Raw genomic sequence first — 57,671 nt, 5'->3', positions numbered from 1 at the left:
CCTGGGGCTGGCCGCCACGGTGGCTTGGGCCCAGAACACCCCCGTGGGCAAGTGGCACACCATCGACGATGAGACCGGCGAGGTCAAGAGCCTGATCACCATCACCGAGAACGGGGGTGTGGTGGCGGGCCGCATCGAGCAATTGCTGCGCAAGGGCGCGGACCCGAAGGCCCTCTGCGCGAAATGCGAGGGCGACCGCAAGGATCAGCCCATGGTCGGGCTGGAGATCATCCGCGGCGCGAAGCAGAACCGCGGCGAGGCTGTCTGGGAAGGCGGCGAGATCCTCGACCCTGAAAAAGGCAAGACCTACAAGCTCAAGTTGACGCCCATCGAGGGCGGGGCCAAGCTGCAGGTGCGTGGCTACCTCGGCCCCTTCTACCGAACCCAGGTCTGGAACCGGGTTCAGTAAACCAACACAACAAGGAACATCACCATGTCCCGATTTCAAGTCCGCAAGGTCGCCGTGCTCGGCGCGGGCGTGATGGGTGCGCAGATCGCGGCCCATCTGGTCAACGTCAAGGTGCCGGTCGTGCTGTTTGATCTTCCCGCCAAGGAAGGCCAGAAGAACGGCATCGTCACCAAGGCCATCGACAACCTCAAGAAGCTCAAACCCTCGCCGCTCGGCGTGGCCGACGACGCGGCGCTGATCCAGGCCGCCAACTACGAAGAGAACCTGGGCCTGCTCGGTGAATGCGACCTCGTCATCGAGGCCATCGCCGAGCGCATGGATTGGAAGCTCGATCTCTACAAGAAGATCGCGCCGCACGTGGCCAAGCACGCCATCGTCGCCTCCAACACCTCGGGCCTGTCCATCACCAAGCTGTCCGAGGCGCTGCCGGCCGAGATTAAACCGCGCTTTTGCGGCATTCACTTCTTCAACCCGCCGCGCTACATGTACCTGGTGGAGTTGATCGCGACGCCGACGACGCAGCCAGCCATCCTGGACCAGCTTGAAACCTTCGTGACCAGCGCCGTGGGCAAGGGCGTGGTGCGCGCCAAGGACACGCCCAACTTCATCGCCAACCGCGTGGGCATCGCCGGCATGCTGGCGACGATGAAGGAGGTCGAGAACTACGGCCTTAGCTACGACGTGGTGGACGACCTCACGGGCAAGAAGCTGGGCCGCGCGTCCAGCGGCACCTTCCGCACCGCCGACGTGGTGGGCCTGGACACCATGGCCCACGTGATCAAGACGCTGCAGGACAACCTGGACGAGAAGAGCGATTCCTTCTACGGCAGTTTCGGCACGCCGGCCGTGCTCAAGACCCTGATCGAGATGGGCAACCTGGGCCAGAAGAGCAAGGCAGGCTTCTACAAGAAGGTGGGCCGCGACATCCTGCGCTTCGACCTCGAGGGCAAGGACTACGTGCCGGGCGGTGAAAAGGCCGACGCCGTCTACGAGCGCATGCTCAAGAAGCCCGCGGGCGAACGCCTCAAGCTGCTGCGCAACGCCGAAGGCAAGCAGGGCCAGTTCCTCTGGGCCATCCTGCGCAACAGCTTCCACTACGCGGCCGTGCATCTGGCGACCATCGCCGACACCGCCGCCGACGTGGACCTGGCCATGCGCTGGGGCTTCGGCATGAAACAGGGCCCCTTCGAGCTTTGGCAGGAAGCCGGCTGGCTTGAGGTGGCCAAGATGGTGCAAGCCGACATCGACGCGGGCAAGGCGCTGAGCAAGGAGCCGCTGCCCAAGTGGGTGTTCAGCGACGCGGTGGTGAAGGCCGGTGGCGTGCACACACCCAAGGGGTCCTACAACCCGACGACGGGCCAGTTCCAACCCCGGCGCCAGTTGCCCGTCTACCAACTGCAGTACTTCCGCGAAAGCCTGCTGGGCGACGGCTCGCCGAAGTACAAGACGGCGGGCATCACCCTGCACGAGGACGAGGCCATCCGCATCTGGACGCTGGACGACAACCGGACCAGCGTGACCGGCAGCGTGCTGATCGCCAGCATCAAAAGCAAGATGCACGCGATCGGCCCTGGCGTGGTCGAAGGCCTGGTGCGCGCGGTGGAGATCGCCGAGCAGGATTACCAGGGCCTGGTGATCTGGTCCGGCGACGAGCCTTTCAGCGTGGGCGCGGACCTGCAGGCAACGCTGCCCGCCTTCATGGTGGCTGGCGTGGGCGCCATCGAGGGGGCCGAGCACGAGATGCAGCAAATGATGCTGCGCCTGCGCTACGCCAGCGTGCCGGTGGTGTCGGCCATTCGCGGCATGGCCCTGGGCGGCGGCTGCGAGCTGGCCGTCTATTCGCAGCGCCGCGTGGCCGCCATGGAAAGCTACATCGGCCTGGTCGAGGTCGGCGTGGGCCTGGTGCCGGGCGCGGGCGGCCTGACCTACATCGCGCGCCGCGCGGCCGAGAACGCGGCCTTCTCGACCAACAAGGAACTGCTGCCTTTCCTGACCGACGGCTTCACCGCCGCTGCCATGGCCAAGGTGGGCACCAGCGCGCTGGAATCGCGCAAGCTCGGCTACCTGCTGGACAGCGACGTGATCGTGCCGAACAAGGACGAACTGCTCTACGTCGCGCTCAACGAAGCCAAGGCCATGTACCAGGGCGGCTGGCGCGCGCCGCTCAAGCGCCTGTTCCCGGTGGCGGGCCGCAGCGGTATCGCGACCATCAAGGGCCAGTTGGTGAACATGCGCGACGGTGGTTTCATCAGTCAGCACGATTTCCACATCGCCAGCCTGATCGCCGAAGTGGTCTGCGGCGGCGACGCGGATGCGAACACCCTGGTCAGCGAGGAGTACCTGATGGCGCTGGAGCGCAAGGCCTTCTGCTCCCTGATCGTGCACCCCAAGACGCAGGAGCGCATCCTCGGGATGCTCAACACCGGCAAACCCGTGCGCAACTGAGCGGCAGCAAAGGAATCATCATGAAACAAGTGCAAGACGCTTACATCGTTGCCGCCACGCGCACGCCCATCGGCCGTTCGCACCGCGGTTTCTTCCGCAACATGCGGCCCGATGACCTGCTGGCGACCACGCTCAAGGCCGCGCTGGCCCAAGTGCCCAACCTGGACCCCAAGACCATCGAGGACGTGGTGGCCGGTTGCGCCATTCCCGAAGGGGCTCAGGGCCTGAACGTGGCGCGCATCGCGGCCGTCATGGCCGGCCTGCCCGTGGGCGTGGGCGGCATCACGGTCAACCGCTTCTGCGCCTCGGGCCTGTCGGCCGTGCAGATGGCGGCCGACCGCATCCGCGTCGGCGAGGCCGAGGTGATGATCGCCGCGGGCGTGGAAAGCATGAGCATGGTTCCCATGGGGGGCAACGTGCCGTCCTTCTCGCCCAACTTTTTCGTCAACACCGACAACGTGGACGATTACGGTATCGCCTACGGCATGGGTCTGACGGCCGAGAAGGTGGCCACGCAGTGGAAGGTGAGCCGCGACGACCAGGACGAGTTCGCCTACAAGTCCCACATGAAAGCGGTTGCCGCGATGAAGGCCGGTGACTTCGCCAACGAAATCACGCCCATCGAAGTGGCCGACCGCTCGGTGGACCTGGCCTCCGCCGAGGTCTCCATCAAGAAACGCAGCGTGAACCTGGACGAAGGCGCGCGCCCCGACACCACCGTGGAGGCGCTGGCCAAGCTCAAACCCGTGTTCGCCGCGCGCGGCTCGGTGACGGCGGGCAACAGCTCGCAGACCAGCGATGGCGCGGGCGCGCTGATCCTGGCCAGCGAGTCCGCTGTCAAGCGCTTCAATCTGCAGCCGCTGGCGCGCTTCGTCAGCTTCGCCTCCAAGGGCGTGCCCTCGCACATCATGGGCATCGGCCCCATCGAGGCCATTCCGGCCGCGCTGCGCTACGCCGGCCTCAAGCACGAGGACATGGACTGGATCGAACTGAACGAGGCGTTCGCCGCGCAGTCGCTGGCCGTGATCCGCACCTTGGGCCTGAACCCCGCCAAGGTCAACCCCATGGGCGGCGCGATCGCGCTGGGCCACCCCCTGGGCGCGACCGGCGCCATCCGCGCGGCCACGGTCGTGCACGCGCTGCGCCGCAAGAACCTGAAGTACGGCATGGTCACGATGTGCGTGGGCATGGGCCAGGGCGCGGCGGGCATCTTCGAGCGCGTCTGACAAACGGCGGACCGGTCCAACCGGCCGCTGGTCCCACGCAGGAGCTTCGCCATGCAAATCCGAACCCTGACCGTCGACGGTGCGAACCTGGCCGCGCGTGTTTTCGAACCTGCGGGCGAGGCCCGGGCCACCGTGGTCGTCGGTGGCGCGATGGGGGTGCCGCAGAGTTATTACGCGGCCTACGCGACTTGGCTGGCTCAGGAGGGTTACCGGGTCTGGACCTTCGATTACCGTGGGCATGGCGACTCCCTGGCCTTCGTGCCAGGTGGTCGGCTGCGAGGCTTCAAAGCCGATCTGTTTGACTGGGCGCGCGACTACGAAGCGGTCGTGAAGCACGCTCGCCAAGAGCGACCTCAACTGGCGCTCTACCTGCTGGGTCACAGCCTGGGCGCGCAGTTGCCGGGCTTGTTCGAGCGCCCCGAGCGCGTGGATGGCTTGTTCAGCCTGGCGGCGGGCAGTGGCTACTGGCGCGAGAATGCGCCGCCCCTGCGCCGTCGCGTGCTGTTCTTCTGGTACTTCGCGGTGCCTGTGGCCACCTTGCTGTGCGGCTATTTTCCGGGGCGACGCCTAGGCATGGTGGGTGACCTGCCGGCGGGGGTGATTCGCCAGTGGCGGCGCTGGTGCCTGCACCCACGCTACATGGTCGCCGAAGGGCACGAGGTGGAGCATCTCTACGCCAGTGCGCCTTACGCCATCCGCGCCTGGTCCTTCAGCGACGACGAGATGATGACCTTGGAGGGCACCCGCAGCCTGCTGGCCCTGTATGCCTCCGCACCCCAGGCGCTCGAAGTCATCCGACCGGCGGAAGTTGAGCTGCCGCGCATCGGCCATTTCGGCTTCTTCCGCGACAGTATGCGCAAGGCGCTGTGGCCGCGCAGCGCCCGGGTGCTTCAATCCTTCGCGGACGAGCACTACGCCCGCGATTCCCGCTTCTGAGGGCCTCACGCATGCATGCATTCGACGCCGCGCTGCGGCTGGAACCAGTCGGAACGGACCGCCTGCCCGCGCGTTTTGCGGGCCACACCAGCGCCGACTACTGGAACATGGTGGGGCCTTTTGGCGGCAGCACGGCGGCGGTGGTGCTGGCCGCCATCCTGCGCCATCCGGATCTGCTGGGCGCGCCCTTGTCCATCACGGTCAACTACGCGGCGGCGCTTACGCAGGGGCCGTTCGAAGTGCAGGTGCTGCCCGCGCGCACCAACCGCTCGACCCAGCACTGGACGGCCGCCATCGTGCAGAACAACGAAGACGGCCAGCCCCAGGTCGTCACCACAGCCACGGCGGTGACGGCGGTGCGGCGCGAGACCTGGAGCCTGAGTGACCGGCCCATGCCGCAGGTTCCGGCGCCGGCCGAGCTGCCGGCGCGGGGCTTCGAGCGCGCCATGGCTTGGTTGGGCCAGTACGAGATGCGCCCGGTCAGCGGTTCGATTCCCGAGACTTGGGACGATCGCTTGGGCACCGACAGCACCACGCGGCTGTGGATCCGTGACCAGCCGCCGCGTCCGCTGGACTTCTGCTCGCTGCTGGCCTGTTCGGATGTTTTCTTTCCACGCGTCTGGCTGCGGCGCGCCACCTACACGCCCGCCGGCACGGTGTCGATCACGACCTATTTCCACGCCAGCGCGCAAGAACTACAAGCCACGGGCCCAGGCTGGCTGCTCGGTCAGGCCAGTGCGCAGGAGTTCCGCAACGGCTTCTTTGACCAGTCCGCGCAACTTTGGAACGAGGCGGGCGTGCTGCTCGCCACCAGCCATCAGATCGTCTACTACAAAGCGTAGCCTCGTAGCCCGCAACACAGCCTCACCCAGGAGACCCGATATGAGCGACATCCTTGTCCACACCGAAGCCGGCATCACCACCCTGAGTTTCAACCGCCCCGAGCGCAAGAACTCCATCACCTCCGCCATGTACGCGCAACTCGCCGATGCGGTCGAAGCCGCGGCGGCGGACGCGAGCGTGCGCGTGCTGGTGTTCCAGGGCAGCGAGACCGTGTTCTCGGCTGGGAACGACATCGGCGATTTCTTGAACGCGCCCCCGGCCGATCAGAATGCCCCTGTCTGGCGCTTCATGCGCGCCCTGGCGGGATTCCCCAAGCCCGCCATTGCCGCCGTCAACGGCCCCGCCGTGGGCATTGGGACCACCCTGCTGTTCCATTGCGACCTCGTGTTCGCGGGAGACAACGCGGCCTTCTCCATGCCCTTCGTCAATCTGGGCCTGTGCCCTGAGTTCGCCTCCAGCCTGCTGGTGCCGCGCATGTTCGGTTACCACCGCGCGGCCGAGGCCCTGCTGCTGGGCGAGCCCTTCATGGCCGAGGCCGCGTTGGAAGTCGGGCTCATCAACCGCGTGCTCGCGCCTGCCGAAACCCATGCCTACGCCCAGGCCCAGGCCCGCAAGCTCGCGGCCAAGCCCTTGAGCGCCCTGGTCGAGACCAAGCGTCTCATGAAGCGAGGTCTGGACGTGGAAGTGAACGCGCGCATGGGCGAGGAGGGGGCCAGCTTCGGCCGCATGCTGCGCGAACCTGCCGCCCGCGAAGCCTTCGGAGCCTTCATGGAGAAACGGAAACCCGACTTCAGCAAAGTCTGAAGTCGGCTGCCCGCAGAGCAGGCCCGGCAGGGCGTTGACGTTTTCGCCGTAGGCAAAAGCGCAAACCGGATTTCAGTAAGGTCTGAATATGGCTGTCCCTAGGGCCGCCACAATGGCCCCATGTTCGTCCTCTCCAAGCTCCTGAACGTTCTCACCCAGCCTTTGGCCTGGGTGGTCGCCTTGCTTTTCGTGGGCTTGCTGCTGCAACGCCGCTGGCGCCGCACGGGGCAGGGCTTGCTGTGGGCGGCTCTCTTGGTATTGCTGCTGCAGGGCTGGGAGCCCTTGCCCGATGCCGTCTTGCGCCAGCTTGAAGCCCAGCAGCCCGCACCTGACCCGCTGGATCTGTCGCGGTACGCCGGTGTCATCGTGCTGGGGGGCAGCACGGAGTCGAGCTACGTCTGGGAAGGGCATGCCCAGCCCGCGCTCAACAGCGCCGCCGAGCGTCTGACCGCGGCTCTGCCGCTCTTGCAGCGTGAGCCACGGCTGGTGTTGCTCTACACGGGGGGCGAGGGCGAGTTGCTGGCCTCTGGCCCAAGTGAGGCAGAGCGTGCGCGCCGCTTCTATGTCGAGCAGGGCGTACCGCCAGCGCGGCTGTTATTGGAGTCCGCCTCGCGCAACACGCACGACAACGCCGTGTTCAGCGCCGCCTTGCCCGGCGTGGACCGCACGCGCCCTTGGTTGCTGATCACCTCGGCGTGGCACATGCCCCGCTCCCTGCGAACCTTTCGCAAGGCCGGTTGGAACGTGACGCCTTGGCCGACCGACTACCGCGCCGGGTTGACCACGCCCTGGCACCAGTACTCCCTGTCACAGGGCGCCGCCAAATGGCAATTGGCCTTGCACGAATTGCTGGGGCTGGCGGCTTACCGACTGAGAGGCTGGCTTTGAGCCTGGTCGGTCATCCGGCTGTCATCGCGGGTCGGTGTGGCACTTCCCGCGGCTTGCCCTGCTCGTCGATGCAGACATAAGTCAAGGTGGCTTCAGTGACCTTGACGAACTGCCCTTGGGCAGGGATGCGCTCGGCAAAAACTTCCACCTTGACGGTCAGTGACGTCCGGCCGATGCGCACCAGCTTGGAGTAGAAGCTCAGCAAATCGCCGACACGCACGGGCTGCTTGAACAGGAACTCATTGACGGCGACGGTGGCCATGCGCCCACCCGCGTAACGAGCCGGTATGACGGAGCCCGCCAAGTCCACCTGGGCCATGACCCAGCCGCCGAAGATGTCGCCGTTGGCGTTGCAGTCCGCGGGCATGGGAATGACCTTGAGCACCAGCTCCTCGTCGGAAGGTGGGGTGGCGGGACCGAGATTGGCGGGGCGGGCAACGGGGGCAAGCGACATGGGGGACAATTCCTGAAAACAATCCGCATACGGCGGACCTCACGAATTGTCTCACTCCCTCCCGGAAATTTCCCATGCGCGGTCATGCTGACCATCCCGCGCGCCGTGCGGGCGCGCTCCTGAATGCCGTGACCACGCCACCTGCCGCGCCCGCTGGCGCGCGACGCTCGGACTGGTCCACCCTGGCCAAGTTGTTCCCCTACCTTTGGCATTACAAATGGCGGGTGCTCGCGGCCCTGGGCTTCATGGTCTGCGCCAAGCTCGCCAACGTGGGGGTGCCGGTGCTCCTTAAGGAATTGGTGGACCGCATGGGCGGCGCCACCGGCATGAGCACTGCGGTGGCGGCGGCGGTGATCGTGCCGGCAGCGCTCTTGCTGGCGTATGGCGCGCTGCGTTTCACGACCTCGCTGTTCACCGAGTTGCGTGAGCTCATCTTCGCCAAGGCGACCGAGGGCGCCGCGCGCAAGCTGTCCTTGCAGGTCTTCGGTCACTTGCATGCGCTGTCCTTGCGCTTCCATCTGGAGCGGCAGACGGGCGGCATGACCCGCGACATCGAGCGTGGCACGCGCGCCGTGAACACGCTCATTTCGTACTCGCTCTACAGCATCCTGCCCACGCTGATCGAGTTCGCCCTGGTGCTGGGCTTGCTCGCGCTCAAGTTCGATCCGATGTTCGTCTGGATCACCTTGACGGCGTTGGTCGCCTACATCGTGTTCACCGTGTCGGTGACCGAGTGGCGTACCCAGTACCGCCGTCGCATGAACGAGATGGACAGCAACGCGCATGGCCGCGCCATCGATTCCCTGCTCAACTACGAGACGGTCAAGTACTTCAACAACGAAGCCTTCGAGGCGCGCCGCTACGACGAGCACCTGGAGCAGTACCGGCGCGCCGCCATCAAGAGCCAGATGACGCTGAGCCTGCTCAACACCGGGCAGCAGCTCATCATTGCCACGGGATTGGTGGCCATGCTCTGGCGCGCCGCGTCCGGCGTGGCCGACGGCCGCATGACGCTGGGCGACCTGGTGATGGTCAACGCCCTGATGATCCAGCTCTACATCCCGCTGAACTTCCTGGGCGTGCTGTACCGTGAAATCAAGCAGAGCCTGGCCGACATCGACAAGATGTTCACCTTGCTGGAGCGTGAGCGTGAAGTGGCGGATGCGTCGGGCGCGGAGGCGCTCGTCTTGCCCGAGCAGGGACCGCCCAACGTGCGCTTCGACGACGTCAGCTTCGCCTACGATCCCGCCCGCCCGATCTTGCAGGGGCTGAGTTTCGAGATTCCGGCGGGCAAGACCGTGGCCGTGGTCGGGCCTTCGGGGGCGGGCAAGTCCACGCTGGCGCGCCTGCTCTACCGCTTCTACGACATCACGGGCGGCAGCATCCGCATCGCGGGGCAGGACATCCGACAGGTGACCCAGGCCAGCCTGCGCCAGGCCATTGGCATCGTGCCGCAGGACACCGTGCTGTTCAATGACACCATCGCTTACAACATCGGCTACGGTCGCACCGAGGACCCTGGTCGTCCTGGCGAGCGGGGCGCCAGCCGCGAGGAAATCGAGGCCGCGGCCCGGGCTGCCCACATCCATGACTTCGTCAGCGCCCAGCCCCTGGGCTACGACACCATGGTGGGCGAACGCGGTCTCAAGCTCTCGGGCGGCGAGAAACAGCGCGTGGCCATCGCGCGCACCTTGCTGAAAAATCCGCCCATTCTGATCTTCGACGAAGCCACCTCTGCCCTGGACAGCGCCAATGAGCGCGCCATTCAGGCTGAACTACAGAGCGTGGCGCGGGGCAAGACCACCTTGGTCATCGCGCACCGGCTCTCGACGGTCGTGGACGCGCACGAAATCCTCGTGCTCGAGCAAGGGCGCATCGTGGAGCGCGGACCGCACGCGGTCTTGTTGGAGAAGAACGGCGCCTATGCGCGCATGTGGGCCCTGCAGCAAAGCGTTTCGGACGCTGCGTGAGTGGTGAGGGCCGCTGGGGCCATAATCCGCTCCCGGTTTTCCCGTAATGGAGACCCGGGTACGGTTTTTGCTCACCTTTTTGCTAGATACTTCGCCGTCCGAATTTTTCCATCCCGGATTCATCCGAACTCATTCAAGGAGCTCTACACATGAAGAAGCATTTGCTGGTTTCCGCCTTTGCCGTGGCGCTGGCGACCCTGGCGGCAGGCGTGCAAGCCCAGGCCAACGACACCCTGGCCAAGATCAAGTCCTCCGGCAAGGTCGTGATGGGCGTGCGTGAATCGTCCCCGCCCCTGTCCTATACCCTGGGTGATGGCAAGTACACCGGCTACCACGTCGAGCTGTGCCAGAACATCCTGAAGTCCATCGCCCCCGGTGCGGCCGTCGAATACACGCCCGTGACCTCCGCCAACCGTATCCCGCTGGTGCAAAACGGCACCGTGGACATCGAATGCGGCTCCACCACCAACAACGCCACCCGCCAGAAGGACGTGAGCTTCGCGCTGACGACCTACGTGACGGAAGTGCGCACCGCCGTCAAGTCCACCTCCAAGATCAAGTCCATCGCTGACCTGGAAGGCAAGACCGTCGCCACCACCACGGGCACCACCTCCGTGGCCCTGCTGCGCAAGCACAAGCGCGGCGCCGACATCAAGTTCACCGAGGTCTACGGCAAGGACCACGCCGACAGCTTCCTGCTGCTCGAGTCGGGCCGCGCCGACGCTTTCGTGATGGACGACAACCTCCTGGCGGGCCTGATCGCCGGCTCCAAGAACCCGAAGGACTTCGTCATCGTTGGCGAAACGCTGAATGTCGAGCCCATCGCCATCATGGTGCGCAAGGATGACCCGGCCTTCAAGAAGGCCGTGGACGACTACATCCGCGCCGCGATCAAGTCGGGTGAGTTGAACAAGCTCTACACCAAGTGGTTCCTGAGCCCGATTCCGCCGAAGAACACCAGCGTGAACCTGGCCATGGGCTCGGTGCTCGCAGGTCTGATGAAGAACCCGTCCGACGCTCCGGCCGAGGAATTCAACAAGTAAGCAGCACCTCTGAACGCCCGCCGCAGGAATGGCCGAGATGCGAGTCCCGGCGATTCGCCCGGCGGGCGTTTTCACAAGAGCCGATTGAAACCCTAGCGAGAGTAATTACATGGCACTGGACTGGTCGATCTTCTGTGCTGACACCATCGAGCGGCAGGTGCAGGCCAACTGCCTGGGCTTTGGCCGCGACCAGACCTACCTGGGCTGGCTGATCGAGGCTTGGGGGCAGACCGTGCTAGTCGCCGTGCTCTCGCTGTGCGTCGCCTTGGTCATCGGGACCGTGATTGGCGTGCTGCGCACCTTGCCCAATAACGTGCATGGCCATCCGTCCCGCTTGGCCCGATTGGCGAACGTTTGGGTGGAGTTCTTCCGCAACATCCCGCTGTTGGTGCAGGTCATCCTCTGGTACCACGTGGTGCCCGTGGTGTTCCCAGTGTTCGCCGACACGCCCAAGCTGCTGCTGGTGGTCATGGGCCTGGGATTCTTCACTTCCTCGCGCATCGCCGAGCAGGTGCGCACGGGCATACAGGCCCTGCCGCGTGGCCAGCGATACGCGGGCATGGCCTTGGGTTTTTCGACCTGGCAGACCTACCGCTACGTCCTGCTGCCCATGGCGTTTCGCATCATCGTGCCCCCGCTGACCAGCGAGAGCATGAACATCTTCAAGAATTCTTCCGTGGCGTTCGCCGTTTCCATCACCGAGCTGACTTTCTTCGCCCAGCAGGCGGGCGAGGAGACCTCACGCGGCATCGAGGTGTACTTGGCTGTCACCTTGCTGTACGTGATCTCCGCCTTCGCCATCAACCGCATCATGGCTGCGATCGAGAAGCGCGTGCGCGTGCCCGGTTTTGTCGCCTCCACCGGCGGAGGACACTGACATGATGGTTCTGGATTTTTCCTTCTTCACTTGGGACGTCTTCCGTTCCTATGTCCTGGGTGGCCTCTGGTTCAGCCTGGCCCTGACCGTGATTGCCACGCTGGGCGGCATCTTCTTTGGCACGCTGCTGGCGCTGATGCGCTTGTCCGGCATCAAATCGCTGGAAATGGTCGCCGCCGTCTACGTCAACGGCATGCGGTCCATTCCGCTGCTGATGGTGCTGCTGTGGTTCTTCCTGCTGGTGCCCCTGGTCACTGGGCACCCTATCGGTGCCGAGGGCTCTGCGGTCATCACCTTCATCGCCTTCGAGGCCGCCTACTTCAGCGAAATCATGCGCGCGGGCATCCAGTCCATTCCGCGTGGCCAGGTCTTCGCCGGCTACGCCATGGGGATGAGCTACGCGCAGAACATGAAGTTCGTGATCCTGCCCCAGGCCTTCCGCAACATGCTGCCGGTGCTGATGACGCAGACCATCATCCTGTTTCAGGACACCTCCCTGGTCTACATCATCACCGCGCATGACCTGCTGCACGGCTTCACCGTGGCGGGCAACAACTTGAGCCACCCGCGCGAGGCCTACATCCTGGCCGCGCTGCTTTATTTCGTGATCTGCTACAGCCTGTCCAATGCGGTCAAGCGTCTGCAGCAGAAGATCGCCATCATTCGCTAAACACAGTTTCGTCGGAGTTTTTCATCCATGTCCCAGCCCATGATCGAAATCAAGGAAGTGTCCAAGTGGTACGGCCCGGTGCAGGTGCTCAACCATTGCTCGGTCAGCATCAACAAGGGTGACGTGGTCGTGGTGTGCGGTCCCTCGGGCTCCGGCAAGTCCACGCTGATCAAGACCGTGAACGCGCTCGAGCCCTTCCAGCAGGGCGAAATCTTCGTGGACGGCGTGCCGCTGCACGACCCCAAGACCAACCTGCCGAAGCTGCGCAGCCGTGTCGGCATGGTGTTCCAGCACTTTGAGCTGTTCCCGCATTTGTCGGTGACGGAAAACCTGACCATCGCGCAGGTGAAGGTGCTGGGCCGCAGCTTGGACGAAGCCAAGGCCCGCGGCCTGAAGATGCTGGACCGCGTGGGCCTGATGGCGCACAAGGACAAGTTCCCGGGCCAGCTCTCCGGCGGCCAGCAACAGCGCGTTGCGATCGCGCGTGCGCTGTCCATGGACCCGATCGTCATGCTGTTCGACGAGCCGACCTCGGCGCTGGACCCCGAGATGGTGGGCGAGGTGCTGGACGTGATGGTCAATCTCGCCAAGGAAGGCATGACCATGATGGTGGTCACGCATGAAATGGGCTTCGCCCGCAAGGTCGCCAGCCGTGTGATCTTCATCGACGTTGGCGGCCGCATCCTGGAAGATTGTTCCAAGGACGACTTCTTCGGCAACCTTGAGGCGCGTCAGCCGCGCACCAAGGACTTCCTCAACAAGATCCTGGCGCACTGAGTTCTGGGTGCACTGACGCTTGAAACCGGTTCCGCTGAGCCCCTTGCCTCTGACGGCGCCGGCCTTCGAGCCCTTTGGTGTTGTGATCCAGCCACCGGGCGGACCGGGCCGGGTCATCAATGCCGGCAGCGCGCGACGCTTCGAGCTCGCGCCTGACCTGCAACTGCACGCGCTGGACGGTCGGGCGTCCCTGTCCCTGTTCCGTGCCCAGGCCCGTTCATTTCCGCAGACGCTCACGGTGCTGGAACGCCACGCCTTGGGCAGTCAGAGTTTCATTCCGCTCGGTGTGCGACGCTTCGTGATCGTCGTCGCCACCGCGGGCGCGTTCCCTCGCGCGCAAGACCTGCGTGCCTTCGTCACGGATGGGATGCAGGGTGTCATGCTGGCGCCCGGTGTCTGGCACCACGCGCTGCTGGCGGTGGACGCTGGTGATTTCGCGGTCATCGAGCGCGCGGCCGACGCTGTGGACTGCGAGGAGTCCACCTTGCCGCAGCCCGTGCTGCTCAGCCTGGACTTGCCGTCCCGCTAGAGTCGGTTCAACGCGCCCCGCTGGCGATGCGTTCGGCCAGCGCGATGAGCGCACGGTCACTGCCCGCAGGCCCCAACAACGACAAGCCCAGCGGCGCCCCCTCGCGTTGCGCCAGCGGCATCGAGAGTTGGGGAAAGCCTGCGAGGCCGGCAATGCACAGCATCTGGATGGCGCGGTTGCGGTAGTCCTCCAGCGCCGATTCGGAGGTGCTGCGCAGCGGCGCGATGTCGGGCATGGTGGGCATCAGCAGCACGGCATCGTTGCCCAGCAGTTGCGTCAGGTGCTGGCGGAAACGCGTGCGGAAGGTGGTGGCGGCCTGCACCTGCGCGTCCGTCACTTCGCGCGCCCAGGCAAAACGTTCCGCCACGCCCGGGCCCAGCGGCGGTGCGTAACGTTCGATCAGCGGGCCGTCGGTCGTCCAGGCTTCACGGCCCTGGATGTGGCGAAAGCTCCAGTACATGGCGTCAAAACTGTCCAGCACGGCGTGGACAGGGCTGCACGTACCGAGCAGTGTCTCCACGCGCTGCACGGCGGGGCTGAGCGCGGCGGTGACTTCCGGTACCAGCAAGGCCCAAACATCGGTGGGCCTGAGCAGGCGCACACGCGCCGGCAGCGGCTGCGGGTCGGTATCCAGCAGCACGTCGGCCACGCGTGCGAAGGTCATCACGTCGCGCGCGAACCAGCCGCAGGTGTCCTGGCTGGGCGCGAGGTCCAGCGCGCCCTCCAGGCTGACGCGGCCATGCGTGGGGCGGATGCCGTACAGGCCACAGTGGTTGGCCGGTGCGCGCACCGAGCCGCCGGTGTCGGTGCCCAGCGCGAAGTCGCACAGCCGCGATGAGACCGCCGAGGCCGAGCCCGAGGAGGAGCCTCCGGTGATGCGATCCGGTGCCGCGCCATTGATCGGCGCGCCGAAATGGGCGTTGTTGCCGTTCATCGAGAACGCGAGCTCGTCGGTGACGGTCTTGCCCGCGAAGCGCGCGCCCGCGTCCAGCAACTTCTGCACCGTGGGCGCAGTCCGGGTTTTGAGGCCCGACAGGGCCAGCACGATGGGGTTGCCGCCGCCCGTGGGATACCCGGCCACGTCGAACAAATCCTTGACGCCGAAGGACAGGCCGGCCAGCGGGCCAGTGGATGCGTGGGCGACGGGAACGTCGGGGTAGGGGACAAAAGCGTGAGACGGGTCGTTCAGGGGCATGGCCGGGGTTGTCGGAAAAAAACGGTCAGGAAATCTCGTGCAGGCGCAGGCAGCGCACGCGGTGGCCGGGGCTGGGCTCTTCGACGGGCGGCAATTGGGAACGGCAGGTCTCGGTGGCGTGCGCGCAGCGTTCGGCGAAGGCGCAACCGGGCGGCGGCGCGCTCAGGTCGGGTGGGGCTCCGGGGATGGTCTGCAACGCCACGCCCTTTTGCATCGCGCCATGCGCGCGTCCCTGCAGCAGGGCGCGGGTGTAGGGGTGGCGCGGCGTGCGGATCAACTCCCGCGCCGTTCCTTCCTCGACGATGCGCCCCGCGTACATCACGGCGATGCGGTCGGCCACCTCGACAGCAGCGCCGATGTCGTGCGTGACGAAGATGATGGACAGGCCCAGCTCGCGTTGCAGCTCGCGCAGCAGCAGCAGAATCTGGATCTGCACCGTGGCATCCAGGGCCGTGGTGGGCTCGTCGGCCAGCAGCAGTTGCGGTTCGCAGGCCAGGGCCAGGGCGATCATGGCGCGCTGGCGCATGCCGCCGGACATTTCATGCGGGTAGGCCGCCAGACGCCGTTCCGGGCTGGGGATGCGCACGCGTTCGAACAGCGCCAGCGCCCGCTGACGGGCGGTCGCGGCGTCAACCCCATCGTGTCGGCGGATCGACTCGACGATCTGGGCGCCCACCGAGTACACCGGGTCCAGGGCCAGCAGCGGTTCCTGGAAGATCATGGAGACCACTTTGCCCCGGTAGTCCGCCAGCGCGCGACCCGACATCGCCAGCACGTCACGGCCAGCCACGCGCACTTCGCCGGCCAGGGTGGTGCGGCGCTCGGGGTGCAGGCGCAGCAAGGTGCGCAGGGTCACGCTCTTGCCCGAGCCGGATTCACCGATCAGCGCCAGCACTTCGCCGCGCCGCAGGTCCAGGCTGACGCCGCTGACGGCGCGCACAGGCTTGCGGCCGCCGGTGAAGGTCACGCCCAGGTCGCGCAGGCGGACCAGTGGCTCGTCGGTGGCGTTGGTGTGGATCATGTTGCTCAGGCGGCTTGCGTCAAGGCGAGGGGATGGCCGCTGCCGGTCTCGTGGATCAGGCAACTGACGCGCTGCAGGGGCGAGACGGGTCTGAGCTGCGGCGCGCGCTCGGCGCATACCGGCGCCGCCTGAGGGCAACGTGGATGAAAGCGGCAGCCGCTCGGCGGGTTGATGGGGTTGGGCGGGTCGCCGGCCAGGGGCGCCGTTTCGGTGCGGTGGTCCGGGTCCATGGCGGGCATGGACGAAAGCAGCGCCCGGGTGTAGGGGTGCGCCGCTTGCTCGTAGAGCCGGTCGGCCGCGCCGATCTCGGCCACCTGGCCGAGGTACATCACCATGACGCGGTCGCTGATGTAGCGCACCACATGGAGGTCATGGCTGATGAAAAGGTAGGTCAGGCCAAACTCGGCCTTGAGGTCCTGCAGCAGGTTGATGACCTGGGCTTCCACCGACTTGTCCAGCGCCGATACGGCCTCGTCGAGGATGACCATGCGCGGCTGCAGCGCCAGCGCGCGGGCGATGTTGACCCGCTGACGCTGGCCCCCCGAGAGTTCGTGCGGGTAACGTTCGGCGAAACGGCTCGGCTCCAGGCCGACCCGCGCCAGCAAGTCGCGCGCGCGCGCCACGGATTGCCGGGCGTCCAGGCCATGCACCTGGGGACCGAAGGCGATCGAGTCCTCGATGGTCAGGCGCGGGTTGAGCGAGGCGTAGCTGTCCTGGAACACCATCTGCACCTGGCGGCGGAACTCCTTCAGCGGCAGATCCCGTGTGCCAACCACGCGGCCATCGAACACGACCTCGCCGGCGGTGGGCGCGATCAGTTGCATCATCAGCCGTGCCGTGGTGGACTTGCCGCAGCCCGATTCACCGACCACGCCCAGGGTCTCGCCCTTGAGGACCTCGAAGTCGATGCCATCGACGGCACGCACCAGGCCACCACCACCGCCGAGGGGGCCCTTCTTGAGCGGAAAGTGTTTCTGCAGGCCGCGGATGGTGAGCAGCGGTTGCGCGGGACCGCCCACGTCGGCCAGGGGAGTCAGCAACTCGGTCACGGTGTCACCCCTTGTTGTCCATGGCCGCGCGCAGGCCGTCGGACAGCAGGTTGAAGGAGATCGAGGTGATGAAGATCATCACGCCCGGCAAGGCGGCCACCAGCGGTTGGGTGTAGATGGCCGTGCGCAAGGTGTTGAGCATGAGGCCCCATTCGGGTTCGGGCGGCTTGACGCCCAGGCCGAGGAAGGACAGACCCGAGGCCAGGATCATCGAGACCGCGACCAGGCTGGTGGCGTAAACGAAGATGGGGCCCAGCACATTGCCCAGCACATGCACGCGCACGATGGTGAAGGCGTTCGCACCCGAGGCTCGGGCGGCCTCCACGTAGTCGCGCCCCCGCACCTGGGTGGTCACTGCCTCGGCCACCCGCGCGATCTGCGGGATGAAGACGATGGTCAGGGAAATCAGGGAGTTCAGGATGCCCGCTCCCAGGGTGCCCGACAGCGCGATGGCCAGCAACACCGACGGGAACGCGTAGAAAACGTCCACCGTGCGCATGATGGCGGTGTTGGCGAAACCGCCCGCGTAACCCGCGACGATGCCCAGGGTGGCGCCGATCAGGAAAGCGCAGATCACCGGGGTGATGCCCATGAACAGCGACAGCCGGGTGCCCACGATCAGGCGCGACAACAGGTCACGCCCCAGTTCGTCACTGCCCAGCGGAAAGCCTTCGGTCCCGACGGGGCGCAGGCGCTTGAGCATCGAGGCGGCGTAAGGGTCGGCTGGCGCAATCCAGGGGCCGAAGAGGGCGATCAAGACCAGCAGCAGCACCACGATGGCCGCGCCGACGGCGACCGGGTCGCGCCGGAAACGCCGCGCGACCGAGGTCCAGTAGCCAGGTGAGCGGCTGGCGGGTAAGGACCCCGTGCCGGGAGACGCCAAGGTGGGGCTCTGTGCGTTCATCAGCGTGCGATGCGGGGATCCAGCAGCGTTTGCAGCATGTCCACCAGCAGGTTGAGGATGACAAAGAACAGGGCCAGCACGAGGATGGTGCCTTGCAGCAGGGGCAGGTCGCGCTGGAAGATGGCCGAGTTGAGCAAGAAGCCCGTGCCTGGCCAGGAAAAGACGGTCTCGATCAGGATGGAGCCGCCCAGCAGATAGCCCAGTTGCAGGCCCATCACCGCCAGCGCGGTGGGGGCGGCGTTCTTGACGACGTGGCGGAAGATGCCGAACTGGGTCAAGCCCTTGGCGCGCAGGCCGACGATGAACTCCTGCTCCAACAGTTCGGCCACCAGCGCGCGCACCGTGCGCGCGATGATGCCCATGGGGATGACCGACATGGTCAACGCCGGCAGCAGCATGAACTGGATGTGCTCCCAGTCCCAGGCCCATTGGTCCGAACCGCTGGTGCCGGCGCCCGTGGCTGGCAGCCACATCAGCAGGCTGGAGAACACGATCACCATCACCATGCCCAGCCAGTAATGGGGCACGCTCACGCCCAGCACCGACAGCAGCGAAGCGGCGCGGTCCAGCAGGGAGTTGCGGAAATACCCGGCGACGAAACCGAACAGGCCACCCAGCAGGAAACCGATCAGCGTGGCCACCATGGCCAGCCGCAGCGTGTTGGTCACCGCGCGCAACACCTCATCGATCACCGGACGGCTGCTGGCGATGGAGGTGCCCAGATCGCCATGCAGCGCGCGCCAGATCCAGAGTCCGAACTGCTCCGGTAGGGAGCGGTTGAATCCGTACAACTCGCGCAATTGCGCCTGCAACTCCGCCGATGCATCGGGCGGCAGGATGGAGACCAAGGGGTCGCCAGGCGCCAGATGCACCAGGGTGAAGCAGACCAGCGCCACGCCCAGCATGATGGGCAGGGTGTAGAGAACGCGCTTGAGCAGGTAGGCCAGCATGAAAGGCGCCGCGCGATCAGTCGATGGTCATCGTGGCGATGTCGATGAACCAGCTGCGCGGCTGCACCACGTTCTTCACCTTGGCCGACATGGCGCGTGGACCGACGTCGTGGGCGATGTAGATGAAGGGCGGGTCTTCGACCATGTGGGCGTGCAGCTTGGCCAAGGCCGCGTCACGCGCCTTGTCGTCGAAGCTGTTGCGGGCATCCGCCACCAGCTTGTCCACCTCGGGGCTGCCGTAGTAGCCCCAGTTGTTGGAGACGGGCGGGAACGCCTTGGTCGAGACGAAGCGCACCATCGCGAAGAAGGGGTCCATCGCGGCGAAGCTGATGTTCACGGCGTTGGCGCCGTTGGCCGAGGGGTCCTTCGCACCCTTGCGCCAATTGGTGAACAAGGTGTTCCATTCGATGACGTCGAATTCCACGTCGAAATAGCACTGCTTGAGGGATTGCTGCACGAACTCGTTCATGGGCAGCGGTTGCATCTGGCCTGAGCCGGAGGCGGAGATTTGCACCTTGACCTTGAGCGGCTTCGCCGCGCTGTGACCGGCCTGGGTCATGAGGGCCTGGGCACCCTTGACGTCGTACTTGATGTCGAACTTCGGGTTGCCCCACCACGGGTGTCCAGGAGGCACCACGCCCTTGGGTTCAGCCATCATGCCGCCCAGCAGTTGCTTGAGGCCGGCGCGGTCCACGCACAGATTGGCGGCCTGGCGCACACGCTTGTCCAGCCAGGGCGAACCTTCGGCGAAGGAGAGCTGCCAGGGCCAGACATGGGGCTGGGCGTTGCTGTAGATCTTGAAGCCACGCTGGGTGATTTGGGCCATGGCGTCCGGTGCGGGGGCCTCGATCCAATCCACTTGACCGCCCAGCAGCGCCGCCGTGCGCGCGTTGGCCTCGGGCATGGGCATCAGCACGACCTTGTCGATCTTGGGGGTGCGCTTGGGATCCCAGTAGCCCTTGTTCGCCGCCAGTTCCAGGCGCTCTCTCGCGACGAAGCGCGTGACCTTGAAGGGACCCGAACCTGCCGGGTCGGCGGCAAAGGCGGTCCAGGCAGCCTTGGACTTGTCGGCCGGCGTCGCTCCCTGGGCGGCATCGAATTTCTTTTGCCAGTGGGCGGGCGAGGCCATGAACAGATTGGTCAGGTTCAGCGGCAGGAAAGCGTCCGGTTCGCTGGTGGTCAGCTCCACGGTCAGGTCATTGACCTTGCGCGCGCTGCGCAGCGTGGGCATGCGCGAGGCCGTCACGCCGACTTGGCTGGCGTCGAAATGAACGGCTTCCTTGTCGAGCACCTTCTGCACGTTCCAGACCACGGCATCGGCGTTGAACGGCGAGCCATCGTGGAACTTGACGCCGCCGCGCAGGTTGAACGTCCACTTGGTCTTGTCTTTCTGGTCGACCGCCCAGGAGGTCGCCAAGCCGGGCAGCAGCACGCTCGGTGCGTCGGACTTGGACAGATCCCATTGCGTCAGCGCGTCATAGATCGGGATGCCGGTGAAACGATTGCCCTCGAAACCCTGGTCAGGTTGCCCAAGCGTGCGCGGGATATCCGCGGCCGTCATCGCTATGCGCAACACTTTCTCCTGAGCCTGGGCTGGGCTGTGCAGCAAAGACAGAGCTGCGCTCATGACCAGGCCCAGCGAGGCCAGGCGCGCGGCGGAAGGGATAAGACTCATGCGACCTCCAGAAGTCAGCGGGTTGAGGGGTGCTGACACCGGATGCAAAGCGCATGCCAAAACCGGTCCATGAAAATCGATTATCGATACCAATGGTCAATTTATCGATAGTTGGCACGCTATTCGCATGCGGCCATCTGAAAACAATTCCGTCGGTTCTCGTGCACTGCACGCCCTTGTTACCACCATGAATTCCGTCACCGCTGTCACACTCCCTCGCATCAATCCAGATCGCCTTTGGTCGTCCCTGATGGACCTGGCGCGCATCGGCGCCACGCCCCGTGGGGGTGTGCGCCGATTGGCTTTGACGGACGAAGACCGTCAGGGGCGTGACCAAGTCGTGCGTTGGTTCCGTGAAGCTGGCTTGGAGGTCCGAGTTGACGAGGTCGGCAATGTGTTTGGCCGCCGCGCCGGGGTGGATCCCAGTGCGCCCGCGGTCGCGACCGGTAGTCACATCGACACTCAGCCCTCGGGCGGCAAATTCGACGGCAATTACGGGGTGCTGGCGGGACTGGAAGTCGTGCGCACACTGAACGATCACGGGCTCCGCACCCGTGCCCCGCTGGAAGTCGTGTTCTGGACGAACGAGGAGGGCTCGCGTTTCACACCCGTCATGATGGGTTCGGGCGCCTTCGCGGGACTGTTCACCCCGGAGTTCATCCGCGAGCGGGCAGACATCGAGGGCAAGACGGTGGGGAATGAGCTGACGCGCATTGGCTACCGGGGACCGCAGCCCTGCGGACAAGTTCCTGGCGGCGGCATGTACGCCGCCTATTTCGAGGCGCACATCGAGCAAGGTCCCGTGCTCGAAGACGCGGATCTTCCCATCGGCATCGTGACGGGCGCCTTGGGCCAGCAGTGGTACGACGTCGTGGTGACCGGACAGGATGCTCATGCGGGCCCCACGCCGATGGCGCTGCGGCGCGACGCAATGCTGGCCGCCGCCCGCATGATCGACGCGGTCAACCGCATCGCGCTCGCGGAAGCGCCGCATGGGCGCGGCACCGTGGGTTTCATCCAGGCCGAACCGAATTCACGCAATGTGATTCCGGGTCGTGTCCGGTTCTCGGTGGATTTCCGCAACTTGACGCAGGCTGGCTTGGACCGCATGGATGCCAGCATGCGTGAAGCGTTCGCAATGGCCGCCGCCCAGTGCCAATGCGAGGTCGACATCGCGCAGGTCACCAAATTCAAACCCTGTGCGTTCCACCCCGACTGCGTGGACAGCGTGCGGGATGCGGCGCGTGCCTTGAACCTGCCGCACATGGACGTCGTCAGTGGCGCTGGACACGACGCAGTCTATCTGAACGCGGTGGCGCCTTCGGGCATGATTTTCGTGCCCTGCAAGGATGGCATCAGTCACAACGAAATCGAGGATGCTCAGCCCGAGCACCTGGCCGCCGGTGCCGATGTGCTTTTGCGGGCCATGCTGGCGCACGCCAGCTGAGCCGCGCACCCCCGAGGGCGAACTGGGCGCATGCATAGCCCACGCCCACGCCCACGCCCAGGCCATCGCGCCACGCGGTGTGCGTGTCGCCGCGCGTGCGTGCGAAAGTGCGAAAGAGCGCGGGGCTCAATCAGCGATCGACTGCGAGATCGCGCGGGCGCACTCGATCACCATCGGGGCCAACCGGTTCTGCGCTTCCTCCAGCGTCCAACGGCTCGTGGGAGGAGAGAGGTGGACGGCCGCGATGGCGCGTCCCGAGCTGTTGACCACGGGCGCGGCGATGCCCATGTCACCGAGGAACAGCTCCTGATGGTTGATGGCGTAGCCGGTTTTGCGGCACTGCGCGATCTGGTCCAGGATGGCGTTCACGCCGGTCAGCGTGTTCGGCGTGCGTGCAGGTCGAGGTGCGCTGCCCAACAAGCTGCGCGCCTGTGCATCCGGCAAGGTGCTGAGCCAGGCACGGCCCGAGCTGGTGCAGTACATCGGGATGCGCATGCCAACGGGGGTGAGCACCGGGATGTGCTGGGTGGTCAGGAATTGGGCGATGTAGACCATGTCGGTCTCGACAGCCTCCGTCAGGCTGGCCGTTTCGCCGCTGGACTGGGCCAGTTGGGACAAATAGGGGTGTGCCACGCGAATGAGCGGGTGTGCGGCCAGATAGTTGAAGCCGATGTCGATCACTTTGGGCAGCAACTGGAAGCGTCGTGTCTGTGGGTGCTTGCCCACGTAACCCAAAGCCTGCAAGGTGTGCACGGTGCGTTGGGCTGAACCCTTGCTCATGCCGGTCAGTTCCGCCAACTCGCCCAATGTCAGCGTGCGGTGCGCTGCATTGAAAGCACGCAGCACGGCCAGCCCTTTTTCCAATGATTGATTGAACAAGGGATCGTTGGGAGTGGGCATGGTCCCTGAATTATCAATCCAGAGACAATAGGACCATGACGCAAGCAATCACCCTCACCCGTCCCGATGACTGGCACCTGCATTTGCGCGATGGCGCGGTGCTGGCCACGACCGTGGCGCACGCGGCCGCGCAGTTTGGCCGTGCGCTCATCATGCCCAACCTCCGCCCGCCAGTGACCACCGCCGCGCAGGCCGTGGCTTACCGACAGCGCATCCTCGCGGCCGTGCCCCGGGAGGCTCCCGGCAGCGCCGGTTTCCAGCCGCTGATGTCGCTCTACCTCACCGACAACACGCCGCCCGAGGAAATCTCGCTGGCGAAAGAAGCGGGCGTGGTCGCGCTCAAGCTCTACCCCGCGGGTGCGACCACCAACAGCGACGCGGGCGTCACCGACCTGCGCAAGACCTACAAGACCTTGGAAGCCATGCAGCGCCACGGTCTGCTGCTGCTGGTGCACGGTGAAGTGACCGATCCGGCGGTGGACGTGTTCGACCGCGAGGCTGTGTTCATCGACCGCGTGCTGCGGCCCCTGCGCCATGACTTTCCTGAACTGAAGGTGGTCTTCGAGCACCTGACCACCCAGGAGGCCGCGCAGTACGTGGCGGGCAGCGACCGCTACACGGGCGCGACCATCACGGCCCAGCATCTGCTCTACAACCGCAACGCCATCTTCACGGGCGGTTTGCGGCCGCATTTCTACTGTCTGCCCGTGCTCAAGCGCGAGGTGCATCGCCTGGCCCTGGTGCGGGCGGCGACCAGTGGCAATCCGCGCTTTTTCCTGGGCACCGACAGCGCGCCGCACGCGGCGACCTTGAAGGAAAACTCGGTCTGCGCCGCCGGCTGCTACACCGCGCACGCGGCCATCGAGCTCTATGCCGAGGTGTTCGACGCCATGAATGCGTTGGACAAGCTGGAAGGCTTCGCCAGCCACCATGGCGCGGATTTCTATGGCCTGCCGCGCAACCCGCAGCGCATCACGCTGCGCCGCGAGAGCTGGACGCCGCCCGAGCGATTCACCTTTGGCGACGCCGAGCTCAAGCCGCTGCGCGCGGGCGAGGCGCTGGCCTGGCGCCGGGTCTGAATGCAGGCGGTGAATGGCGCAAGGGCTTCGAGCCGCAACGGCTCAACCGCAGGCTGCTGCGATGGCGCCGATCGATTGGGCGTCGCCCTGGTTCCTGCCTTGGCGTGAGCTTGGCGCCGGTGTCTTGGCACGCTGCCAAGCCGGCCACGCGGTGCACGAAGCCTTGAACGCGGCGCGACAGCCCCTGGCGCCGCCGGGCGTGCGTTTCGGGCCTCAGCAGATGTTGCCGGCGGGCGAGCCCTACGAGCGCCACATCTTCGAGCGAGCTGTCGTCCCGACGCGCGACAACGCGCACGATTTCTTCAACGGCCTGGTCTGGTTGGGCTTGCCCCATGCCAAACGACGCATGAACCAGTTGCAGGCGACCGAGATCCTGGCGCATGGCGTGGGCGCTGCCCGTGGGCCGGTGCGCGACGCGCTCACCGTCTTCGATGAAAACGGCGCCGTGCTGATGGCGCCCGACGTTGTGTGGGAGGCGCTGCTTGCGCGTGACTGGCCGCGGCTGTTTCTGGACCTGCGACCTCGCTGGGCCGAGGCGCGCCTGCTGATCTGCGGCCATGCCTTGCTAGAACAGTTGCAGCAGCCGCGCAAGGGCCTGACGGCCCATGTCTGGCGCGCCCAGGCTGAGATCACGTCCATGGCGGCCCTGGATGCCTGGCTGGCCGGTCAACTGCAGCCCGAACGGCTGGCCCGCAAACCCTTCACGCCCCTGCCGGTGCTGGGCATTCCCGGATGGTGCCCCGACAACCAGCGGCCCGGCTATTACGACGATGAGCGGGTGTTTCGGCCCTCCCGGGCCCTGGCTCAGTCTGCATGATCAGACCGCACGGGGCGTGCGCGGGCCCGAGTTTGCGCCTGGGCCTGCGCGGCAGTTTGTGCCCTCAACGACCCAGGCCCAATTCCCGTGCGATGTCGGTGTTCTTCGCGTTCGCTCGCTGGTAGGCTGGCCGTTCGTTCAGGCCTTGCACGTAGTCCGTGAACACGGAGCGAGGCTCCAGCATGTTGAACTGCAGCATGTAGCGCAGCGTGCCGCCGAAAATCACGTCCGCCATGGTGAAACGATCACCCAGCAAGCAGGGGCCGTGCGCCAGGGCGGCTTCCATCGTGGACAGCATCTCCTCGTAGGTGCCGAAACCCGCGGCACCAGGCCTGAAACTCCAGCCGGAGGCGCGCGCCATGGCACCGGGTTCGATGACGGAGGGCGCGAAGAACGACCAGCGCAGGTAGGTGGCTCGGTCGGGATCGTCCAGGGCCGGGGCCAAGCGGCCCGCGGCATAACGGTCCGCCAGGTACAGGCCAATGGCCGCGCTTTCGGTCACTACGACGGACCCGTCGACCAGGATGGGCAGTTTGCCCATGGGGTTCAGTGCCAGGATGTCGGGGGCCTTTTGCGCCCCCTTCAGGATGTCCACGTGCCGCAAGTCGTAGGGCACGCCGGTTTCCTCCAGCATCCAAAGGGTGTTGGCTGCGCGCGAATAGGGGTGGTGGTAGAGGACGATGGACATGACGTTTTTCTCCAACGCGGGTTCCTACGGAAAGCCATGATAGGGGCGGTCCGCCGCTGTTCGAGGACGTTCCCGCCTGGTTGAGCGCACCCTCCCAAGACGTGCAAACCGAGCAGGCCTGGCGGACCCACGGAAATTGCCATTTCCACCTGTGGGATTGCACGGTTTTTCTTGAAACCGGGCGGCGCGCCCTTACCATTCGCGCCGTGGCCGCCTTCCCTCGTGCGGCTTGTTCCAAGGAAATCATGAAACGCATCGTTCTTTTCGTTCTGACCAACCTGGCCATCGTGCTCGTGCTGGGCATCGTGGCGAACCTGCTGGGCGTCAACCGCTACCTGACGGCCAACGGCCTGAACTTGGGCGCGCTGCTGGGCTTCGCGCTCATCATGGGTTTCGGTGGCGCCTTCATTTCCCTGCTGATCAGCAAGCCCGTGGCCAAGTGGAGCGCGGGCGTGCAGATCATCGAACAGCCGCGCAACGCGGACGAAGCCTGGATCGTCAACACCGTGCGCAAGTTCGCCGACCAGGCGGGTATTGGCATGCCCGAGGTGGGCATCTTCGAGGGGGAGCCCAATGCCTTCGCCACGGGCGCCTTCAAGAACTCGGCCCTGGTGGCCGTTTCCACGGGTTTGCTGAGCAACATGACGCGCGAGGAGGTCGAGGCCGTCATCGGTCACGAAGTCGCGCACATCGCCAACGGTGACATGGTCACCATGACCCTGATCCAGGGCGTGATGAACACGTTTGTCGTGTTCCTGTCGCGCGTGATCGGCTATGCCGTGGACAGTTTCCTGCGCAAGGGCGACCAGGAAAACAGCGGTCCCGGTATTGGCTATTACGTGACCACCATCGTGCTGGACATCGTCTTGGGTTTCCTCGCCGCCATCATCGTGGCCTGGTTCTCGCGTCAGCGTGAATTCCGCGCGGACGCGGGCGCGGCGCAGCTGATGGGGCGCAAGCAGCCCATGATCAACGCCTTGTCCCGCCTGGGCGGGTTGACGCCGGGCGAGTTGCCCAAGAGCGTCGCCGCCATGGGCATCGCGGGCGGCATCGGCCAGCTGTTCAGCACCCATCCTCCCATCGAGGAGCGCATCGCTGCACTCCAAGCCATGCGCTGAAGCCTCCCGGCCTCGCTGGCGCGTGATTCACGCGCCAGTCGCCGAAAAGAGGCGATCCCCTTGTCCCGCGTCGGTGTGAACCGACGCGTTTTTTTTGGGGTTTGGCGATTCGAGTGAGTGGCTTGACCGCATCAGACAGTCACGTGATGATGGCACGCCCTGCATCGCAGGCCCTAATACAGCCACCGTGTCGCGTCGCACTGCGCCATTCCCCGGGGGGCAACCCCGCTCGCCCCGCCCAGGCCGCGGTTTCGTGGTCCGCTTGTGGGGGGCCATGGTCACCTTCAATCTGCTCCTGGTCGCGCTGACGGTGTGCGCCTTGCAGGCGGGCCGCATGCGCTTCGAGCACAGCGCCACCGTGGCCGCGCAGACTGTGCTGGGGTCTCTGGCCCAGAACATGGCCCACGCCCTGAATCAGGAACCATCCCTGGAACCTGAACGGGTGCTGACGCGGCAGTTGCAGCACTTGCCTGAACTTCAAGATTTCCTGGGCGGCAGGGGCTATGCCGCAGTGGTGGACCCGCAATGGCGTCAGATCGTGCGTCAGCCGAGCCTGTCTGCTCACCCGGACAGGACCGCCCCGTCCTTCGAAAACCCTGAGTTGCGGGCCTTGCTCATGGACGCTGTGTCGGGCGGGCATTTCTTCCAGCGCTCGCCAGCGAGCCATCGCTGGTCGCTCGGCATGCACATTGGCGCAGACGAATCTCTCCTGTTGCTGCGCCGCATCGAGGGCACGGATTACCGCGTGTTGCTGACGCTGTCGGCCTGGGATTACCTGCATGACTGGCGCCACGAAAGGAACCAGGCCGCCGCCTTGGTGCTGTTGTTCCAGGTGGTCAGCCTGATCGTTTCCGTGCTGATCCATCGCGCCTGGCGCAGTCAGGCCACCGCGCTGCGCGCCTTGCGGTTTGAAAAGGGGTTGAACCAGACCATCGTGCGTTCGGCTCCCTTGGCCATCTACACGCGCGACACCGAAGGTCGCGTCACCGCCTGGAACCCCGCGGCGGAGAAGCTCTTCGGCTGGACCGAGGCCGAGGTGCTCGGACGTTTTCTGCCCAGCGTTCCCTTGGCCACGGAGTACCAGGACGAAGACAAGGCCTTGAGGCTGCGGGTCATCGCGGGCGAGAGCATCCCCGACATCGAGGTGCAGCGGCAGAAAGTCACCGGGGAGATGTTCGACCTGAGTGCCTCCTTGTCTCCACTGCGCGACGACGACGGAACCATCAGCGGTTTTCTGACCATCGCGGCGGACGTGACGGCGCGCAAGCAAGTCGAGCGGCAAGTCGAGTTCCTGGCCTACCGCGACGTGCTCACGGGTCTGCCAAACCGCTCGCTGCTGCAAGACCGTTTTGCCCAGGCCATCGCGCGGGCCGAGCGCCACCACCGCAAGGTGGCGCTGCTGTTCCTGGACCTGGACCACTTCAAGACCATCAATGATTCGCTGGGCCATGCCACGGGCGATGCCCTGCTCAAGGAAGTTGCGCGGCGCTTGAGTGACGGCATGCGCGAGAGCGACACCATCAGTCGCCAAGGAGGAGACGAGTTTCTGGTGGTGCTTTCTGATTTAGAGGGCACCGAGATGATCACGCCCGTGCTGCTCAAGATCCGTGAGCGCCTTCAGCAACCGCTGCTGTTCGATGGTCACGAGCTGAGCATTTCCTCCTCTATCGGCGTGGCCTTGTACCCAGACGATGGCCTGGATTTTGAAACGCTGCTCAAGAAAGCCGACACGGCGCTGTACCGAGCCAAGGATGCGGGACGTAATCAGGCGCGCTTCTTCGACGAGCAGATGAACACGGAAGCGGTGGATCACCTGCGCCTGAAAAACGGCTTGCACCGCGCGCTCAGCCGTGGAGAGCTGGAGTTGCACTACCAGCCCCAGTTCGACCTGAGAACCGGTGCCGTGATTGGCGTGGAGGCCCTCCTGCGTTGGCGGCATCCGGAAGAGGGTTTGATCTCGCCCGCGCGCTTCGTGCCCGTGGCCGAAGACAGCGGCCTGATCGTGCCGATCGGCGAATGGGTGATCCGCCAGGCCTGCGCTCAGGCCATGGCCTGGCGGCAGGCCGGACTGCCGCCCTTGCTCATGGCCGTGAACCTCTCGGCCGTCCAGTTCCGGCGGGGCGACGTGCAGACCATCGTGGCGCAGGCCCTGCGTGACACGGGCTTGGCTCCCGAACTATTGGAACTGGAATTGACGGAATCCATCCTCTTGCAGAACACAGAACGGGTGCTCGAGGGCGTGGACCAGATCAAGCAGCTCGGGGTGAAACTCTCCATCGACGACTTTGGCACCGGGTACTCCAGCCTGGCCTATCTGAAGCGCTTCGCGGTCGACAAGCTCAAGATCGACCAGAGTTTTGTCCACGATCTGGCGCGCGATTCCGACAATGCCGCCATCGTGCGTGCCATCATTCAGATGGCGGCGGGCCTGGGCTTGCGCACCATCGCCGAGGGCGTGGAGGATGCCGAGGTATTGGCCGTGCTGCGCCGCTTCGGTTGCGACGAGGCCCAGGGCTATTTCCTCGCGCGGCCCTTGCCCGCGACTGAATTCGCGGAATTGGTCAAACGCTTCGAGGCCACGCCCTTTGACATGGAGGCGATCAGCCGGGTCTGATGCCAGGTGGCCATGAGACCATGGCGCCGAGAGGCAGACGTAGCGGCAGAGGCAGAGGCAGAGGGGATGGTGAGATGGCCGCCCTCGCGTGTTCAACCCGCGTGGGCCACCTGGGCTGCTTGAAGCCGGTGCGTCAGCGACACGGCCAGCGCCTCCGCGACTTTGATGCCGTCCACGCCCGCCGAGAGGATGCCACCCGCGTAACCCGCGCCTTCACCAGCCGGATAGAGTCCACGCACGTTCTGGCTTTGGTAGTCCTCGCCGCGCGGCATGCGCAGGGGCGAGGAGGTGCGCGTTTCCACGCCGGTCAGCACCGCATCCGGCAGGTCATAGCCCTTGATCTTCTTGCCGAAGGCCGGCAACGCCTCGCGCATGGCTTCGATGGCGTAAGCCGGCAAGGCGAGGCTCAGATCCCCCAACTTGACGCCCGGCTTGTACGAGGGCTGCACCGCCCCGAACTGCTGCGATGGCCGGCGCGCCAGAAAGTCGCCCACCAACTGGCCCGGCGCTTCATAGCTCGCGCCGCCCAACTCGTAGGCCCGTGCCTCGAGCTTGCGTTGCAGCACGACACCCGCAAGCGGGTGGTATTGCCGGGGTCGCTGCTGCGTGAGCGCGGCCGACTGCGCGGCGTAACGGCGGCCATCTTCCTCGCCGAAAGCCGCGACCCAGTCCGCTTCGTCGTGTACCCCGTCGGGGTAGTCGACCGGTTCAATGCCCACGACCATGCCGGCGTTGGCGTTGCGTTCGGCCCGTGAATACTGGCTCATGCCATTGGTGACCACCCGACCCGGCTCCGAAGTCGCCGCCACCACGGTGCCACCCGGGCACATGCAAAAGCTGTAGACCGCGCGGCCATTGCTGGCGTGGTGCACCAGCTTGTAATCCGCTGCCCCCAGCAGGGGATGGCCTGCATGCCGCCCCCAGCGCGCGCGGTCGATGAGGCTTTGCGGGTGCTCAATCCGGAATCCGATCGAAAAGGGCTTGGCCTCCATGGCCACGCCCTGATCCCACAGCCGCGCGAAGGTGTCGCGTGCGCTGTGTCCCAGCGCCAGCACCGCGTGCTGCGTCGCCAGCGTGTAGCTGCTGCCGCTGGTCAGGTCGAGCACCTTCAGTCCGCGCAGCGCGTGCTGGCCGCCCGGTGTGGAGTCCTTGTACAGCAGCAGATCCGTCACGCGCTGTTGGAAACGGATTTCCCCGCCCAAGGCCTCGATCTGTGCACGGATGGACTCGACCATCTTCACCAACTTGAAAGTGCCGATGTGCGGATGCGCCTCGGTCAGGATGTCCTCGGGCGCGCCCGCGGCCACGAACTCGTTCAGCACCTTGCGACCCAGGTGGCGCGGGTCCTTGATCTGGCTGTAGAGCTTGCCATCGCTGAAGGTGCCGGCGCCGCCTTCACCGAACTGCACATTCGATTCGGGGTGCAGCACCTTCTTGCGCCACAGGCCCCAGGTGTCTTGCGTGCGTTCGCGCACGGCCTTGCCCCGCTCCAGCACGATGGGCCGAAAGCCCATCTGGGCCAGCAACAAGGCGGCAAAGATGCCGCAGGGGCCGAAGCCGATGACCACGGGACGGTTTTCGGGCTGAGCCTGGATGCGGTGCTCAAAGTCTCTCGGCGCCTGCACAGGCGCGCGGTAAACCAGGTCAGGGCTGGGGCCGATGTGGGGATGGCGGTCCCACTGTGCCAGCAGGCGGGCTTCCAGGCCGGGCGCCACCTCCACATCGACGATGTAGACCTGCAACAGTTCGGCCTTGCGAGCGTCGAAGCTGCGTTTGTGGATGTGATGGGCCCGCAGTTCCTCGGGGGTGATGTTCAGCGTTCGCGCGATGAGCGCGGGCAGGGCTTCGGGGGCGTGCTCCAGCGGGAGCTTGAGTTCGGACAGGCGGATCATGGATTCCTCGGGCTTGTGGTGATCAAGCAGAAAGAGGTGATGCAAAGTCTGAATGATAAGGCGGGGGATAATGCCGCCCGTGAAGTCGGCTGGACCGCCGCTGGCACGATCAGGGAAACCTGGTGCTGGAGGAACGTCCGGACTGCGCAGGGCAGCGTAGGAGGTAACACCTCTCCACCGCGAGGTGAGGATCAGAGCAACAGAGACGAGTCACCTTGGGGCCGCGCCGAGGGCGCAAGCCCGAGACACAAGCACCAAGGTGGGTGAAACGGGCAATCTCTACGCGCAGCAACACCAAATAGGCACACGATGACGGGGCCCCCCGAGTGTGCGGGTAGGTGGCACCGAGCCGCATGGGTGACCGGCGGCCCAGATGAATGGCGGTCACGTCACGGGCGACCGTGATGCACAGAATCCGGCTTACAGGCCGACTTCACACTTTTGCGTGCACCCGCCCGGATTGAAAGCGCCAAGACGAAAAAGGCTGGACAGTGCCAGCCTTTTTCGTGACGAATCATGCGCCGGGCGCCATGCCGGCGCGATGGGCGCAATCTCAGGACTTCGATGCGGCGGCCAGGGCCGCGCCCAGTGCGAACACCGAATTCGGTGCCGTGGTACGCAGGCGTTCCACCGGCCGGGGCGCGAAGATGCCGCGACGCGTCTGGGTGATGCCGCGCGCAGTCGCGGGTTGCGCGTTCACATCCGCGCCCAGGTCCACGCCCTTGGAGCGTTGCTCTTCGCAGAGCTGGTGCAGCTTGATGCCTTCCATGTGGTCCATCATGCGGCTGCTCAGGCCCGACCATAGATCGCGCGTGAGTTGCAGTCCGGCTTCACCGGCATCGGCGACTTCCTCGCCCATCAGCTCCTGAGCGCCTTCCACGGCTCGGATGATGTCGGCCACGCTGACGCGTTGCGCGCTGCGGCCCAGGGTGTAGCCGCCGCCCGGACCCCGGGTGCTCTCCACCAAGTTGGCGCGGCGCAGCTTGGAAAACAGCTGCTCCAGATAGGACAGGGAAATCTGCAGGCGTTGGCCGATGGAGTTCAGCGGCACGGGGCCTGCGGCCTCGCGCAGGGCGAGGTCAATCATGGCGGCGACGGCGAAGCGGCTTTTGGCGCTCAGACGCATGGGGAACTCCTTTTCTCTAAGCCATTGACAACGAACCCGACCGAGCAAGCAAACAATTCGGACGCGCTCAACCCAGTCGGTGGTGGACTGAGTCATTCCAACATGGGGAAGTTCCCCGCCACTTCAAGGTGTTCCCGCGATTTTTTGGCGAATGGCTCAGTTCTTCAGTCGCTGACTAGTCATTCCTGAAAGTGTGTGCTAACAATTTGCGCCTTTAAAGTTATGTAAATCCGGCCAAGGGGGCATGCGGTGGGTGGTGCAGCCCGGTCCCTCGGGGGGAAGGTCTGGCAGTGATTTGTTTGGGCGCTGATAGAACAAGAACAGGTGGCGTGAGCCAGGTGGGCGTGTGCCCCGACCTGTCACGTCAAGCGCACCACGCCTCGATCGGGGCCAGCCTGTCGGTCTGCCCGATAATTTGCGCCATGCGCATACGCTTTACCAAGATGCAGGGTGCGGGCAACGACTTCGTCGTGCTCGATGAAACCCAGGGCCAACTGGGTTTGAACACGGCCCAGTACCGCTGGCTGGCGGACCGACATTTCGGAGTAGGCGCGGACCAAATCCTGAGCGTGCGCCCGTCACCCGCGCCGGGCATTGATTTCGAGTACGTCATCCACAACGCCGACGGGGCGGAGGTCGAGCAATGTGGCAACGGGGCCCGTTGCTTTGCCCGCTTCGTGCATGACCGAGGCTTGAGCGAGAAGCCGTCCATCCGTGTCCAGACCCTGGGTGGCGTGATCGAACCTCGGATCACCTTGGATGGCCGCGTGACCGTAGACATGGGGGCGCCGATCTTCGACCTGGTCCGTGTGCCCTTCGATGCCGAAGGCCTCACGCCATTGGATCAAGGCAACGCCCATGGCGCCTGGCAGACCTGGCCGGTGTCCGTGGACGGTGTGCCGGTGAACCTGGCGGTCCTGTCCATGGGGAATCCGCATGCGGTGCAAATCGTCGCCGACGTGGATGCCGCCCCCGTGCGTGAGCAGGGACCGCGCATCGAGCAGCATGCCCGTTTCCCGCGCCGGGTCAACGCAGGGTTCATGCAGGTGGTGGCCCGTGATCGCGTGAAGCTGCGCGTCTGGGAGCGAGGTGCGGGGGAGACCCTGGCCTGCGGCACCGGAGCCTGTGCCGCGGTGGTGGCCGGTATCCGCCTGGGCTTGCTGGAGGCACGCGTTGACGTGCACACCCGAGGCGGCGTGTTGACCATCGAGTGGAGCGAGGGACGTCCGGTCCTGATGACTGGCCCGGCCACCACGGTTTTTCACGGCGAAATCGACGTGCCGGAAGTGTCCGATGCGTCTCACCCAGACCTTGTGCATTCCCGAGCCTGAAACTGCTTTCCATGACCGAAGAAGAAATCGTTCGCTACTTGCGTGGCAACCCGGCGTTCTTTGACCGCAACGCGGATGCGCTGGCCGAAATCGTGCTCGTCAGCCCGCACAGCCGACGCACCGTCAGCCTGCAAGAGCGCCAGGCTGAGTTGCTGCGCGAGAAAATTCGTGCCTTCGAGATGCGTTTGATGGAGTTGTTGCGCCATGGCGCGGACAACACCGTGCTGGCCGACCGGCTCTTGCGGTGGTCGCGTGATCTGTTTCTGGAGCATGACGCGACGCGGGTGCCCGACCTCATCGCCGAGTCCATCCAGCAGCAGTTCGCCGTTCCCCAGGTGGCCTTGCGCGTGTGGGGCGTGGCCCCAGTGCATGGCGATGCACCCTGGGCCCAGGGTGCCACCGAGGAAGTGCGGCAGTTTGCCGATGCCTTGCGCGAACCCTTTTGCGGGGTGAACACCGGGTTTGAAGTCGCCGCTTGGCTGCCGCATCCCGAGCAGGCCGTGTCCCTGGCCCTGCTGCCTTTGCGCGCGTTGGAACCGGCAGTGACGGTGACACGTACTGGACAGGCTTTGGATTCGCCCGCCACCATCGGTCTGATCGTGCTCGCCTCACCGGATGCTCAGCGCTACACCAGCACCATGGGCACGGATTTCCTGCTTCGCATCGCCGAGGTGGCGAGCGCGGCGCTCTCTCGCCTGAGGTAGCGGTCGTGGCGCAGGCGCATCCTGAACCGAGTGCCGCCTCCGGGCCTGGTCTGGATGCCACGCGCGACGCCGCGGCCCGCGCGCACGGGGCCGCATCGGCGGCGGAAGATGCGCTGGTCCTCCAGTATCTGGCGCATGTCCGCGTCGAGAAACGCCTCGCGCAGCGCACGGTCGAGCTGTACACGCTGGACCTGGACAAGCTTGGTGAGTTCGCGCGCCAGGCGGGGGTGTCTCTGCTGCAGGTTCACAGCGCGCATGTGCGGCGATGGATTGCCCAGATGCACGCCGGCGGCCGCAGCGGCCGCGGCATTGCCCTCATCCTGTCCGGGTGGCGTGGCTTCTATGCCTGGCTCGGACGGCAGGGATACATCACCAGCAACCCCGTGCAGGACGTGCGCGCGCCCAAGGCGGCCAAGCCGCTGCCGAAGGCCTTGAGCGTGGACGATGCGGTGCGGCTCGCCAGTTATCGGGGAGGCGAGTCCGGGGCGGACACACCTCAGGGTGATGCGTTGGACGACGATCCCTGGTTCAGCGCCCGTGACGCGGCGATGACCGAACTGCTCTACAGCAGTGGCTTGCGCGTGAGCGAGCTTACCGGCCTGGACGTGGCCCCCAGCGAGGCCGCCCGCAAGGCGGGCAGGGGCTGGCTGGACTTGCAGGCCGGGGAGGTCGAAGTCCAGGGCAAGGGTGGCAAACGCCGCGCCGTGCCCGTGGGCACCGCCGCCCGCAAGGCCTTGCTGCAGTGGTTGGAGGTGCGCGGGCAGGGGGTGTCAGCCGCCGCCCTGCAGGATGGGCAAACCGCGCTTTTCATCGGCCGCAATGGCACGCGCCTCACGCCGCAATCGATCTGGCAGCGCTTGAAGCGGCGCAGCCTCCTCGCGGGGCTGGCCACGCCGGTGCATCCGCACATGCTGCGCCATTCCTTTGCCAGTCATGTTTTGCAATCCAGTGGTGATTTGCGGGCGGTCCAGGAGTTGTTGGGTCACGCCAACATCGGCACCACCCAGGTCTACACGCGCCTGGACTTCCAACATCTCGCGCGGGCCTATGACGACGCGCATCCGCGCGCCAAGTTGGGTCAGACGTCCGACCCCAAGCGCGGCGGAAAGAAGTGAGGCAAGGGCCCCTCACTCAGGGGCCATGCTGGGTTTTCAGGGGTTGCCGGACATGGGCAATTGGGGGACATCCGCCAATGGCAACCGCGTTGGGTCTGCCTCGTCGGCATCCGGCGAATCGTCGGGACCCGTCAAGGCCATCGGGACCGGCGTGCCGTCTTTGAGCCTGAACACTCCGACCGTGCGCACCAGCGCCTGGGCCTGGGTCTTCATGCTGTTCGTCGCCGCGGCCATCTCTTCCACCAGCGCGGCGTTCTGCTGCGTGGTCTTGTCCATGTTGGTGATGGCTTCCTCGACCTGCGCCACGCCATCGCTCTGTTCGGCGCTCGCGGCGCTGATCTCGCCCATGATCTCGGTGACTCGCCGAATGCTGTCCACCACCTTGCCCATGGTGCTGCCGGCCTGATCCACCAGGCTCGCGCCCTGTTCCACCTGCACGACGCTGGCGGTGATCAGGTTCTTGATCTCCTTGGCGGCGTCCGCGCTGCGTCCCGCCAGGGCACGAACCTCGCCCGCCACCACGGCGAAGCCACGGCCCTGCTCACCCGCGCGAGCCGCCTCCACCGCCGCGTTCAGCGCGAGGATATTGGTTTGGAAAGCGATGCCGTCGATCACACTGATGATGTCGGCGATCTTCTTGCTCGCCTCGCTGATGCCCTTCATGGTCTCGACGACCTGCGACACCACTTCTCCGCCTTGCGCCGCGACGGCGGAGGCTTCCTGCGCGTACTGATTGGCCTGCACCGCGTTGGCCGCGTTCTGTTTGACGGTGCTGCCCAGTTGTTCCATCGAGGCAGCGGTTTGCTCGAGTGAACTGGCCTGCGCTTCGGTGCGAGCGCTCAGGTCTTGGTTGCCTTCGGCGATTTCGGCGCTGGCCATGGAAACGGCTTCGCTGCCCGCCCGCACCCTGGCAACCAGGTTCGTCAGCGCAGTCTGCATCTCCAGCAGGGCTTGGAGCAATTGCCCGAATTCATCGCGTGTATTGGGCTGGATCGGCGCGCTCAAATCCCCCTGGGCCACGCGCAGCGCCAACTGAGCGGCGTGACGCGCACCACCGGAGATGCGGCGGCTGAGGGCGTGGCCGATCAACAGCCCAAGCGCGCAGGTCAGCACCAGGGAGCCGAGGTTGCCATACAGCACACGGTCGCGCACGGCGCTGTTCTCGGCATGGGCTTCGCCGGCGCCCAGTCGGGCCTGTTCGCCGAGCTTGCCGACTTCCGTGGTCAGGCTGCCAAAGGTGCGCAGTGCCTGTCCCTTGAGGATGTCCAGCGCCTCCTCGTCACGGCGTTGGCGGGCCAGGCTGACGATCTCTTCCTGCTGGGTCTTGTATTGTTTCCAGGCCTCTTGCAAGGCGGCCAGTGTTTGCTGTTGCACGCCGTCGGTGAAAAAAGGGGCGAGGCTTTGCATCTCTTGGTCGATGGCCTTGCGCATGTCTTCCATCTGCTTTTCGAGCACGCGCCGCTCGTCTTCGCCAAAAGTCAGCACATGCTGGAACTGCGCGGCGCGCAGCAGGTTGACCTCGGCGTGCAAGGTGCCCGCGTGCTGCGTCGCCGGCAACCAGCGCTCGGCCATCTGGCGAGCGTTGTCGTTCAGCGACCGGGTGCCGTAGATGGCATACAAGGCCTGCGCGGCGGCCAGCGCCAGCACCAGTATGAAGCCGCCCATGAGCTGGGCGCCAATCTGCAAATCCTTGATGCGCATGGTGCGCGTCTCCGTGTTGTATACCGGGCACTCTATGCCCAAGCGGGGACGATGCATAGTCCGGGAAAGCCCCGGACTTTCACCGTCGTTCTTCCCCGGCGCGGCGGGCGCCGCAATCCTCGTTGCGAGAGCCGCGACAATCGGGCCCCATGAAAGTCATACGCATCAAAGAGGGCAAGGATCGCGCCCTGCAGCGCCAGCATCCGTGGTTGTTTGAGTCGGCCATCGCCAAGGGCGGCGGGGACATGGGCGAAACCGTGCGCGTGGAATCCATGGCGGGCGATTTCCTGGCCTGGGCGGCGTACAGCCCGCAGTCCAAGATTCGTGCTCGAGTCTGGAGCTTCGACGAGCGACAGCGGATTGACCCGGACTTCCTGCGCCAGCGCGTGGGCGCCGCCGTTCGAGCGCGCGCGCGTTTCGCGATTGACAGCGACGGACTGCGTCTGGTGCACGGCGAAGCCGATGGCTTGCCTGGATTGATTGTCGATCGCTATGGAGAGACCCTGGTTGCGCAGTTCACCAGCGCTGGCGTGGAGCGCTGGAAGGACGTGTTGGCCGATGCCTTGCTGATCGAAACGGGTTTGAGTCGTCTTTACGAACGGTCGGATGCCAGCGCCCGCGGGCTGGAGGGCTTGCCCGAGGTCACTGGCTGGCTGCGCGGACAGGGAGACACCTCGCTGATCCTTCGGGAACACGACTGGAAGTTGGGCTTGGACATCGCGCTGGGTCACAAGACTGGCTTTTACCTCGACCAGAGAGACAGCCGCAAGCGGTTCAGCGATTTCACACGGCGCCTGCGGTTCCAGAAAGTTCTGAATTGTTATTGCTACACCGGAGGCTTCACCGTGGCCGCCCTGACTGGCGGGGCTGCTCACGTCACCTCCATCGACTCGTCTGGCCCCGCGCTGACGCAGGCGCGCGCGAACGTGGCGCTCAACGGGCTGGACCAGCAGCGCTGTGAATTCCTGGATGCCGATGTGAACGCCAGCCTGCGCCGCTTTGCCGACGAGGGTCGCCGCTTTGACGCCATCATCCTGGACCCGCCCAAGTTCGCCCCCACCGTGACCCACGCCGAGCGCGCGGCCCGTGCCTACAAGGACATCAACCGCCTCGCCTTCAAGCTGCTGGAGCCTGGCGGCGTGCTGTTCACGTTCTCCTGCTCGGGCGGCATCGGCGTTGAACTGTTCCACAAGATCGTGGCGTCCGCTGGCGCGGACGCGGGCGTGGACGGCTACATCCAGGAACGCTTGGGTGGCGCGCCCGACCACCCGATGACGCTGGCGTTCCCGGAAGGGGAGTACCTCAAAGGCTTGGTGGTGATGAAGAAGTGATGTCGCTCATGGTTCGAACGCTCGCGGGCAGGCTCTTGAAGTAATCGCTAAACTTCCCCACCTTCCAACAAGGGGCCGCTCCTTTGCCGCGGCGGCCTTTCTTCACTCCCGTCTGCGAAACCCACCATGGCCCTGATTCCCGCCACCATCCTCACCGGCTTCCTCGGTTCCGGCAAGACCACCTTGCTCCAGCGCGTTCTGAAAGAAGCGCATGGACAGAAGATCGCCGTGGTTGAGAACGAATTCGGCGAGGAAAGCATCGACAACGAAATCCTCGTCAATGACACCGAGGAGCAAATCATCCAGCTCAACAACGGCTGCGTTTGCTGCACGATCCGCGAGGACCTGCGCACCACGCTGCAGCTGCTGGCGGCCAAGAAGCGCCAGGGACTGCTGGATTTCGAGCGCGTCGTGATCGAGACCACGGGGCTGGCCGACCCCGGCCCGGTGACGCAGACGTTCTTCATGGACGATGAGATTGCCGAGAGCTATCTGCTGGATTCCATCATCACCCTGGTGGACGCCAAGCACGCGAACCAGCAGCTGGACGAGCGCCAGGAGGCTCGCCGGCAGGTGGGCTTCGCCGATCAGATCTTCCTGAGCAAGACCGATCTGGTCGCCAAGGAGGAGGTGGAGGCCCTGATCCACCGCCTCAAGCACATGAATCCGCGCGCACCGCAGAAGGCCGTGCACTTCGGCGCGGTGCCGATCTCCGAGGTGTTTGACCTGCGTGGCTTCAACCTCAACGCCAAGCTGGAGATCGATCCGGATTTCCTGAATGCCGACGAGCACGACCATGACCACGGACATGATCATGATCACCACCATCACGATCATGAGCACGGCGAGCACTGCGACCACCCGCACCACCACCATCACGACGACGATGTGAAGAGCTTCGTCTTCAAGTCCGAGCGGGCTTTCGACCCGGCCAAGCTGGAAGACTTCCTCGGGGCGATCGTCAACATCTACGGTCCGCGCATGTTGCGCTACAAGGGCGTGCTGAACATGAAGGGCACGGACCGCAAGGTGATTTTCCAGGGCGTCCACCAGCTGATGGGCAGCGACTTGGGACCTGAGTGGGGCCCTCAGGAGCAGCGTCTTTCCAAGATGGTGTTCATCGGCATCGACCTGCCCAAGGACATCTTGGTGCAGGGCCTGCAACAAAGTCTGGTTTGATTCTTGCAAGGCTGAATTGGGCCTTGCGGGATTCCTCCGGGGCCCCGGGCGGCGGGCCTGAAACGGGCATGCATTACACTCGCGCCCCTTAAGGCCGATCCTGGTCTTGTCCGTGTTGCAACTGTCAACGCGGGGCGTCGCTGTCGTGCACCAGAAGAAGCAAGCCCGAGCTTGCCCGGAGGAGTCCATCAAGTGAAAGCCAAACCAGCCAAGTCGATGAGCACATCGTCCCCCTCGAAGGCCAAGCCGCCTGGCAGTCCCCCACGGGGCAAGGCGGGGGCCGCCGCGTCCCAGACCCGGGCGGCGGCGGGTGCGAAAAAGACGGCGAGCAAGAAGGCCGTGCCTTCCAAGGCTGCGGTCAAAGCGGCGGCGAAACCTGTCGTCAAGAAGACGCCGGTGCCTGCCAAGGCAGTGAAATCTCCTGCCAAGTCCAGCACCGCCGCAGTTTCCAAGGCCCCGGTCAAGACGGTCTCCAAGAAGGCGACAACGTCGGCCAAGCCGGTCACGGGCAAGGCGGTTGCCAAGACGGCTTCCAAGACTTCCCCGAAACCCGCGCCGCGCGCCAAGTCCCCAACGAAGGCCAAGACCGCCGCTCCCAAGGCCGTGCCGGTGAAAAAAGCCCCGACCAAGGTGGCGCAACCGACTGGGACGAAGGCCCCGACAACACAAAAACTCCCACCACCGGCCCCCGCCAAGTCCCCAACTCCTGTATCCTCCGCGCCCGTTCCCTCCCTTGCTCATGCAGGCGAAGGTTCGCCTCGCCTGAGCAAGGCGAACGCCCGGCTGGCGCAGATCACCGTGCCTTCGATTGACCAAGCCACGGCCCATGCGACCAGGGCGAGCTATGTTTCGACCCTGACCCAACCTGTTTTTGACTCCCCTCTGATTGCGCCCGTGAAGAAAGATCCCAAGCTCGCCAACAACTGGAAAACCAAGACCGCCGAGGAACTGAGCGATGAGGAACTCATCGCCATGCCCGACAGCGAGTACATGAACGACAAGCAGCTCGCGGCCTTCCGCCTGCGACTGCAGCAGCTCAAGCAGGACATCCTGAACAACGCCGGTGAGACCACCGAGCACCTGCGCGAGGACACCGTGGTGGTGCCCGATCCAGCGGATCGCGCCACCATCGAGGAAGAGCATGCGCTCGAGTTGCGCACGCGCGACCGCGAACGCAAGCTGCTCAAGAAAATCGAGCAGTCCATCGCGCGCATCGACGCTGGCGACTACGGTTACTGCGATGAAACCGGCGAGCCCATCGGCGTGGGTCGCTTGCTGGCGCGCCCCACGGCCACGCTGTCGCTCGAGGCGCAGCAAAGGCGCGAGCTCAAGCAGAAGATGTTCGGGGACTGACACTTCCCACGCCGGAGGTGTCCCCTCGCCCCGTCCCTGACCCCGCTGCTCGCGCACCCCTTGCCGTGCCATGAATCCAGCACCAGAAGGGACCGGGCGCACGACACCTTGGCGCCTAACCGGGTGGCTGCGCTGGATGGCCCGCTGGTTGCACTGGCGCAGCGTGCCTGCCTGGCTCGAGTTGGAGGAAACCGCGCCTGGCTCGGGGTACAGCAAGGAAGCGCTCAAGGAGCTGATCGAGCGCAAGCGCCAGAATGATTTCGTGCGCAAGCGCGAATTCGAGTATTTGCGGCGACTACGCCGCCGCGAGCCCGTCGTCAGCATCGAGACGGACCGCTTCACCACCTTTCAGAGCACGCTCACCCCAGCGGATGCGCGCAATCGCGCCGCCACCATCCGCAAGATCAACGAGATTGAAGCGCAGATGTCGCGCCAATGGTGGCGTGGCGACAAGGACGAAGCCACTGGCCTCTTGCCCGCGAGCGGTGAGCCGCCGGCGGCCTCCCCCGCATCGCTTCCGCGCCGGGGGGAAGACACGGGGTTGGACAACGGGAACCCTGCTGCAGAGCCTTTGTCGACTTTTTTTGGCGCGGACAGCGACGCCGCCCCGGCCACCGGGCAAGCTGAGCCAGGTGCCACTGGAGCTCCCAGGAGCGCACAGTCCGCCGGTGCGTTCGGCCGCTCCGCGCACCCTTCGGGGGACGATGGTCACGTCTGGAACGATGCGATGCCCAGCGACCCGTCTGGCATGTCCGTGCTGCCCGAGGAAGCGCCCGTGCCCGGTGGCGCAGGGCCAGTCGTCCCGGAGTGGCCGGCGGTGCCCATGCCGGCCGATCCAGGGCAGGCGGCTTGGGCACCATCGCGCGTGCCCGGTCCGACCGGGCTGGGAGGGGCCGCCGCACCTGGCGCGGGATGGAGGACGGGCGGCTTGCCGCAGCGGGGTGTCTCCGCGGCGCGCGCGGTCTTCGCTCGGCCACTGCCGCCTCCCGCGCCCGATCATCTTGCCGATCCGGATCTGGAGGATGCGGCCATCCGGTATGCCAACGGCGACCACGAAGGCGCGGCGCGCAGCCTGCACGCCGCTCTGGAGTCGGCGCTGGAGGCCGCGGTGCATGCGCGGCAGGTCGCCTCTTCGTCGGTGTTGCAAGCGCTGGTACGCGCGACCCCTGCGGGCAAGGCACCTTCGCCTCAGCTGGTGGAGACGTGGTTGCTGGCTTGCGTGGACTTGGCCCGAGCCACGGGACAGCAGGCCGAGTACGAGCGACTGGTCGCTGAATGGACGCGGCGTTACGCGCCGGTGTATCCCCATCTCGCGGCGGGTCCGCTGCCGCGCTGGTTCTCGATTCCTGACCGTGTCGGACCCGGAAAAGGCGCGGTGCGGCTGCATCGCCCTCCACCGCCCGCGGTGCGCCCGCCGGATTGGCGCAGCCCCGCCCGCCTCGACGTGTCCGCGGCGCTGGCCTTGCAGGCCCAATCGGCCGCGATGTCCGCCCCACCGCATCCCCCCGCGGTTCTGGATGAAAGCACGGTGGCCATGGTGCTGGACTGGCATGCCCTGCGCGCCATCACCCTGGAGGCGGTGCCCGTGCTGGCGGAATTGATGGGGCAATGGTGCGAGGCTCCGGCGAGCGCGTCCCTCGGTCTTGTGTTCCGGGCTCCCGCAAGCCTGGAGCGTGCCCTGTTGGCGCTCACTCGCGGTGGCGCCGGTGCCAGCCCCATGCAATGGCGCTTGCGCATGGATGCCTTGCGCTTGATGCGTTTGCGTGACGCTTTCGAGCTGGCCGCGCTGGACTATGGCGTCACGCATGAAACCCAGGCCCCCGCTTGGCACGAGCCACGGGCGGTGTGCCTGCTGCAGGGGCCCAGCGATCCCGCCGAGGCCGAGGCCGAGGACATCCGCGCCAATTGGGACGCCCTGGAAGATCCGGCCTGGAAAAACCAGGGCGCGCCTGTCGCGCTGGCCCGCGATGCCCTGGGCACCTTGGACGTTTGGATTGGCGGGGATATCCAGGCCGCTGCGGCGCTCGACGAGGGCAGCGCGGCGCACCCGGTGCGGGTGGATCTGTATGGTGACATCAGCGGAGATGCCACCGAGGTCCTGGCCAAGCTGGACAAAGCCATCGCGGGACGCACGCACATGGTCGTCTCCTGCACCGACCTCATCCGGGTGGACTTCCCCGCGGCGGGTGGCCTGCTGAACTGGGTGGCCGAGCAGCAAACCCAGGGACGGCAGGTGCAGCTGCGCGATGTGCATCGGCTGGTGGCGGCCTTTTTCAACGTGATCGGCATCTCCGAGCACGCGCGGGTGGTGCCTCGAGCTGATTGATGGGGCGTGCGCTGGGTCCGGGCGTTGGGGCCGGTGGACCACTCCTCATGCGATTTGCTGCGCAAATCCAAATCGTCGGGTTCCCCCGACCCCAACGCCCTGAGGTGAGGGCATGCGCACGCAAACATGCATGCGGGTCTAAGGGCTTTGGGAACCCGACGATTTCGGAACGCTCAGCGTTCCATGAGGAGCGGTCCCCAAGTCCTCATGCCCGAGTGCGTCCATGCCGCAGCCCAATCCGATGCGGGACAATATCCCCATGGAACAATTTCATGGAACCACCATTGTCAGCGTGAGGCGGCAGACTCCTCGCGGCATGCAGGTCGCGATCGGCGGAGACGGGCAAGTCACGCTGGGACACATCGTCGTCAAGGGCACGGCGCGCAAGGTGCGCAAGCTGCACCATGGCAAGGTGCTCGCGGGTTTCGCGGGCGCCACGGCCGATGCCTTCACCCTGTTCGAGCGTTTCGAGGCCAAGCTCGACAAGCACCAGGGCCATTTGCAGCGCGCGGCCATTGAGCTGACGCGTGATTGGCGCACCGACCGCGTGTTGCGTCGCTTGGAGGCCATGCTGGCCGTCGCCGACTTGGAGAGTTCCCTCATCATCAGCGGCAACGGTGACGTGCTGGAGCCCGAGCACGGCGTGGTCGCCATCGGTTCGGGCGGCGCTTACGCGCAGTCCGCCGCGATCGCATTGCTCAAGCACACGCAGCTGGATGCGAAAGAAATCGTCAAGCAGTCGCTCGAGATCGCGGGGGAGATCTGCATCTACACCAACATGAACCACACGATCGAAGTGCTGGAAGCGGGGGAGCCCACATGAGCAGCATGACCCCGCAGGAGATCGTCTCCGAACTGGACCGCCACATCGTGGGCCAGAAGGACGCCAAGCGCGCCGTGGCCATTGCCTTGCGCAACCGCTGGCGCCGACAGCAGGTCGAGGCCGCGCTGCGGCCGGAGATCACCCCCAAGAACATCCTGATGATCGGTCCCACCGGCGTGGGCAAGACCGAGATCGCGCGTCGCCTGGCCCGTTTGGCCGACGCGCCGTTCATCAAGGTCGAGGCCACGAAATTCACCGAGGTGGGTTACGTCGGCAAGGACGTGGACAGCATCATCCGCGACCTGATGGACGTGGCCGTCAAGCAGACCCGCGAGGCCGCGATGAAGAAGGTGCGCACCCGTGCCGAGGACGCCGCTGAAGAGCGCATCCTGGACGCCCTGTTGCCGCCGCCGCGCGACGTGTCGCGCGAGAGCTTGGCCGAAGACCTCGAGCGTGGGCGCTCCGTGGGCATGGCTGACAACGGCACGCGCCAGATCTTTCGCAAGAAACTGCGCGAGGGGCAGCTCGACGAGCGTGAAGTGGAGATTGAAGTCAACGAACCCAAGCCCCAGCTCGAAATCATGGGGCCCGCGGGCATGGAGGAGATGACCGAGCAATTGCGCGGTCTCTTTGGACAAATGGGCGCGGGCAAGCGCAAGCTGCGCAAGATGCGCATCGTCGAGGCCATGAAATTGCTGCTCGACGAGGAAGCCGCCAAGCTGGTGAATGAGGACGAAATACGGGTCCAGGCGCTGAGCAATGCGGAACAAAACGGCATCGTCTTCATCGACGAAATCGACAAGGTCACCTCGCGCAGCGAAGGGCAGGGCACGGCGGAAGTCTCACGCCAGGGCGTGCAGCGCGACTTGCTGCCGCTGGTGGAGGGCACCTCGGTCAGCACCAAGTACGGCGTGATCAAGACCGACCACATCCTCTTCATCGCTTCGGGTGCGTTCCATCTGAGCAAGCCCAGCGACCTGATCCCCGAATTGCAGGGCCGTCTGCCCATCCGCGTGGAGCTAGCCTCGCTGTCCGTCGAGGATTTCGAAGCCATCCTCACGCAGACGCATGCCTCGCTCACCCGGCAGTACCAGGCCTTGCTCGCCACTGAGGGCGTGACTTTGGAATTCGCGCCGGACGGCATCACGCGGCTCGCCCACATCGCCTACGAGGTGAACGAGCGCACCGAGAACATCGGCGCGCGTCGCTTGGCCACCGTGATGGAGCGGCTGTTGGACGACGTCAGCTTCGACGCCGCCAAGCTCAGCGGCCAGACGGTGCGCATCGATGCGGCCTACGTCGACCAGCGCCTGGCAGCGCTGAGCAAGGACGAGGACCTGTCGCACTACATCCTTTGAAGGAGGGCGGGCGCGAGGGCTGCTGGCGGCGAATGCCTTGCACATCCGTGGGGCCAAGCAGGCCTGGATCCGCACCAAGGGCGTCCCAGGGACGCCCTTGTTTGTTTTTGTGGGCGCCCACTTCCTTCAAGCGAAACATGCACTTTGCGATCTAAGTCCTTCATTTAGATCGATTTTTCATTGAAATCTGCCTTCAATTAAGCGTTTAAGTCTTTGATTTCATTGAAAAAAATCACCGACTGAACTTGCGCCTGCCATTTTTGCTGATACAGTGCAAAAAAGTGCAATTAAGTGGTGGAAAGTGCGTGTGCGCTTTCCACCCTCCTGTGCTGGTGCAAAGAAGAGGTGCTGCGCGTGTTTCAAGGGGCTTCGTCGCTGAGTCTGGATGCCAAGGGGCGGCTGTCCGTGCCGACCCGGCATCGGGACGTGCTCGTCTCCGAAGCGGCGGGCCTGGGCGCCGGGCAGCTCACCATCACCAAGCACCCGCATGGCTGCCTCATGGTGTTCCCGCGTCCCGAGTGGGAAAAATTCCGTGAACGCATCGCCGCCCTGCCCATGGACGCGCAGTGGTGGAAGCGCATCTTTCTGGGCAATGCCATGGACGTGGACATCGACGCCACGGGCCGCGTGTTGATCTCGCCCGAGTTGCGCGCGGCGGCCGGCATCAGCAAGGACGTGATGCTGTTGGGCATGGGGCGCCACTTTGAGTTGTGGGACAAGGCGCGTTACGAGGCCGAGGAGGCTCAGGCCATGCAGGCCAGCATGCCCGACGCGTTCAAGGACTTTTCCTTCTGAAGGCCGGCGGTGGAACAGACATGGACGCACACCACGGTCTTGTTGAACGAAGCGGTCGATGCCTTGCTCAACAGACCCGTGGAATTGCCGGACTCGCTCAAGACCGAGGACGGGCACTACGTCGACGCCACGTTCGGGCGCGGGGGGCACTCGCGCCTGTTGCTGTCCCGGCTTGCGCCGCAGGCACGGCTGACGGCCTTCGACAAGGACCCGCAGGCGGTGGCCGAGGCCCAGAAGATCGTGCAATCCGATGCGCGTTTCTCGATCCGGCACCAAGGCTTTGCCCATCTGAACGAACTGCCGACGCAGAGTTGCCAGGGCGTCTTGATGGACCTGGGCATCAGCTCACCGCAGATCGACGACCCCGCGCGAGGTTTTTCCTTCCGCGCCGAGGGGCCGCTGGACATGCGCATGGACCCGACGCGCGGACGCAGCGTCGCCGAGTGGCTGATGTCGGCCGAGGTTCGAGAGATCGCGGAGGTGATTCGTGACTATGGCGAAGAACGGTTTGCTGGCCCGATTGCAAAGGCGATTGTCGAACGCCGGCAGGCGGGCCGCCCCCTTGCCACCACCGCAGAACTGGCCCAGCTCGTGGCTGGCGCGGTCAAAACCCGCGAACCGGGCCAGAACCCTGCGACGCGCACATTTCAGGCTTTTCGGATTTTCATCAACGCCGAGCTTGAAGAACTGCAAGCCGCGTTAGAGGCGAGTCTCGATGTCTTGCAAACCGGAGGACGCTTGGTCGTGATCAGTTTCCATTCGCTGGAAGACCGCATCGTCAAGCAGTTCATCGCGCGGCACGCGCGCGAGGTCTACGACCGCCGCGCGCCCTTCGCCGCGCCGACGCCGACGCGCCTGCGCGCCGTCGAGCGCGTGCGCCCCTCCGAGGCGGAGGTGGCGGCCAACCCGCGCGCGCGCAGCGCCATCATGCGCGTGGCCGTTCGCACGGACGCGGAAAGGGAAGAGGCATGAGCGCCATGATGAGCGCCGCCCGGCCGTCCGAAGGGTTGCGAAGCCCGACCCCCAGCGAAGCGCAGGGCATCCCTGCGCGTGGGGGCAGCGAACCACGCGCAGCGGGGAGCGTGGGGGCGATGATGAGCGCCGCCCGGCCGTCCGAAGGGTTGCGAGGCCCCACCCCCGGCGAAGCGCAGGGCTGTCCTGCGCGTGGGGGCAGCGCAGTACACGAAGTGACAAGCGTGGGGGCACTGTCATGACCCGCGTCAACTTCATGCTCTTTCTGACCGTCCTCGCCAGTGCCTTGTACTTGGTGCATGTGCAGTACGAGTCGCGTCGTCTCTTCGCCGCCTTGGACCGCGCGACGCTGGACGCGCGCCGCATCGAGACCGAACGAGAGCAATTGGAACTGGAGAAGCGGCGCCAGGCCACGGCCCAGCGCGTGGAGCAACTGGCGCAAGACCGCCTGCAGATGCGCACGGCCACGCCCGCCATCACCGACTACGTGACCTTGGGCCGCAATGGCGCCGTCGCGGCGGTGGAAGCGGGGACCGCGCGCGAGGCCCAAGGCCGCGAGGTGCAAGGGCGACTGGGCGGCGTCAACCTGCCGCGCGGCCTCGCCAATGGCGACACCGGCGTGGCGAAGGAGCGGCGCTGATGGCCGGCCCGCGCACGATCCGCTACAGCACCAGTCCGCTGCTGACCAGCCGCACGCCGGTCTGGCGCAGCAAGCTGGTGGTGGCCATGGTGGGGGCGGCTTTCGTCGTGCTCGCCGTGCGCGCCGCCTACATCCAGGTGTTCTCGAACAACTTTTTCCAGAAGCAGGGCGAGGTGCGGTACTCCCGCACCCTGGAGTTGCCCGCCACGCGCGGCCGCATCCTCGACCGCAACGGCCAGATGCTGGCCACCAGCGTGTTGGCGCCCAGCATCTGGGCCATCCCCGAGGATGTGGAAGATCAGCCTCAGCAATGGCAGAAACTCGCCCGCCTGCTCGACATGCCGCTGGCCGAGGTCAAGCGCAAGCTGCAGGCCGAGGACAAGACCTTCGTCTGGCTCAAACGTCAGGTGGACGAGCCCACAGCCCGTCAAGTGGCCGCCTTGGGCATCAAGGGCATCTACCAGACCAAGGAGTACAAACGCCAGTACCCCGAGGGCGAGGCCGCGGCGCACCTGGTCGGTTTCACCAGCATCGAGGACCATGGCCTTGAGGGCGTTGAACTCGCCTTCAACGACACGCTGGCGGGCAAACCCGGTTCGCGGCGGGTCATCAAGGACCGATTGGGCCGCGTGGTCGAGGCCGTCGGCACCGAGGTCCCGCCGGTCGAAGGTCGGGACGTGCGCCTGTCCATCGACAGCAAGATCCAGTTCTTCGCCTACGAGCGGCTGCGGCAGGCCGTGCAAGAGCAGCGCGCGCAGTCGGGCAGCGTGGTCGTGCTCGACGCGCAAAGCGGCGAGATGCTGGCCATGGCCAACTACCCCAGCTACACACCCGATCGCCTGACGCGTCGCGGCAGCGCGGCCCTGCGCAACAGTGCCCTGACCGACGCCTTCGAGCCAGGTTCCACCGTCAAGCCCTTCGTCGCCGCCCTCGCCTTGGAGCGGGGCATCGTCACGCCGACGACCAGCATGGCCATCAGCAGCAATGGTCAGATGCGCTTCGCCGGCGCCGTCATCAGCGACACCCACACTTATCCTGTGCTCACCGTCTCGGAGATCGTGCAGAAGTCCAGCAACATCGGCATCGCCAAGCTGGCGTTGCAGATGCCAGCCAGCGACCTGTGGGAGCTCTACAGCCAGATTGGTTTTGGCCAGCGGCCGCAGTTGCCCTTCCCCGGCGTGGTCAGTGGCCGGCTGCGCCCCTGGAAGAGCTGGAAGCCGATCGAGCACGTGACCATGAGCTATGGCTACGGCCTCTCCGTCAGCTTGGTGCAGTTGGCGCAGGCTTACACCGTGTTCGCGCACGACGGCGAGATCATCCCCATCACCTTGCAAAAAACCCAGGGCGAGGAAGCCGAGGAAGCGCAGTCGGCGCGCGGCGTGCGCCTGCTTCAATCCGAGCACGCGCGCGCGGTGCGCCAGATGCTGCGCATGGTGACCAGCGCGGGCGGCACGGCCACCCGGGCTCAGGCCCAGGGGTATTCGGTCGGGGGCAAGACCGGCACGGCCCGCAAGCTGGACGACAACGGCACCTATTCCAACAAGAAATACCGCAGCGTCTTCGTCGGCCTCGCCCCCGTGGAGCAGCCCCGCATCATCGTGGCCGTGATGATCGACGAGCCCGGCGCGGGCCGCATCTATGGCGGCGACGTGGCTGCTCCCGTGTTCAGCGACACCGTGCAGCAGACCTTGCACCTCATGGGCGTGCAGCCCGACTTGGACGTGAAGCCACAGATCGTCGCGGACGGCCAAGGCAAGACGGTGAAAGGGGGCGCGTTGTGACGGCCGCGCTGCTTGCATTGCACACGCCCGCGCAAGCGACGCAGTGGCTGCGCGAACGCGTGGGTGCTAGCGGCGGCGAGCTGTCCACCGACAGCCGTCGCGTTGGCGCGGGCGATGGTTTCATCGCCTGGCCTGGCGCGGCGCGCGATGGCCGGGCCTTCGTGCCCGCCGCGCTTGCCCAGGGTGCGGCCGCCTGCCTGGTCGATGCGCCTGGCCTGGCCGCTTTCGCCGATGCCTATGGCTTGGATGCCTCAGCGCGTGCCGAGCGCATCGCGGCCTACGCCGGCCCCGAAGGTTTGAAGGCCGCCAGCGGCCCGATCGCGGCGAACTATTACGGCCAGCCCTCGCAAGCCCTTGAGGTGTTGGCCATCACGGGCACCAATGGCAAGACGTCCACCGCCTGGTGGCTGGCGCAGGCGCTGTCGGCGCTGCGTCCCACCGCTCCCTGCGCCATGATTGGCACGCTGGGCGTAGGGCGTGTCACGGCCACGGCCGAGGAGATCGTCGGCACCGGACTGACCACGCCCGACCCCGTGCTCTTGCAGCAAAGCCTTCGGCGTTTAGCGGACCAGGGCTTTTCCGCCTGCGCCTTGGAGGCTTCTTCCATCGGCATCGTGGAGCGACGCCTGGACGGCACCCACATCCGCGTGGCCCTGTTCACCAACTTCACGCAAGACCATCTGGATTACCACGGCAGCATGGCCGCCTACTGGCAGGCCAAGGCGGCCTTGTTCGAGTGGCCGCAACTGCCCGCCGCCGTGGTCAACGTGGACGATCCCCAAGGCGCGGAGCTGGCCAGGACGCTGGCCGCGCGCGCGGGGCTGGATTTGTGGACTTGCTCCTTGCGCGCCGACAGCGCCGCCCGCCTGCGCGCCAACGACATCCGCATGACCGCCCACGGCCTGCGCTTCGAAATTTGCGAAGGTGCGCAGACCACGAGCCTGCAAGCGCGGACGCTGGGTGCCTACAACGTGAGCAATCTTCTCGGGGTGATCGCCACGCTGCGCTGCCTCGGTTTCGCGCTGGCGGATGCCGTGGCGGCCTGTGGCGAGCTGCATCCGGTGCCGGGGCGCATGGAGTTTTTCAGTGGAGGCATGAGCGCCGCGCCGGGCCGCCCCAAGCAAGCGAACATCCCCTCGGGGGGCAGCGAGGACACGGCAGTGCCGAGCGTGGGGGGCAACACCCCTCTGGCCGTGGTCGACTACGCCCACACCCCCGACGCCTTGGCTCAGATTCTTCAGGCGCTGCGTCCGCTGGCGGCGCAGCGTGGCGGCCGTTTGTGGTGTGTCTTCGGCTGCGGCGGCGACCGTGATCCGGTCAAGCGGCCCCTGATGGGCGAGGCCGCCGCGCGGCACGCGGACCGCGTGGTCCTGACCAGCGACAACCCGCGCAGCGAGCCGCCGCAAGCCATCATCGAACAGATCCAACGCGGATTGCCCCCTGGCTGCGACGCTTGGGTTGAACCGGACCGCGCCGTGGCGATCGCCCGCGCCTTGGCCGCCGCGCAAGCACCGGACGTGGTGCTGGTGGCGGGTAAGGGGCATGAGGACTACCAAGAAACAGCGGGCGTGCGCCGGCCATTCTCGGACCGCCAACAGGTCAGCGCGGCCCTGCACGCGTGGACCGCGCGCCGGTCGAGCCCCGAAGGAGCTAGAGCATGAACGACATCACGGAACCCATGTTCGGCCTGCGCGACATACTGCCCTGGCTTGGCAATGCACAGCTGCTGGCCGACGAGGCGGGCGGCCCCGCCGTGGACGAAGTCCGCGTGCGGCGTGTTCACACGGACTCACGCACCCTGCGCGAGGGTGATCTGTTCGTGGCCTTGCGGGGCGACCGTTTCGATGGCAACGCGTTTCTGGCCCAGGCCCGCGCCGCGGGTGCGGTCGCGGCCCTGTGCAGCGATGCCGCGGCCCTGCGCCAAGCGCAATTGCCTGGGATCGTCGTGAGCGACACCCGGCGCGCGCTGGGCCAATTGGCCCAGGGCTGGCGGCAGCACATCGCGCGCGGACATCGCCTGCCGCTGATCGCCGTCACGGGCAGCAACGGCAAGACCACGGTGACGCAGATGACGGCGGCCATCCTGCGCGCGCACAAGCCGCAGACCATGCTGGCCACCGAGGGCAATTTCAACAACGACATTGGCGTGCCGCTCACCCTGCTGCGCCTGCGTCCCCGGCATGAGCTGGCCGTGGTTGAGTTGGGCATGAACCATCCGGGCGAGATCGCCGAACTTGCGGCCATCACTCGGCCCACCGTGGCGCTGGTCAACAACGCGCAGCGCGAGCACCAGGAATTCATGCACAGCATCGAGGCGGTGGCGCGCGAGAACGGCGCGGTGATCTCGGCCCTGGGGGCCGATGGCGTCGCCGTGTTCCCGTCCGATGACGCCTACACCGGCATCTGGCATGAGTTGGCTGGCGCGCGCAGTCGCCTGACGTTCTCCGTCAACGACGCGGCGGCCGATCTGCATTGCGCCGACCCTGCGCTGGCGGCGCCGCAATGGCAGGTCGACGACAAGGGCGGGCGCTGGGAAGTGCAAGCACGCACGCCCGCGGGTGCCTTGCGCTTCACGTTGCGCGTGGCGGGTCTGCACAACGTGAAGAACGCCTTGGCCGCGGCGGCCTGCGCCCTGGCGGCGGGCGTGCCCCTGAATGCCATCGCGCGGGGTCTGGAGTCCTTCGAGCCCGTCTCGGGCCGGTCACGGGCGCTGCGCCTGCCGGTCGCGGGCCGGGAGCTGACCTTGATCGACGACACCTACAACGCGAATCCAGATTCAGTGCGCGCCGCCATCGATGTGTTGGCCAGCCTGCCTGGTCCTCGCCTGCTGGTGCTGGGGGACATGGGGGAGGTCGGCCAGGAGGGGCCGCGTTTTCATGCCGAGGTCGGCACCTATGCGCGTGCGCGCGGCATCGAGCTGCTGCACACGCTGGGCGAGATGAGCGAGGCCACCACCCAGGCTTTCACGGGCGGCATGCACCATGGTCAGGACATCGATGCCTTGAACCTCGTCGTGCTGGCCAGCCTGCCTCAGGTGCACAGCGTGCTTGTCAAGGGCTCTCGCTTCATGAAGATGGAACGCGTGGTGCAGGCCATCCAGGCCTACGCCGCCATGGAAAAGGAAATACAACATGCTGCTTCGTCCTGAACAAGGAGGCCCCACATGCTGCTGAGCCTGACCCAATGGCTCCAGACGCTGTACCCTGAATTGGGTTTTCTGCGTGTCTTCCAGTACCTCACGCTGCGCGCCGTTCTGGCGGCGGTGACGGCGCTGTTCATCGGCTTGATCGCCGGGCCTCGCGTGATCCGTCGCCTGACGGCGCTCAAGATCGGTCAGCCCGTGCGGGAATACGCCATGCAGACGCACCTGGTCAAGAGCGGCACCCCCACCATGGGTGGCGTGCTCATCCTGCTGGCCATCGCGGTCTCCACCTTGCTGTGGTTTGACCTGGGCAACCGTTTCGTCTGGGCAGTGCTGTTCGTGACCTTGGGCTTCGGCGCCATCGGCTGGGTCGACGACTGGCGCAAGGTCGTGCGCAAGGACCCGGAGGGCATGCGCTCGCGCGAGAAGTATTTTTGGCAATCGCTGATCGGCATCGTCGCGGCGTTCTACCTGGTGTTCGCGATTTCGGCCGACAGCAGCCAAAGCGTGTGGGAGCTGCTGATGACCTGGGTCAGGGCCGGCGAGGTGACCTTGCCGCCCAAGGCCGGGCTGCTGCTGCCCTTCTTCAAGCAGGTCAGCTACCCGCTGGGCGTGGTCGGCTTTGTCGTGCTGAGCTACCTGGTGATCGTGGGCGCGAGCAACGCGGTGAACCTGACGGACGGATTGGATGGCCTGGCCATCATGCCGGTGGTGATGGTGGGTTCGGCGTTGGGTGTCTTCGCCTACGTCAGCGGCAGCATCTTCTATTCCAAATACCTGCTTTTCCCCTACATCCCCGGGTCGGGCGAGCTGCTGATCTTCTGCGCCGCGATGGCGGGCGCCGGCTTGGCCTTCCTCTGGTTCAACGCGCACCCGGCTCAGGTGTTCATGGGCGACGTGGGTGCGCTGGCCTTGGGCGGTGCCTTGGGCACCATCGCCGTCATCGTGCGGCAAGAGATCGTGCTGGCCATCATGGGCGGCATCTTCGTGGCCGAGGCGGTGTCGGTGATGTTGCAGGTGAGTTATTTCAAATACACCAAGCGCAAATACGGTGAGGGCCGCCGCCTCTTGAAGATGGCCCCGCTGCACCACCATTTCGAGAAGAACGGCTGGAAGGAAACGCAGGTCGTCGTGCGCTTCTGGATCATCACCATGCTGCTGTGCCTGGCCGGCCTCGCCACCCTGAAATTGCGTTGAAACGATCCTGATGAACTCCGAAGAGTCCCCATCCCCGTCCACCCCGATGCCGGCGCCCGCGCAAGCGTCGTTGGCAGGCGCGCCATCGGCACCGCCTGGGGGACGCACGCACACCGTGCCGGGCATGGACACGCTGACCGCCGGACGCGAGGCGGCCGCCTTCGTGGCCGCGCTGTTCGCCGAGGGGGCCGCGGCCGATGGCGCGCCAAGTGCCTCGGCCTCCATCGCCACGACTGAACCCGCTGAGGCCACGCCGGGCACGGGCGAGCTGTTTGCATCGTCCGCCGAGGACGATCTGGGGGCTGTGGGCGCCGAGGACGATCCAGCCGAAGGCAGCGAGAAAACCCCTGCCGCGCCGGTCTCCGCCTTGCAAGGTTCGCACGTGCTGGTGCTGGGCCTGGGTGCGTCGGGCTTGGCCCTCGCGCGCTGGTGCGCGCGCCAAGGCGCGCGCGTGAGCGTGGCCGACACGCGTGCCGCGCCGCCGCAGCTGGCCACCCTGCGCGCCGAGCTGCCGCAGGCCCACTTCATCGCGGGTGAATTCAGCGCGGCCCTGGTCGAGGGCGTGGAGCAGGGTGACGTGCGCGCCGTCTTCAAGAGCCCGGGCTTGTCGCCCGCGCAGGTGGCGCCGGTGTGGCAGGCCGCGCGCGCGCGTGGCTTGTGGACCGGTGGAGAACTCGATGTGTTCGCGCATGCGCTGCGCGACCTCCAAGCTCAGCGGGACGGCGCGAACCCGTCCGCGGGCTACCGGCCCAAGGTGCTGGCCATCACCGGCACCAATGGCAAGACGACGACCACGGCGCTGACCGCCTTGCTGGTGGAGCAGGCGGGCAAGACCGTGGCCGTCGCGGGCAACATCGGCCCCAACCTGCTGGATGTGCTGAGCGAGAAGCTCGACGCACAGGCGCGGCAAGGCGTGCCTTTGCCCGAGGTCTGGGTGTTGGAGCTGTCCAGCTTTCAGCTGGACGAGGTTCAAGGCTTCGAGCCGACCGCCGCCGTGGTGCTCAACCTCACGCAAGACCACCTCGATTGGCATCCCGACATGGCGGCCTATGCCGCAGCCAAGGCGCGCGTCTACGGCAAACAGGCAGTGGCCGTGGTCAACCGGGACGATCCGTCCGTGCTTGCCATGGTCGCCGCGCCGGTCGGCGAAAAGACCCGCGCCAACAAGGCGCGCGCGCGCGCCACGGTCAGCTTTGGCGTGGGCATGCCGCGCCGTCCGGGCGACTACGGCCTGGAGCAGGTCAATGGCATGACCTGGCTGGTGCGAGCCCAGGACGCGGACGAAACGCAAAAGCGCCGCAAGAACCCGATCGACGCGCAGGATGACGAGCTGTTCATCCAACGCTTGCTGCCTGCCGACGCCCTGCGTATCCGGGGGCGCCACAACGCGACCAATGCCCTGGCGGCGCTTGCCTTGGCCCAGGCCGCGGGTTGCCCTCTGGGACCGCTGTTGTTTGGGCTGCGCGAGTACCGGGGCGAACCCCATCGCGTGGCGCCCGTGGCCATCGTGCGCGAGGTCGAGTACGTGGACGACAGCAAGGGCACGAACGTGGGCGCGACCGTGGCGGCGCTGGTCGGCCTGGGGGAGGCCATGAACACGCGGCCCGCCGCGGAGGAGCCCGATCTGGTGGGCCAAGCCTCGGGCCCACGCATCGTCGTGATCTTGGGAGGCGAGGGCAAGGGGCAGGACTTCTCTCCGCTCGCTGATCCGGTGCGGCGCTACGCGCGCGCGGCCATCCTGATCGGTCGCGACGCGCCCCAGATCCGCGCCGCCGTGCAGGACAGCGGCGTGCCCCTGCTGGACGCCAGGGACATGGCCGATGCCGTGCGTCAGGCGAGCGCGCAGGCGCGCGGGGGCGATGCGGTGTTGCTCTCGCCCGCGTGCGCGAGCTTCGACATGTTCGACAACTACGAGCACCGCGCGCGCGTTTTCGTCGAGGCGGTGCGGGCGCTGGCCCAGGATGCGGGAGGTGAGTTGTGAACCTCCGCACCGAGGGTCAAGGCATGCCGTCTCGCCTGGGGGCCAAGGCGATGTCGCATCTGGGCGCGATGGCCGCGTCCCTGGGAGGGCTGATGAGCACGGCCGCGGGCCATGTGTGGCGCGTGGTGTCCGGTGGTGCGCGCCTGGCCTGGCAAGGGTTGCGCGGTCGCTGGCAAGGCCGGCGTGGTGTGCCCGCCTCGCAGGAGGAGAACGAGCCGCCCATGGAGCTGCCCGTCAAGCTCGGTGTCTATGGCGCCGGCACGGGTTTTGGCTCCAGCAACTTTGGCGCCAGCAACTTCGGCAACAGCACTTTTGGTCCCGCAGCGTTTGGCGGCGGCGCCCTCGACATGGGTTCCACGCAGCGCAGCTACCTTTATGGGCAGGGCGATGGCGGATTGCCCGCGCGGCTGATGGCGTTCGACCAAGCCCTGCTCGGCGTGCTGGTCGCCTTGCTGGCCTGGGGGCTGATCATGGTGTATTCCGCCACCATCGCCTTGCCGGACAACCCGCGGTTCGCACAATACGGACAAGGTTACTTCTTGCTGCGCCATGCCGTGGCGCTGTGCGCGGGCATCGTGCTCGCCGTGATCGCGTTCCGCGTTCCCATGGACCGCTGGGAACTGTTCGCGCCGTGGCTGCTGCTGGGCTCCTTGCTGCTGCTCGCGCTGGTGCTGGTGCCAGGCGTGGGACGCGAGGTCAATGGCGCGCGGCGCTGGTTCTCGCTGGGGTTCATGAACTTCCAGCCTTCCGAGGCGGCCAAGCTCGCGGTGCTGCTGTACGCGGCGGGCTACATGGTGCGCAAGATGGAGGTGAAGGAGCATTTCTTCCGCGCCGTCGCGCCCATGGGCCTGGCGGTGGCGCTGATCGGTGTGCTGCTGCTGGCCGAGCCTGACATGGGGGCCTTCATGGTGATCGCCGTCATCGCCATGGGCATCCTCTTCCTGGGCGGTGTCAACGCCCGCATGTCCTTCCTGATCGCCAGCATCCTGCTGGTCGCCTTCGTGCTGATGATCGCCGCCAGCGAATGGCGGCGCGAGCGCATCTTCGCCTACCTCGATCCTTGGAGCGAGCAGCACGCGCTGGGCAAGGGCTACCAGCTCTCCCACGCCTTGATCGCGTTCGGCCGTGGTCAGATTTTCGGCGTGGGCCTGGGCGGCAGCGTGGAGAAACTCCATTGGCTGCCCGAGGCGCACACCGACTTCCTGCTGGCCGTGATCGGCGAGGAGTTCGGCCTGATCGGCGTGCTGACCCTGGCCGCGCTCTTCTTTTGGTTGACGCGTCGCATCATGCACATCGGCCGCCAAGCCATCGCCCTCGACCGCGTGTTCGCCGGCTTGGTGGCGCAGGGCGTGGGCATCTGGATCGGCTTCCAGGCCTTCATCAACATGGGTGTGAACCTGGGTGCCCTCCCCACCAAGGGACTGACTTTGCCTTTCATGAGCTACGGAGGCTCGGCGATTCTGATGAACCTGATCGCGATCGCGCTCGTCCTGCGCGTGGACTATGAAAACAGACAACTCATGCACGGAGGCCGGGCATGAGTTGTCTGTTTCATCAAAACGGACACCAGCGCGCCAGCGCTGCACGGCGCAGCCG

At 65.9% G+C, this 57,671-nt stretch carries 48 protein-coding genes, 1 other RNA gene and 1 pseudogene (1 of these 50 running past the window's edge); 37 read left to right on the top strand and 13 right to left on the bottom strand.

What is annotated here, in order from left to right:
- From HGR_RS03035 to HGR_RS03005, 7 genes are all read left to right on the top strand, one after another.
- Positions 1-409, top strand: the 3' portion of a protein-coding gene (locus HGR_RS03035) for a DUF2147 domain-containing protein (protein ID WP_039852185.1). It extends 35 nt beyond the left edge of the window; the window shows 409 of its 444 coding nt (coding positions 36-444); its start codon lies off the left edge, out of view; the stop codon is at positions 407-409.
- 24 nt (positions 410-433) lie between these two features.
- Positions 434-2,854, top strand: a complete 2,421-nt coding sequence (locus HGR_RS03030; RefSeq protein WP_006296607.1) for a 3-hydroxyacyl-CoA dehydrogenase/enoyl-CoA hydratase family protein — start codon at positions 434-436, stop codon at positions 2,852-2,854.
- Positions 2,855-2,874: 20 nt separating this feature from the next.
- On the top strand, positions 2,875-4,080 hold the full coding sequence (locus HGR_RS03025) for an acetyl-CoA C-acyltransferase (protein WP_006296606.1): 1,206 nt from the start codon (positions 2,875-2,877) through the stop codon (positions 4,078-4,080).
- A 51-nt stretch (positions 4,081-4,131) separates the two neighbouring features.
- On the top strand, positions 4,132-5,016 hold the full coding sequence (locus tag HGR_RS03020; protein WP_006296605.1) for an alpha/beta hydrolase family protein: 885 nt from the start codon (positions 4,132-4,134) through the stop codon (positions 5,014-5,016).
- Positions 5,017-5,027: 11 nt separating this feature from the next.
- Complete coding sequence (locus HGR_RS03015) at positions 5,028-5,858, top strand: acyl-CoA thioesterase (RefSeq protein WP_006296604.1); 831 nt, start codon at positions 5,028-5,030, stop codon at positions 5,856-5,858.
- Between the two features lie 40 nt (positions 5,859-5,898).
- Entirely contained in the window at positions 5,899-6,663 is a 765-nt protein-coding gene (locus HGR_RS03010; protein ID WP_006296603.1) for an enoyl-CoA hydratase, read from the top strand.
- A gap of 120 nt (positions 6,664-6,783) precedes the next feature.
- Complete coding sequence (locus tag HGR_RS03005; protein ID WP_006296602.1) at positions 6,784-7,551, top strand: YdcF family protein; 768 nt, start codon at positions 6,784-6,786, stop codon at positions 7,549-7,551.
- Between the two features lie 10 nt (positions 7,552-7,561).
- Here the strand turns inward: HGR_RS03005 and HGR_RS03000 are convergent, their stop codons facing one another.
- Positions 7,562-8,005: an acyl-CoA thioesterase gene (locus HGR_RS03000; RefSeq protein WP_006296600.1), complete on the bottom strand. Its 444-nt coding sequence runs from the start codon at positions 8,003-8,005 to the stop codon at positions 7,562-7,564.
- A gap of 74 nt (positions 8,006-8,079) precedes the next feature.
- Between HGR_RS03000 and HGR_RS02995 the strand changes: the two genes are divergently transcribed.
- The 6 genes from HGR_RS02995 (at position 8,080) to HGR_RS02970 (ending at position 13,871) form a co-directional block, all read left to right on the top strand.
- Positions 8,080-9,975 carry an ABCB family ABC transporter ATP-binding protein/permease gene (locus HGR_RS02995; RefSeq protein ID WP_006296599.1) on the top strand — a complete coding sequence of 632 codons (1,896 nt, stop codon included), beginning with the start codon at positions 8,080-8,082 and terminating at the stop codon, positions 9,973-9,975.
- A gap of 149 nt (positions 9,976-10,124) precedes the next feature.
- Positions 10,125-11,018 carry an amino acid ABC transporter substrate-binding protein gene (locus HGR_RS02990; protein ID WP_006296598.1) on the top strand — a complete coding sequence of 298 codons (894 nt, stop codon included), beginning with the start codon at positions 10,125-10,127 and terminating at the stop codon, positions 11,016-11,018.
- A gap of 109 nt (positions 11,019-11,127) precedes the next feature.
- The gene (locus HGR_RS02985) at positions 11,128-11,895 is read left to right on the top strand and encodes an amino acid ABC transporter permease (protein ID WP_006296597.1); all 768 of its coding nucleotides are present in this window, start codon (positions 11,128-11,130) and stop codon (positions 11,893-11,895) included.
- A gap of 4 nt (positions 11,896-11,899) precedes the next feature.
- Positions 11,900-12,565, top strand: coding sequence for an amino acid ABC transporter permease (locus tag HGR_RS02980; protein WP_039852182.1), 666 nt, complete (start codon positions 11,900-11,902; stop codon positions 12,563-12,565).
- A 39-nt stretch (positions 12,566-12,604) separates the two neighbouring features.
- Positions 12,605-13,342, top strand: a complete 738-nt coding sequence (locus HGR_RS02975) for an amino acid ABC transporter ATP-binding protein (protein WP_006296595.1) — start codon at positions 12,605-12,607, stop codon at positions 13,340-13,342.
- Between the two features lie 19 nt (positions 13,343-13,361).
- Entirely contained in the window at positions 13,362-13,871 is a 510-nt protein-coding gene (locus HGR_RS02970; RefSeq protein ID WP_039852167.1) for an ureidoglycolate lyase, read from the top strand.
- A gap of 7 nt (positions 13,872-13,878) precedes the next feature.
- On the opposite strand, the gene HGR_RS02965 is transcribed toward HGR_RS02970, so the two are convergent.
- The 6 genes from HGR_RS02965 to HGR_RS02940 are packed head-to-tail and all read right to left on the bottom strand — an operon-like array spanning position 13,879 to position 20,617.
- The gene (locus tag HGR_RS02965; protein WP_006296592.1) at positions 13,879-15,066 is read right to left on the bottom strand and encodes an amidase; all 1,188 of its coding nucleotides are present in this window, start codon (positions 15,064-15,066) and stop codon (positions 13,879-13,881) included.
- 25 nt (positions 15,067-15,091) lie between these two features.
- Complete coding sequence (locus HGR_RS02960; protein WP_006296590.1) at positions 15,092-16,087, bottom strand: ABC transporter ATP-binding protein; 996 nt, start codon at positions 16,085-16,087, stop codon at positions 15,092-15,094.
- 5 nt (positions 16,088-16,092) lie between these two features.
- A complete protein-coding gene (locus tag HGR_RS02955; RefSeq protein ID WP_006296589.1) occupies positions 16,093-17,136 on the bottom strand; it encodes an ABC transporter ATP-binding protein in 1,044 nt (347 codons plus the stop codon).
- 4 nt (positions 17,137-17,140) lie between these two features.
- The gene (locus HGR_RS02950) at positions 17,141-18,040 is read right to left on the bottom strand and encodes an ABC transporter permease (protein ID WP_006296588.1); all 900 of its coding nucleotides are present in this window, start codon (positions 18,038-18,040) and stop codon (positions 17,141-17,143) included.
- Entirely contained in the window at positions 18,040-18,990 is a 951-nt protein-coding gene (locus tag HGR_RS02945; protein WP_006296587.1) for an ABC transporter permease, read from the bottom strand. Before HGR_RS02945 ends, HGR_RS02950 begins: the two co-directional genes overlap by 1 nt.
- Before the next feature lie 16 nt (positions 18,991-19,006).
- On the bottom strand, positions 19,007-20,617 hold the full coding sequence (locus HGR_RS02940; protein WP_050797372.1) for an ABC transporter substrate-binding protein: 1,611 nt from the start codon (positions 20,615-20,617) through the stop codon (positions 19,007-19,009).
- Positions 20,618-20,852: 235 nt separating this feature from the next.
- Here HGR_RS02940 and HGR_RS02935 point away from each other — a divergent pair, with 235 nt between their 5' ends.
- Positions 20,853-22,112, top strand: a complete 1,260-nt coding sequence (locus tag HGR_RS02935) for a Zn-dependent hydrolase (RefSeq protein ID WP_039852162.1) — start codon at positions 20,853-20,855, stop codon at positions 22,110-22,112.
- 126 nt (positions 22,113-22,238) lie between these two features.
- On the opposite strand, the gene HGR_RS02930 is transcribed toward HGR_RS02935, so the two are convergent.
- Positions 22,239-23,012, bottom strand: a complete 774-nt coding sequence (locus tag HGR_RS02930; protein ID WP_006296584.1) for an IclR family transcriptional regulator — start codon at positions 23,010-23,012, stop codon at positions 22,239-22,241.
- 35 nt (positions 23,013-23,047) lie between these two features.
- Here HGR_RS02930 and pyrC point away from each other — a divergent pair, with 35 nt between their 5' ends.
- Positions 23,048-24,091 (top strand): dihydroorotase, encoded by a 1,044-nt coding sequence (gene pyrC, locus HGR_RS02925; protein ID WP_006296583.1) that lies wholly within the window; start codon positions 23,048-23,050, stop codon positions 24,089-24,091.
- Positions 24,092-24,152: 61 nt separating this feature from the next.
- Positions 24,153-24,908 carry a DUF3025 domain-containing protein gene (locus HGR_RS02920; protein ID WP_006296582.1) on the top strand — a complete coding sequence of 252 codons (756 nt, stop codon included), beginning with the start codon at positions 24,153-24,155 and terminating at the stop codon, positions 24,906-24,908.
- A 64-nt stretch (positions 24,909-24,972) separates the two neighbouring features.
- Here the strand turns inward: HGR_RS02920 and HGR_RS02915 are convergent, their stop codons facing one another.
- The gene (locus tag HGR_RS02915; protein WP_006296581.1) at positions 24,973-25,596 is read right to left on the bottom strand and encodes a glutathione S-transferase family protein; all 624 of its coding nucleotides are present in this window, start codon (positions 25,594-25,596) and stop codon (positions 24,973-24,975) included.
- A gap of 245 nt (positions 25,597-25,841) precedes the next feature.
- Here HGR_RS02915 and htpX point away from each other — a divergent pair, with 245 nt between their 5' ends.
- Entirely contained in the window at positions 25,842-26,714 is an 873-nt protein-coding gene (htpX, locus tag HGR_RS02910; RefSeq protein WP_006296580.1) for a protease HtpX, read from the top strand.
- 274 nt (positions 26,715-26,988) lie between these two features.
- The gene (locus tag HGR_RS02905) at positions 26,989-29,328 is read left to right on the top strand and encodes a putative bifunctional diguanylate cyclase/phosphodiesterase (RefSeq protein WP_006296579.1); all 2,340 of its coding nucleotides are present in this window, start codon (positions 26,989-26,991) and stop codon (positions 29,326-29,328) included.
- A gap of 92 nt (positions 29,329-29,420) precedes the next feature.
- Here HGR_RS02905 and HGR_RS02900 read toward each other — a convergent pair whose 3' ends face one another.
- Entirely contained in the window at positions 29,421-31,220 is a 1,800-nt protein-coding gene (locus tag HGR_RS02900; protein WP_006296578.1) for an NAD(P)/FAD-dependent oxidoreductase, read from the bottom strand.
- A gap of 81 nt (positions 31,221-31,301) precedes the next feature.
- Between HGR_RS02900 and rnpB the strand changes: the two genes are divergently transcribed.
- An RNA gene (gene rnpB / locus HGR_RS16715) (RNase P RNA component class A) lies at positions 31,302-31,659 on the top strand.
- 114 nt (positions 31,660-31,773) lie between these two features.
- On the opposite strand, the gene HGR_RS02895 is transcribed toward rnpB, so the two are convergent.
- A complete protein-coding gene (locus HGR_RS02895; protein WP_006296577.1) occupies positions 31,774-32,346 on the bottom strand; it encodes an Rrf2 family transcriptional regulator in 573 nt (190 codons plus the stop codon).
- Positions 32,347-32,768: 422 nt separating this feature from the next.
- Between HGR_RS02895 and dapF the strand changes: the two genes are divergently transcribed.
- The 3 genes from dapF (at position 32,769) to HGR_RS02880 (ending at position 35,496) form a co-directional block, all read left to right on the top strand.
- Positions 32,769-33,677, top strand: coding sequence for a diaminopimelate epimerase (dapF, locus tag HGR_RS02890; RefSeq protein WP_006296576.1), 909 nt, complete (start codon positions 32,769-32,771; stop codon positions 33,675-33,677).
- Between the two features lie 11 nt (positions 33,678-33,688).
- The gene (locus tag HGR_RS02885) at positions 33,689-34,381 is read left to right on the top strand and encodes a DUF484 family protein (RefSeq protein ID WP_006296575.1); all 693 of its coding nucleotides are present in this window, start codon (positions 33,689-33,691) and stop codon (positions 34,379-34,381) included.
- A 113-nt stretch (positions 34,382-34,494) separates the two neighbouring features.
- A complete protein-coding gene (locus tag HGR_RS02880; protein WP_050797371.1) occupies positions 34,495-35,496 on the top strand; it encodes a tyrosine recombinase XerC in 1,002 nt (333 codons plus the stop codon).
- A gap of 36 nt (positions 35,497-35,532) precedes the next feature.
- Here the strand turns inward: HGR_RS02880 and HGR_RS17945 are convergent, their stop codons facing one another.
- Positions 35,533-37,197 (bottom strand): methyl-accepting chemotaxis protein, encoded by a 1,665-nt coding sequence (locus HGR_RS17945; RefSeq protein ID WP_006296573.1) that lies wholly within the window; start codon positions 37,195-37,197, stop codon positions 35,533-35,535.
- 149 nt (positions 37,198-37,346) lie between these two features.
- On the opposite strand from HGR_RS17945, the gene HGR_RS02870 reads away from it, so the two are divergent.
- Together HGR_RS02870 and HGR_RS02865 are read left to right on the top strand one after the other, a co-directional pair.
- On the top strand, positions 37,347-38,528 hold the full coding sequence (locus HGR_RS02870; protein WP_006296572.1) for a class I SAM-dependent rRNA methyltransferase: 1,182 nt from the start codon (positions 37,347-37,349) through the stop codon (positions 38,526-38,528).
- A gap of 126 nt (positions 38,529-38,654) precedes the next feature.
- Positions 38,655-39,707, top strand: coding sequence for a CobW family GTP-binding protein (locus tag HGR_RS02865; RefSeq protein ID WP_006296571.1), 1,053 nt, complete (start codon positions 38,655-38,657; stop codon positions 39,705-39,707).
- A gap of 188 nt (positions 39,708-39,895) precedes the next feature.
- On the opposite strand, the gene HGR_RS18030 is transcribed toward HGR_RS02865, so the two are convergent.
- On the bottom strand, positions 39,896-40,336 hold the full coding sequence (locus HGR_RS18030; RefSeq protein ID WP_006296570.1) for a hypothetical protein: 441 nt from the start codon (positions 40,334-40,336) through the stop codon (positions 39,896-39,898).
- A 265-nt stretch (positions 40,337-40,601) separates the two neighbouring features.
- Between HGR_RS18030 and dksA the strand changes: the two genes are divergently transcribed.
- The 13 genes and pseudogenes from dksA (at position 40,602) to ftsW (ending at position 57,616) form a co-directional block, all read left to right on the top strand.
- On the top strand, positions 40,602-41,060 hold the full coding sequence (gene dksA / locus HGR_RS18025) for an RNA polymerase-binding protein DksA (protein ID WP_006296569.1): 459 nt from the start codon (positions 40,602-40,604) through the stop codon (positions 41,058-41,060).
- 136 nt (positions 41,061-41,196) lie between these two features.
- Positions 41,197-43,386: an STAS domain-containing protein gene (locus HGR_RS17185; protein ID WP_006296568.1), complete on the top strand. Its 2,190-nt coding sequence runs from the start codon at positions 41,197-41,199 to the stop codon at positions 43,384-43,386.
- 259 nt (positions 43,387-43,645) lie between these two features.
- The gene (gene hslV / locus HGR_RS02845; RefSeq protein ID WP_039852173.1) at positions 43,646-44,209 is read left to right on the top strand and encodes an ATP-dependent protease subunit HslV; all 564 of its coding nucleotides are present in this window, start codon (positions 43,646-43,648) and stop codon (positions 44,207-44,209) included.
- Positions 44,206-45,567: an ATP-dependent protease ATPase subunit HslU gene (hslU, locus tag HGR_RS02840; protein WP_006296566.1), complete on the top strand. Its 1,362-nt coding sequence runs from the start codon at positions 44,206-44,208 to the stop codon at positions 45,565-45,567. The genes hslV and hslU overlap by 4 nt, the downstream gene beginning before the upstream one ends.
- A 354-nt stretch (positions 45,568-45,921) precedes the next feature.
- On the top strand, positions 45,922-46,362 hold the full coding sequence (gene mraZ, locus HGR_RS02835; RefSeq protein WP_006296565.1) for a division/cell wall cluster transcriptional repressor MraZ: 441 nt from the start codon (positions 45,922-45,924) through the stop codon (positions 46,360-46,362).
- A gap of 9 nt (positions 46,363-46,371) precedes the next feature.
- Complete coding sequence (gene rsmH, locus HGR_RS02830; RefSeq protein ID WP_006296564.1) at positions 46,372-47,334, top strand: 16S rRNA (cytosine(1402)-N(4))-methyltransferase RsmH; 963 nt, start codon at positions 46,372-46,374, stop codon at positions 47,332-47,334.
- A gap of 238 nt (positions 47,335-47,572) precedes the next feature.
- Positions 47,573-47,860: pseudogene (gene ftsL, locus HGR_RS17735) on the top strand (cell division protein FtsL); the annotation flags it as partial.
- A 113-nt stretch (positions 47,861-47,973) separates the two neighbouring features.
- The gene (locus HGR_RS02820) at positions 47,974-49,755 is read left to right on the top strand and encodes a peptidoglycan D,D-transpeptidase FtsI family protein (protein ID WP_006296562.1); all 1,782 of its coding nucleotides are present in this window, start codon (positions 47,974-47,976) and stop codon (positions 49,753-49,755) included.
- Positions 49,752-51,416 carry a Mur ligase family protein gene (locus HGR_RS02815; protein WP_006296561.1) on the top strand — a complete coding sequence of 555 codons (1,665 nt, stop codon included), beginning with the start codon at positions 49,752-49,754 and terminating at the stop codon, positions 51,414-51,416. Before HGR_RS02820 ends, HGR_RS02815 begins: the two co-directional genes overlap by 4 nt.
- Positions 51,413-52,903, top strand: a complete 1,491-nt coding sequence (locus HGR_RS02810) for a UDP-N-acetylmuramoyl-tripeptide--D-alanyl-D-alanine ligase (RefSeq protein WP_006296560.1) — start codon at positions 51,413-51,415, stop codon at positions 52,901-52,903. Before HGR_RS02815 ends, HGR_RS02810 begins: the two co-directional genes overlap by 4 nt.
- Before the next feature lie 15 nt (positions 52,904-52,918).
- Positions 52,919-54,094, top strand: a complete 1,176-nt coding sequence (gene mraY, locus HGR_RS02805; RefSeq protein WP_006296559.1) for a phospho-N-acetylmuramoyl-pentapeptide-transferase — start codon at positions 52,919-52,921, stop codon at positions 54,092-54,094.
- Positions 54,095-54,104: 10 nt separating this feature from the next.
- Positions 54,105-56,075, top strand: a complete 1,971-nt coding sequence (gene murD / locus HGR_RS02800; RefSeq protein WP_039852158.1) for a UDP-N-acetylmuramoyl-L-alanine--D-glutamate ligase — start codon at positions 54,105-54,107, stop codon at positions 56,073-56,075.
- Between the two features lie 347 nt (positions 56,076-56,422).
- Positions 56,423-57,616 carry a putative lipid II flippase FtsW gene (ftsW, locus tag HGR_RS02795; protein ID WP_138922373.1) on the top strand — a complete coding sequence of 398 codons (1,194 nt, stop codon included), beginning with the start codon at positions 56,423-56,425 and terminating at the stop codon, positions 57,614-57,616.
- Positions 57,617-57,671: the final 55 nt, after the last annotated feature.

Origin of the sequence: Hylemonella gracilis ATCC 19624 (assembly GCF_000211835.1) — a bacterium.
GTDB classification, from domain to species: domain Bacteria; phylum Pseudomonadota; class Gammaproteobacteria; order Burkholderiales; family Burkholderiaceae_C; genus Hylemonella; species Hylemonella gracilis.
Note: the sequence above shows the minus strand (reverse complement) of the source record. Positions and strands in the feature narration are given on the sequence as shown.

What these genes read in the sequence shown, in the direction of transcription:
- HGR_RS02945 (WP_006296587.1), bottom strand. Translation starts at nt 18,990, where the DNA reads ATGCTGGCCTACCTGCTCAAGCGCGTTCTCTACACCCTGCCCATCATG.
- HGR_RS02995 (WP_006296599.1), top strand. Translation starts at nt 8,080, where the DNA reads ATGCGCGGTCATGCTGACCATCCCGCGCGCCGTGCGGGCGCGCTCCTG.
- HGR_RS02935 (WP_039852162.1), top strand. Translation starts at nt 20,853, where the DNA reads ATGAATTCCGTCACCGCTGTCACACTCCCTCGCATCAATCCAGATCGC.
- HGR_RS02820 (WP_006296562.1), top strand. Translation starts at nt 47,974, where the DNA reads ATGGCCGGCCCGCGCACGATCCGCTACAGCACCAGTCCGCTGCTGACC.
- hslU (WP_006296566.1), top strand. Translation starts at nt 44,206, where the DNA reads ATGAGCAGCATGACCCCGCAGGAGATCGTCTCCGAACTGGACCGCCAC.
- HGR_RS17945 (WP_006296573.1), bottom strand. Translation starts at nt 37,197, where the DNA reads ATGCGCATCAAGGATTTGCAGATTGGCGCCCAGCTCATGGGCGGCTTC.
- HGR_RS02930 (WP_006296584.1), bottom strand. Translation starts at nt 23,012, where the DNA reads ATGCCCACTCCCAACGATCCCTTGTTCAATCAATCATTGGAAAAAGGG.
- mraY (WP_006296559.1), top strand. Translation starts at nt 52,919, where the DNA reads ATGCTGCTGAGCCTGACCCAATGGCTCCAGACGCTGTACCCTGAATTG.
- HGR_RS03015 (WP_006296604.1), top strand. Translation starts at nt 5,028, where the DNA reads ATGCATGCATTCGACGCCGCGCTGCGGCTGGAACCAGTCGGAACGGAC.
- HGR_RS03000 (WP_006296600.1), bottom strand. Translation starts at nt 8,005, where the DNA reads ATGTCGCTTGCCCCCGTTGCCCGCCCCGCCAATCTCGGTCCCGCCACC.
- HGR_RS02985 (WP_006296597.1), top strand. Translation starts at nt 11,128, where the DNA reads ATGGCACTGGACTGGTCGATCTTCTGTGCTGACACCATCGAGCGGCAG.
- HGR_RS02980 (WP_039852182.1), top strand. Translation starts at nt 11,900, where the DNA reads ATGGTTCTGGATTTTTCCTTCTTCACTTGGGACGTCTTCCGTTCCTAT.
- HGR_RS17185 (WP_006296568.1), top strand. Translation starts at nt 41,197, where the DNA reads ATGGCCCGCTGGTTGCACTGGCGCAGCGTGCCTGCCTGGCTCGAGTTG.
- ftsW (WP_138922373.1), top strand. Translation starts at nt 56,423, where the DNA reads ATGGGTTCCACGCAGCGCAGCTACCTTTATGGGCAGGGCGATGGCGGA.
- htpX (WP_006296580.1), top strand. Translation starts at nt 25,842, where the DNA reads ATGAAACGCATCGTTCTTTTCGTTCTGACCAACCTGGCCATCGTGCTC.
- HGR_RS02920 (WP_006296582.1), top strand. Translation starts at nt 24,153, where the DNA reads ATGGCGCCGATCGATTGGGCGTCGCCCTGGTTCCTGCCTTGGCGTGAG.
- dapF (WP_006296576.1), top strand. Translation starts at nt 32,769, where the DNA reads ATGCGCATACGCTTTACCAAGATGCAGGGTGCGGGCAACGACTTCGTC.
- HGR_RS02885 (WP_006296575.1), top strand. Translation starts at nt 33,689, where the DNA reads ATGACCGAAGAAGAAATCGTTCGCTACTTGCGTGGCAACCCGGCGTTC.
- HGR_RS03020 (WP_006296605.1), top strand. Translation starts at nt 4,132, where the DNA reads ATGCAAATCCGAACCCTGACCGTCGACGGTGCGAACCTGGCCGCGCGT.
- hslV (WP_039852173.1), top strand. Translation starts at nt 43,646, where the DNA reads ATGGAACAATTTCATGGAACCACCATTGTCAGCGTGAGGCGGCAGACT.
- HGR_RS02810 (WP_006296560.1), top strand. Translation starts at nt 51,413, where the DNA reads ATGAACGACATCACGGAACCCATGTTCGGCCTGCGCGACATACTGCCC.
- pyrC (WP_006296583.1), top strand. Translation starts at nt 23,048, where the DNA reads ATGACGCAAGCAATCACCCTCACCCGTCCCGATGACTGGCACCTGCAT.
- HGR_RS02990 (WP_006296598.1), top strand. Translation starts at nt 10,125, where the DNA reads ATGAAGAAGCATTTGCTGGTTTCCGCCTTTGCCGTGGCGCTGGCGACC.
- HGR_RS03010 (WP_006296603.1), top strand. Translation starts at nt 5,899, where the DNA reads ATGAGCGACATCCTTGTCCACACCGAAGCCGGCATCACCACCCTGAGT.
- HGR_RS02870 (WP_006296572.1), top strand. Translation starts at nt 37,347, where the DNA reads ATGAAAGTCATACGCATCAAAGAGGGCAAGGATCGCGCCCTGCAGCGC.
- HGR_RS02900 (WP_006296578.1), bottom strand. Translation starts at nt 31,220, where the DNA reads ATGATCCGCCTGTCCGAACTCAAGCTCCCGCTGGAGCACGCCCCCGAA.
- HGR_RS02905 (WP_006296579.1), top strand. Translation starts at nt 26,989, where the DNA reads ATGGTCACCTTCAATCTGCTCCTGGTCGCGCTGACGGTGTGCGCCTTG.
- HGR_RS02915 (WP_006296581.1), bottom strand. Translation starts at nt 25,596, where the DNA reads ATGTCCATCGTCCTCTACCACCACCCCTATTCGCGCGCAGCCAACACC.
- HGR_RS02960 (WP_006296590.1), bottom strand. Translation starts at nt 16,087, where the DNA reads ATGATCCACACCAACGCCACCGACGAGCCACTGGTCCGCCTGCGCGAC.
- HGR_RS02975 (WP_006296595.1), top strand. Translation starts at nt 12,605, where the DNA reads ATGATCGAAATCAAGGAAGTGTCCAAGTGGTACGGCCCGGTGCAGGTG.
- HGR_RS02940 (WP_050797372.1), bottom strand. Translation starts at nt 20,617, where the DNA reads ATGAGCGCAGCTCTGTCTTTGCTGCACAGCCCAGCCCAGGCTCAGGAG.
- HGR_RS03030 (WP_006296607.1), top strand. Translation starts at nt 434, where the DNA reads ATGTCCCGATTTCAAGTCCGCAAGGTCGCCGTGCTCGGCGCGGGCGTG.
- HGR_RS03025 (WP_006296606.1), top strand. Translation starts at nt 2,875, where the DNA reads ATGAAACAAGTGCAAGACGCTTACATCGTTGCCGCCACGCGCACGCCC.
- HGR_RS02865 (WP_006296571.1), top strand. Translation starts at nt 38,655, where the DNA reads ATGGCCCTGATTCCCGCCACCATCCTCACCGGCTTCCTCGGTTCCGGC.
- murD (WP_039852158.1), top strand. Translation starts at nt 54,105, where the DNA reads ATGAACTCCGAAGAGTCCCCATCCCCGTCCACCCCGATGCCGGCGCCC.
- HGR_RS02950 (WP_006296588.1), bottom strand. Translation starts at nt 18,040, where the DNA reads ATGAACGCACAGAGCCCCACCTTGGCGTCTCCCGGCACGGGGTCCTTA.
- HGR_RS02895 (WP_006296577.1), bottom strand. Translation starts at nt 32,346, where the DNA reads ATGCGTCTGAGCGCCAAAAGCCGCTTCGCCGTCGCCGCCATGATTGAC.
- HGR_RS03005 (WP_006296602.1), top strand. Translation starts at nt 6,784, where the DNA reads ATGTTCGTCCTCTCCAAGCTCCTGAACGTTCTCACCCAGCCTTTGGCC.
- HGR_RS02965 (WP_006296592.1), bottom strand. Translation starts at nt 15,066, where the DNA reads ATGCCCCTGAACGACCCGTCTCACGCTTTTGTCCCCTACCCCGACGTT.